The 57,671-nt window shown below is 24.4% G+C and carries 44 protein-coding genes and 5 tRNA genes (1 of these 49 running past the window's edge); 24 read left to right on the top strand and 25 right to left on the bottom strand.

Translation table 11 applies throughout. The features are described 5' to 3' along the window. Both dnaG and rpoD read left to right on the top strand, forming a co-directional pair. Window positions 1–1,066: the 3' portion of a DNA primase gene (dnaG, locus tag BUCNMO_RS00245; RefSeq protein WP_158344522.1), read on the top strand. Its footprint begins 680 nt before the window's first position; 1,066 of the gene's 1,746 nt are visible here — the last part of the coding sequence; the start codon falls outside the window, past its left edge; the stop codon is at window positions 1,064–1,066. Between the two features lie 226 nt (window positions 1,067–1,292). After that, complete coding sequence (rpoD, locus tag BUCNMO_RS00240) at window positions 1,293–3,137, top strand: RNA polymerase sigma factor RpoD (protein WP_158344520.1); 1,845 nt, start codon at window positions 1,293–1,295, stop codon at window positions 3,135–3,137. A 474-nt stretch (window positions 3,138–3,611) separates the two neighbouring features. Here rpoD and argH read toward each other — a convergent pair whose 3' ends face one another. From argH to argC, 4 genes are all read right to left on the bottom strand, one after another. Continuing rightward, on the bottom strand, window positions 3,612–4,988 hold the full coding sequence (argH, locus tag BUCNMO_RS00235) for an argininosuccinate lyase (protein ID WP_158344518.1): 1,377 nt from the start codon (window positions 4,986–4,988) through the stop codon (window positions 3,612–3,614). A 72-nt stretch (window positions 4,989–5,060) separates the two neighbouring features. Beyond that, window positions 5,061–6,296 carry an argininosuccinate synthase gene (locus BUCNMO_RS00230; RefSeq protein WP_158344516.1) on the bottom strand — a complete coding sequence of 412 codons (1,236 nt, stop codon included), beginning with the start codon at window positions 6,294–6,296 and terminating at the stop codon, window positions 5,061–5,063. A gap of 31 nt (window positions 6,297–6,327) precedes the next feature. After that, a complete protein-coding gene (gene argB / locus BUCNMO_RS00225) occupies window positions 6,328–7,104 on the bottom strand; it encodes an acetylglutamate kinase (protein ID WP_158344514.1) in 777 nt (258 codons plus the stop codon). Between the two features lie 11 nt (window positions 7,105–7,115). Further along, a complete protein-coding gene (gene argC, locus BUCNMO_RS00220; protein WP_158344512.1) occupies window positions 7,116–8,126 on the bottom strand; it encodes an N-acetyl-gamma-glutamyl-phosphate reductase in 1,011 nt (336 codons plus the stop codon). A gap of 170 nt (window positions 8,127–8,296) precedes the next feature. On the opposite strand from argC, the gene argE reads away from it, so the two are divergent. Further along, entirely contained in the window at window positions 8,297–9,448 is a 1,152-nt protein-coding gene (gene argE, locus BUCNMO_RS00215) for an acetylornithine deacetylase (RefSeq protein WP_158344510.1), read from the top strand. A gap of 210 nt (window positions 9,449–9,658) precedes the next feature. On the opposite strand, the gene metF is transcribed toward argE, so the two are convergent. After that, a complete protein-coding gene (gene metF, locus BUCNMO_RS00210) occupies window positions 9,659–10,474 on the bottom strand; it encodes a methylenetetrahydrofolate reductase [NAD(P)H] (RefSeq protein WP_158344508.1) in 816 nt (271 codons plus the stop codon). 359 nt (window positions 10,475–10,833) lie between these two features. Between metF and murB the strand changes: the two genes are divergently transcribed. The 15 genes from murB to purH all read left to right on the top strand — a co-directional run bounded on the left by murB (window position 10,834) and on the right by purH (window position 26,524). Next, complete coding sequence (gene murB / locus BUCNMO_RS00205) at window positions 10,834–11,517, top strand: UDP-N-acetylmuramate dehydrogenase (protein WP_158344506.1); 684 nt, start codon at window positions 10,834–10,836, stop codon at window positions 11,515–11,517. Continuing rightward, window positions 11,496–11,885 (top strand): hypothetical protein, encoded by a 390-nt coding sequence (locus tag BUCNMO_RS02475; RefSeq protein ID WP_158345263.1) that lies wholly within the window; start codon window positions 11,496–11,498, stop codon window positions 11,883–11,885. The genes murB and BUCNMO_RS02475 overlap by 22 nt, the downstream gene beginning before the upstream one ends. Window positions 11,886–12,169: 284 nt before the next feature. After that, window positions 12,170–12,242: transfer RNA gene (locus BUCNMO_RS00195), tRNA-Thr, on the top strand. A 42-nt stretch (window positions 12,243–12,284) separates the two neighbouring features. Continuing rightward, a tRNA-Tyr gene (locus BUCNMO_RS00190) sits at window positions 12,285–12,367 on the top strand. Between the two features lie 41 nt (window positions 12,368–12,408). Then, a tRNA-Gly gene (locus tag BUCNMO_RS00185) sits at window positions 12,409–12,483 on the top strand. Between the two features lie 5 nt (window positions 12,484–12,488). Then, window positions 12,489–12,564: transfer RNA gene (locus tag BUCNMO_RS00180), tRNA-Thr, on the top strand. A 298-nt stretch (window positions 12,565–12,862) separates the two neighbouring features. Further along, a complete protein-coding gene (gene secE / locus BUCNMO_RS00175; protein WP_158344504.1) occupies window positions 12,863–13,240 on the top strand; it encodes a preprotein translocase subunit SecE in 378 nt (125 codons plus the stop codon). 10 nt (window positions 13,241–13,250) lie between these two features. Continuing rightward, the gene (gene nusG / locus BUCNMO_RS00170; protein ID WP_158344502.1) at window positions 13,251–13,793 is read left to right on the top strand and encodes a transcription termination/antitermination protein NusG; all 543 of its coding nucleotides are present in this window, start codon (window positions 13,251–13,253) and stop codon (window positions 13,791–13,793) included. 108 nt (window positions 13,794–13,901) lie between these two features. After that, window positions 13,902–14,330 carry a 50S ribosomal protein L11 gene (gene rplK / locus BUCNMO_RS00165; protein WP_158344500.1) on the top strand — a complete coding sequence of 143 codons (429 nt, stop codon included), beginning with the start codon at window positions 13,902–13,904 and terminating at the stop codon, window positions 14,328–14,330. Window positions 14,331–14,333: 3 nt separating this feature from the next. Next, window positions 14,334–15,038, top strand: a complete 705-nt coding sequence (rplA, locus tag BUCNMO_RS00160) for a 50S ribosomal protein L1 (RefSeq protein WP_158344498.1) — start codon at window positions 14,334–14,336, stop codon at window positions 15,036–15,038. Window positions 15,039–15,283: 245 nt separating this feature from the next. Continuing rightward, the gene (gene rplJ / locus BUCNMO_RS00155; RefSeq protein WP_160118315.1) at window positions 15,284–15,787 is read left to right on the top strand and encodes a 50S ribosomal protein L10; all 504 of its coding nucleotides are present in this window, start codon (window positions 15,284–15,286) and stop codon (window positions 15,785–15,787) included. A 69-nt stretch (window positions 15,788–15,856) separates the two neighbouring features. Beyond that, on the top strand, window positions 15,857–16,225 hold the full coding sequence (rplL, locus tag BUCNMO_RS00150; protein WP_158344494.1) for a 50S ribosomal protein L7/L12: 369 nt from the start codon (window positions 15,857–15,859) through the stop codon (window positions 16,223–16,225). Between the two features lie 224 nt (window positions 16,226–16,449). Beyond that, window positions 16,450–20,478: a DNA-directed RNA polymerase subunit beta gene (gene rpoB, locus BUCNMO_RS00145; RefSeq protein ID WP_158344492.1), complete on the top strand. Its 4,029-nt coding sequence runs from the start codon at window positions 16,450–16,452 to the stop codon at window positions 20,476–20,478. A gap of 112 nt (window positions 20,479–20,590) precedes the next feature. Then, window positions 20,591–24,808, top strand: coding sequence for a DNA-directed RNA polymerase subunit beta' (gene rpoC, locus BUCNMO_RS00140; protein WP_158344490.1), 4,218 nt, complete (start codon window positions 20,591–20,593; stop codon window positions 24,806–24,808). A 144-nt stretch (window positions 24,809–24,952) separates the two neighbouring features. Continuing rightward, window positions 24,953–26,524, top strand: coding sequence for a bifunctional phosphoribosylaminoimidazolecarboxamide formyltransferase/IMP cyclohydrolase (gene purH, locus BUCNMO_RS00135; protein WP_158344488.1), 1,572 nt, complete (start codon window positions 24,953–24,955; stop codon window positions 26,522–26,524). Between the two features lie 780 nt (window positions 26,525–27,304). Here purH and metE read toward each other — a convergent pair. From metE to ftsY, 3 genes are all read right to left on the bottom strand, one after another. After that, complete coding sequence (gene metE / locus BUCNMO_RS00130) at window positions 27,305–29,575, bottom strand: 5-methyltetrahydropteroyltriglutamate--homocysteine S-methyltransferase (RefSeq protein WP_158344486.1); 2,271 nt, start codon at window positions 29,573–29,575, stop codon at window positions 27,305–27,307. A 1,084-nt stretch (window positions 29,576–30,659) separates the two neighbouring features. Beyond that, window positions 30,660–31,520 carry an RNA polymerase sigma factor RpoH gene (gene rpoH, locus BUCNMO_RS00125; protein ID WP_158344484.1) on the bottom strand — a complete coding sequence of 287 codons (861 nt, stop codon included), beginning with the start codon at window positions 31,518–31,520 and terminating at the stop codon, window positions 30,660–30,662. Between the two features lie 279 nt (window positions 31,521–31,799). Beyond that, window positions 31,800–32,939 carry a signal recognition particle-docking protein FtsY gene (gene ftsY, locus BUCNMO_RS00120; RefSeq protein WP_158344482.1) on the bottom strand — a complete coding sequence of 380 codons (1,140 nt, stop codon included), beginning with the start codon at window positions 32,937–32,939 and terminating at the stop codon, window positions 31,800–31,802. Between the two features lie 108 nt (window positions 32,940–33,047). On the opposite strand from ftsY, the gene rsmD reads away from it, so the two are divergent. From rsmD to dnaC, 3 genes are all read left to right on the top strand, one after another. Then, the gene (gene rsmD, locus BUCNMO_RS00115; RefSeq protein WP_158344480.1) at window positions 33,048–33,638 is read left to right on the top strand and encodes a 16S rRNA (guanine(966)-N(2))-methyltransferase RsmD; all 591 of its coding nucleotides are present in this window, start codon (window positions 33,048–33,050) and stop codon (window positions 33,636–33,638) included. A 183-nt stretch (window positions 33,639–33,821) separates the two neighbouring features. After that, the gene (gene dnaT, locus BUCNMO_RS00110) at window positions 33,822–34,376 is read left to right on the top strand and encodes a primosomal protein DnaT (protein WP_158344478.1); all 555 of its coding nucleotides are present in this window, start codon (window positions 33,822–33,824) and stop codon (window positions 34,374–34,376) included. Beyond that, complete coding sequence (gene dnaC, locus BUCNMO_RS00105; protein ID WP_158344476.1) at window positions 34,376–35,116, top strand: DNA replication protein DnaC; 741 nt, start codon at window positions 34,376–34,378, stop codon at window positions 35,114–35,116. The genes dnaT and dnaC overlap by 1 nt, the downstream gene beginning before the upstream one ends. Window positions 35,117–35,187: 71 nt before the next feature. Here dnaC and efp read toward each other — a convergent pair whose 3' ends face one another. The 3 genes from efp to BUCNMO_RS00090 all read right to left on the bottom strand — a co-directional run bounded on the left by efp (window position 35,188) and on the right by BUCNMO_RS00090 (window position 38,384). Beyond that, complete coding sequence (gene efp, locus BUCNMO_RS00100) at window positions 35,188–35,781, bottom strand: elongation factor P (protein ID WP_158344475.1); 594 nt, start codon at window positions 35,779–35,781, stop codon at window positions 35,188–35,190. A gap of 591 nt (window positions 35,782–36,372) precedes the next feature. Beyond that, the gene (gene groL, locus BUCNMO_RS00095) at window positions 36,373–38,028 is read right to left on the bottom strand and encodes a chaperonin GroEL (RefSeq protein WP_158344473.1); all 1,656 of its coding nucleotides are present in this window, start codon (window positions 38,026–38,028) and stop codon (window positions 36,373–36,375) included. A gap of 65 nt (window positions 38,029–38,093) precedes the next feature. Further along, on the bottom strand, window positions 38,094–38,384 hold the full coding sequence (locus tag BUCNMO_RS00090) for a co-chaperone GroES (protein ID WP_158344471.1): 291 nt from the start codon (window positions 38,382–38,384) through the stop codon (window positions 38,094–38,096). Window positions 38,385–38,662: 278 nt separating this feature from the next. Between BUCNMO_RS00090 and BUCNMO_RS00085 the strand changes: the two genes are divergently transcribed. After that, window positions 38,663–38,735: transfer RNA gene (locus tag BUCNMO_RS00085), tRNA-Phe, on the top strand. Window positions 38,736–39,261: 526 nt separating this feature from the next. Here the strand turns inward: BUCNMO_RS00085 and mnmE are convergent. The 5 genes from mnmE to rpmH all read right to left on the bottom strand — a co-directional run bounded on the left by mnmE (window position 39,262) and on the right by rpmH (window position 43,049). Continuing rightward, entirely contained in the window at window positions 39,262–40,620 is a 1,359-nt protein-coding gene (gene mnmE / locus BUCNMO_RS00080) for a tRNA uridine-5-carboxymethylaminomethyl(34) synthesis GTPase MnmE (protein ID WP_158344469.1), read from the bottom strand. An 85-nt stretch (window positions 40,621–40,705) separates the two neighbouring features. Beyond that, the gene (gene yidC / locus BUCNMO_RS00075) at window positions 40,706–42,310 is read right to left on the bottom strand and encodes a membrane protein insertase YidC (RefSeq protein WP_158344467.1); all 1,605 of its coding nucleotides are present in this window, start codon (window positions 42,308–42,310) and stop codon (window positions 40,706–40,708) included. Between the two features lie 18 nt (window positions 42,311–42,328). Next, window positions 42,329–42,568: a membrane protein insertion efficiency factor YidD gene (gene yidD, locus BUCNMO_RS00070; protein ID WP_158344465.1), complete on the bottom strand. Its 240-nt coding sequence runs from the start codon at window positions 42,566–42,568 to the stop codon at window positions 42,329–42,331. Further along, window positions 42,532–42,894, bottom strand: coding sequence for a ribonuclease P protein component (rnpA, locus tag BUCNMO_RS00065; protein WP_158344463.1), 363 nt, complete (start codon window positions 42,892–42,894; stop codon window positions 42,532–42,534). The genes yidD and rnpA overlap by 37 nt, the downstream gene beginning before the upstream one ends. Before the next feature lie 8 nt (window positions 42,895–42,902). Beyond that, window positions 42,903–43,049 (bottom strand): 50S ribosomal protein L34, encoded by a 147-nt coding sequence (gene rpmH, locus BUCNMO_RS00060; RefSeq protein ID WP_158344461.1) that lies wholly within the window; start codon window positions 43,047–43,049, stop codon window positions 42,903–42,905. 1,487 nt (window positions 43,050–44,536) lie between these two features. On the opposite strand from rpmH, the gene dnaN reads away from it, so the two are divergent. Together dnaN and gyrB are read left to right on the top strand one after the other, a co-directional pair. Next, a complete protein-coding gene (dnaN, locus tag BUCNMO_RS00055; protein WP_158344459.1) occupies window positions 44,537–45,643 on the top strand; it encodes a DNA polymerase III subunit beta in 1,107 nt (368 codons plus the stop codon). A gap of 184 nt (window positions 45,644–45,827) precedes the next feature. After that, window positions 45,828–48,242 (top strand): DNA topoisomerase (ATP-hydrolyzing) subunit B, encoded by a 2,415-nt coding sequence (gene gyrB / locus BUCNMO_RS00050; RefSeq protein WP_158344457.1) that lies wholly within the window; start codon window positions 45,828–45,830, stop codon window positions 48,240–48,242. Window positions 48,243–48,409: 167 nt separating this feature from the next. On the opposite strand, the gene atpC is transcribed toward gyrB, so the two are convergent. From atpC to mnmG, 9 genes are all read right to left on the bottom strand, one after another. After that, entirely contained in the window at window positions 48,410–48,832 is a 423-nt protein-coding gene (gene atpC, locus BUCNMO_RS00045) for an ATP synthase F1 subunit epsilon (RefSeq protein ID WP_158344455.1), read from the bottom strand. Window positions 48,833–48,873: 41 nt separating this feature from the next. Continuing rightward, on the bottom strand, window positions 48,874–50,268 hold the full coding sequence (atpD, locus tag BUCNMO_RS00040; protein ID WP_158344453.1) for a F0F1 ATP synthase subunit beta: 1,395 nt from the start codon (window positions 50,266–50,268) through the stop codon (window positions 48,874–48,876). A gap of 21 nt (window positions 50,269–50,289) precedes the next feature. After that, entirely contained in the window at window positions 50,290–51,159 is an 870-nt protein-coding gene (atpG, locus tag BUCNMO_RS00035) for an ATP synthase F1 subunit gamma (RefSeq protein ID WP_158344451.1), read from the bottom strand. Window positions 51,160–51,205: 46 nt separating this feature from the next. Beyond that, window positions 51,206–52,747 (bottom strand): F0F1 ATP synthase subunit alpha, encoded by a 1,542-nt coding sequence (gene atpA / locus BUCNMO_RS00030; RefSeq protein ID WP_158344449.1) that lies wholly within the window; start codon window positions 52,745–52,747, stop codon window positions 51,206–51,208. A gap of 20 nt (window positions 52,748–52,767) precedes the next feature. Beyond that, a complete protein-coding gene (locus tag BUCNMO_RS00025) occupies window positions 52,768–53,301 on the bottom strand; it encodes a F0F1 ATP synthase subunit delta (RefSeq protein WP_158344447.1) in 534 nt (177 codons plus the stop codon). A gap of 25 nt (window positions 53,302–53,326) precedes the next feature. Beyond that, a complete protein-coding gene (gene atpF, locus BUCNMO_RS00020) occupies window positions 53,327–53,794 on the bottom strand; it encodes a F0F1 ATP synthase subunit B (protein WP_160118314.1) in 468 nt (155 codons plus the stop codon). Between the two features lie 91 nt (window positions 53,795–53,885). Next, entirely contained in the window at window positions 53,886–54,125 is a 240-nt protein-coding gene (atpE, locus tag BUCNMO_RS00015; protein WP_158344443.1) for a F0F1 ATP synthase subunit C, read from the bottom strand. 73 nt (window positions 54,126–54,198) lie between these two features. Further along, window positions 54,199–55,017 (bottom strand): F0F1 ATP synthase subunit A, encoded by an 819-nt coding sequence (gene atpB, locus BUCNMO_RS00010; RefSeq protein WP_158344441.1) that lies wholly within the window; start codon window positions 55,015–55,017, stop codon window positions 54,199–54,201. Window positions 55,018–55,571: 554 nt separating this feature from the next. Further along, entirely contained in the window at window positions 55,572–57,470 is a 1,899-nt protein-coding gene (gene mnmG / locus BUCNMO_RS00005; RefSeq protein ID WP_158344438.1) for a tRNA uridine-5-carboxymethylaminomethyl(34) synthesis enzyme MnmG, read from the bottom strand. Between the last annotated feature and the right edge of the window lie 201 nt (window positions 57,471–57,671).

The following is a 57,671-nucleotide window of genomic DNA, read 5'->3' as shown; positions in this document are numbered from 1 at the left end:
ACCTAAGTATCTTAATTCTCCAGAAACTATTATTTTTAAAAAGAAGTATCAATTGTATGGTTTATATGAAGTTTTTAAAACAAACAATAAAATACATAAATTATTGGTAGTTGAAGGATACATAGATGTTATAATGTTGTTTCAATTCAATATTAATTATGCCGTTGCTACATTAGGAACATCTCTAACATCTGAAAATATACAAACTCTTTTTCGTATTACGGATACAATTATATATTGTTATGATGGAGATTCAGCAGGAAGAATAGCTGCATGGAAAGCATTAAAACTATCGTTACCATATTTATATGATAATAAAATACTTAAATTTATTTTCTTACCTGAAGGTGAAGATCCTGATAGTTTAATTCAAAAAGAAGGGCAAATAACTTTTGAATCAAGGATAAATAATGCAGTTCCTATGTCTAAATTTTTGTTTAAAAAATTACAACATAATATTAATTTAAATTATATAGAAGAAAAAAGTTATTTTAGTACTCAAATTATACCTTTAATACAAAAAATTCCAGGAAAAATTATAAAAATTTTATTATTTAAGAAATTAAGTGATAAAATAGGAATTGTTAATGATGTACAATTAAGATGTTTGTTTTTAAAGAAAAAAGCAAATATATATGCAGATAAGTTAACAAACATAAAATATACTACAATTAAAATACTTATGAGTTTATTAGTACAAAATCCTTGGCTAGTAAATAGTATTCCACAACCTTTTAAATTTGTACATTTTAAAATGCCTGGTGTACCTTTTTTTTTGGAGCTTTTAAATTTATGTATGAAATATTCATATATAAATACTGGGCAATTAATAGAATTTTATAGGCCTTCTAAAAAATTTGAAATAGTTAAAAAGATAGCAAAATGGGATAATATGATTGTAAATAATCAAATTGAAAATGTATTTTTAGATGCTTTAACTGATTTATGTAGTAAAGGATTGGAAATCAGGCAAGAAAATTTGATAATTAAAGAACGTGCACAAGGTTTAGATAAGAAAGAAAAAATAGAATTATGGAATATTAATAAAGAATTAGCTAAAGTGTAATTACTGAATATAAACATATTTTTTTATGTTTATATACAATTCGTGAATGTATAAATTTTATTTAATTTACTATAACAATAATACTTACCGTATTTTATTTTAAGACATAAATTATAAAAAATAATACATTTTATAAAATAAAGAATGTATAAAAAGTATATTTTTTATATCATTCATTATTGAATTCATCAACTAATTAAAATAATTAAATTATGGATATTATGTTATGGATAAAACCCCTCAATCGCAATTAAAATTACTTGTTATTCATGGTAAAGAACAAGGATTTCTTACTTACTCTGAAATCAACGATCAATTGTCTGATAATATTATAGAGTCTGATCAAATTGACCATATTATTCAAATGATTAATGATATGGGTATTCAGGTAGTTGAAGAAGCTCCCGATACGGATGATTTAATTTTAAGTAATACTAATACTGTAGATACAGACGAAGATGTAGTAGAAGCTGCTACTCAAGTATTATCTAATGTTGAATCGGATCCTGGACGTACAACGGATCCAATAAGAATATATATGAGAGAAATGGGTACAGTAGGTCTTTTAACAAGAAAAGGTGAAATTGATATAGCTAAACGTATTGAAGATGGTATTAATCAAATACAAAGTTCAATATCTGAGTATCCTAAATCGATAAATTATTTATTAGAACAGTATGATAAAGTTAAATGTAAAGAAATACGTTTGTCAGAGTTAATTACTGGATTTATAGACTGCAGTACAGAAGATCATATTACATCTTTAATGTCACATATAGGATCAGAATTATCATTAAGCAATAATTTAAATTTAAATTTAGTTGCTTCTAACGAAGAAGAAAATGAAAATTTAAATATCATTGATTCTAATTTAGCTAAAGATAAGTTTAATGAACTACAAAAACAATATGCAATAACTAATATTGCAATTAAATGCAATCATAGAAAACATTATAAAGCTGTCACTGAAATACGTAATTTATCGGAAATTTTTAAACAATTTAGATTGGTTCCAAAACAGTTTGATTATTTAGTTAATAATATGCGCCATGTTATGAAACGGATCAGATTTCATGAAAAAATGTTAGTACAATTATGTGTTGAACATTGTAAAATGCCTAAAATCATCTTAATACAATTATTTACAAAACAAGAGTCTAGTACTAATTGGGTGCAATTAGCATTGCAAATGAAAAAACCATGGTCTGAAAAATTAAATAAAATTAAGAAGAAAATTTATTCAATTTGTCATAAATTAATGCAAATTGAAACAGAAACTGGATTGACAATAGAAGAAATAAAAAATATTAATAAAAAAATGTCTTTAGGTGAAGCTAAAGCTAAGCGTGCAAAAAAAGAAATGGTGGAAGCTAATTTAAGATTAGTAATTTCTATTGCTAAAAAATATACTAATAGAGGATTACAATTTTTAGATTTAATTCAAGAAGGTAATATAGGTCTTATGAAAGCTGTTGATAAATTTGAATATCGAAGAGGGTACAAATTTTCTACTTATGCGACATGGTGGATTAGACAAGCTATTACCCGATCTATTGCTGATCAGGCTAGAACAATTCGTATTCCTGTTCATATGATTGAGACTATTAACAAATTAAATCGTATTTCTAGAAAAATGTTGCAAAAAATTGGTAGAGAACCAACTCCAGAAGAATTATCTGAAAAAATGTTAATTTCTGAAGATAAAATTAGAAAAGTATTAAAAATAGCTAAAGAACCTATATCTATGGAGACTCCAATTGGAGATGATGATGATTCGCATCTCGGAGATTTTATTGAAGATACTACATTAGAATTACCTTTAGATTCTGCTACATCTGAAAATTTACGGTCGGCTACACATCAAGTACTGTCTAGCTTAACAGATAGAGAAGCTAAAGTATTGAGAATGCGTTTTGGTATTGATATGAATACTGATCATACTTTAGAAGAAGTAGGTAAGCAATTTGATGTAACTCGTGAACGTATACGACAAATAGAAGCTAAAGCTTTAAGAAAATTAAGGCATCCTAGTAGATCTGAAATATTAAGAAGTTTTTTAGATGAACATTAATAATAAGGTAAATTTTTATATATGACGGTTATCGAATAAAGCTTCCTTTACGAATAAGGAAGCTTTATTGAATATTATTTATTTTTACTCAAATATCATTAACATAAAAATGTTATTTTATGTAATATTTTTTTATAAAATTATGTTGTTAGTAATATTTATTACTATCAATAAATATAAATTTATGTGTTATTTGTCAAATAAATTGTTTTTAAACATTATTATTTATAGTAATTTTAAGTTGAATGATAAAAAATATTAAAAGATGTATTTGTTTAAATAATTAAATATGGTAATAATTTTTTATTTAAATATTGTTATAAATATTTTAAATATTTTATTTAAAGTATAAATGTACTATAACATAAACTTATCCAAATATAAATTTAAATAAATTAATTTAATATTTAAAAACTTAATTTTTATAGATTTTTAATATTTTTATATATTATGTATAGTAGCAAAGTATTAATTCTAATCTAATAATTCTTTTTTTGCTTGATTAATTGCAATTTTGATTTGTGTAGAAGATACTCCACCAATAGAATTTCTTTTTTTAAATAACGAATCTATAGATAAATATCTATAAATGTCTTTTTCAATAACTTCACTATATTTTTTAAAAATAAATAATGGTAAAGATTCTAAAGTAGAATTTTCTTTAATTGCATGTAACACTAAACGACCTGCTATAGAATGTGACTCTCTAAAAGAAATACCTTTGCTAACTAAATAATCCGCTAATTCTGTCGCGTTAGAATATCCCATTCTAGCAGCTTTTTTACAATTAATATAATTAATTTTTATATTCTTTAAAACTAAACAAGACATTTTTAAACAATCATTCCAAGTTGTAATAGCATCAAAAAGTCCTTCTTTATCTTCCTGCATATCTTTATTATAAGATAAAGGTAACCCCTTTAAAATAACAAGTATACTAATTAAAGAACCGTATACTCTACCACATTTAGATCGTATTATTTCTAGTGCATCTGGATTTTTTTTTTGAGGCATTAATGAAGAACCTGTTGTTATATTATCAGATAATTCTATAAAATTTGATTCTCCTGAGTTGAAAAAAATTAAATCTTCAGAAAATCTAGATAAATGTAACATACTAATAGAAGCCACTGACAGTAATTCAACAACATAATCTCTATCAGAAACACTATCTAAACTATTTGCCGTAACAGATTTAAAATTCATTAATTTAGCTAATTTGTATCTATCAATATTCAAAGTAGTTCCTGCTAACGCTCCTGAACCTAAAGGACTAACATCTGTTCTTTTTAAAGTGTCGTTCAGTCGACTTTCATCTCTTTTTAACATTTCAAAATAGGCAAGGCACCAATGTGAAAAAGTTATAGGTTGTGCTCTTTGTAAATGTGTATAGCCTGGCATAATAGCGTCGTAAGTATTTTCAGCTAATTCCACAAATGATTTTTTTAAATGTTTAATACCACTGATTAAATTTATTATTTGAATTTTACACCATAACTTTAAATCTGTAGTAATTTGTTCATTTCTACTTCTTCCAGTATGAATTTTTTTTCCAAGGTTTCCTAAATCATTAATTAATTGATTTTCTATCCAACTATGAATATCTTCTGAATTACTACTTAATAAACTTTTAGAATTTAATGTTGTTTTTTTTAAAATTTTTTTTAAACTATGCTCTATTTTTTTTTGTTCTTCTTCACTTAAAATTTTACTATCTACTAATATTTTAGACCAAGCAATTGAAGCCAAAATTTCTTGTTGTAATAATTTATAATCAATTTTTAAAGAATCATTAAATTGTTTAAAAAAAATATTAGGTTTTTTTGTGAACCTTCCGCCCCAAAGTAACATACTTTTAACCTCTATTTGCATAATAAACATTTATTATAAAAAATATAGTTTTTAAATATCGTATTTATTTTTTTAATTTTTTAAATTTGATATATCGTTATTATCATTACAGGTAGCTCTCATTCTAGATGTAATAGAAAGGATTTTTATAAACCCTTCGGCATCCTTATGAGAATAACTTTTGTCTTCATTAAAAGTTGCTAATTCTTGAGAATAAAGTGAATTGGGAGATTTTTTTTGTACTACGATCACATTTCCTTTATATAATTTTATTATTACAGTTCCATTAATTAAATCAACTAAACATTTTATAGCATCTAATAATGAATGTCTCAAAGGAGTAAACCATTTCCCATCATATATAATATATGACATTTCTAATCCTATTTGAGTTTTCCATTTTACACATTCTTTATCTAATACTAGTTGTTCAATTGCTTGTATGGCTACTTTCATAATAGTACCTCCTGGCGTTTCATAACATCCTCTGGATTTTATACCAATCAAACGATTCTCTACTATATCAACTCTTCCAATACCATGAGTTGCTCCTATTTTATTTAATTTGTTTAAACAATCTAAAGAATTAACAATTTTATGATTTATAGATATAATATGTCCTTTATTTATTACTAACGTTAAAAATTCAGGATTATCTGGAGTATTAATAAGGTTTTTAGTAGTTATCCAGCAATTTTCTTGAGCTACGTTCCAAGGATTTTCAAGATCCCCTCCTTCAGTAGAGGTATGCCAAATATTTTCATCTCTGCTATAAATTTTTTTTAAAGTAACTGAAGTGTGAATATTTTTTAATTTTAAATATTTTAATAAATCTTGACGAGATTGTAATTTCCATTGCCTCCATGGGGCAATAATATCTAAATTTGGAGCTAATGATATATATGCATTTTCAAATCTAACTTGATCATTACCTTTTCCAGTAGATCCGTGACATACAGCTGAAGCGTGCAGTTTTAATGCTAATTTAATTTGAAATTTAGCAATTATAGGACGAGCAATAGCTGTTCCTAATAAATAATTTCCTTCATATATAGCTCCTGTATGTAACATTGGATAAATATATTCTTCAATAAATTTTTTTCTTAAATCAATTACATAACAGCTGGATGCTCCAGAGTTTATAGCTTTATCTTCAATGTTATTCAAGCTTTCTTGACTTTGTCCAATATTAGCAACATAAGCAATTACTTCAGCATTATAATTTTCTTTTAGCCAAGGTATAATCGCTGATGTATCTAAACCACCGGAATAAGCTAAAACAATTTTTTTTATTTTGTCTATTTTCATTTTTTATAATCTATCTGTTTTGTTAGTTAATTTATATGGTGACTCTTGTTCCAGTTGGTATCCCATTGAATAGTAATTCTAAACTTTTTATATCTTGCCAACTTGCAATGTCAACAGAATGACCTAAAGAATGAGCTGCATCTAATGCTGTACGCACTTTTATTATCATTCCGTTTGTAATTATACCCTTATGGATTAATTGTTCAGCTTTTTGAGGTGTTATTTTAGCAATACGTTGTCCTTTCCCATCTAAAATAGCGCTAACATCTGACAATAAAATTAAGTTAGCACGTAATGATATAGCTATGGCTGCTGCTGCTAAATCAGAATTTACATTCATTAGTCTACCGTCGTCAGTAATTCCTATAGAACTAATAATTGGTAATAATTTATTTTTTAAGAGAATATGATATAATAATGTAGAATGAGCTTTTGGAGTACCTACACAACCTATTTTTTCATTTACTTGATTAATAATCATACTATTTCCATCAGAGAGACACAAACCTACTGCATTTATTTCTTTTTTTTTTGCCCAACATAGCAATTTTTTATTTGCTGTTCCAGACAATAAACCTGTTATAATATCGATTTGACTTTCTGGGGTAATACGAATTCCATTTATTTTATTAATAGAAAAATTAAACTGCTTCATAAATTGATCTACTGATACACCACCTCCATGTACTATTAACAATGGACGACTATTAGATAGTTTATATTTTTTTAAAAAATTAAATAATTCATTCATTGCAGTAAAGTTATCTAATAATACTCCACCTATTTTAATAACTAATGGTTTGTCCACGATAGTAAACCTTATTTGATTAACGATTGTGTTTCAGGAAAGTTAAAACGAATATTGAAGCATTGAATAGCTTGTGTAGCTGCACCTTTCAATAAGTTATCTTCTGTAACAACAATAATAATATGTTGTTTTTTTACCACAAATCCAATATCACAAAATGGTAAGTTTAACACAGATTTTAAAGATGGTATTCCTGATTTATATGTGCGAATTAAAGGTTTGTTATTGTAAGCAATGTAATATGCATTAGTTATATCTTGTAAAACAATTCCTAATTTTAGTTGACATGTAATTGTTGCCAATATTCCTCTAGAAAAATTACCTAAATGAGGGGTAAATATAACTGGAATTCCTAAATGCGCAACAATTTCTGGTTGATGACGGTGTGTAAAAATATTGTAAGGATGTAAACTGACCTCACATACATTAGTTGTTAAAGTAGATTTACGACCTATTCCACTAACACCACTAGTAGCATTAATAATAGGAATTTGTTTTGTGTCAATTAATTTATATTTTACAATTGGTTTTAATCCTAATTGTACAGCAGTAGCATAGCAACCAGGAATTGCAATTAATTGAGCGCCGCGTATATGTCTATTGTTCCATTCTGGCAATCCGTATACAGATTTTTGTAACCAAGATATGTGTTTATGTTCAAAGTGATAATATTTTTTATAAATATTATGGTTATTTATTCTAAAAGCCCCAGAAAGATCAAATACAATTATTCCTTTTAAAAGAAAAATTGGAGCTAAAGTATGACTAACAATATGATCTGTTGCTAAAAAAACTGCATCTATTTTATTTATTATGTGTAACATATTATCACAAATAGGTTGTAAAGTTAACTCGATAATATTTTTAAATTGTTTATGTACATCTGATATTTTTTTCCCTGCATCTTGACTATTTTTTGAAACAAATAAAGCAACAATATTAACTTTTTTGTGAAAAAAAAGATATTTTGTTAATTCAGCACCTACATATCCACTAGCTCCTACAATTAAAACATTTATCATAAATTTTATACCTTTTGTATATTTTAAATATACTTAACATTTATTACATAATAATTAAACTGTAATTTAATTTTTTAGTATTTAATAAAAAAATAGTTTATGATATTAATATTACAACATATATTTTTATTGTTTAAATAATTGTTTTAACTAAATTTACATATATTAATATGAACTACAAAATTCCATTATTTTTAGAAATTTTTACGTCATTAATTCAAACTCCTTCTATTAGTTCAACAATACAAACAATAGATATGAGTAATAAAAATTTTATTGATTTATTATCAAATTACTTTAATGATTTAGATTTTTTTGTAAAACTTTATAAAGTTCCTCATACTATTAATAAATTTAATATGCTTGCTAGTAAAACAGTTGGAAATCGTGGAGGGTTGTTACTATCCGGGCATACTGATACTGTACCATATGATGACAATTTATGGGATTCTGATCCTTTTATTTTAACTAACAAAAATAATAAATATTATGGATTAGGTGTAGTAGATATGAAAGGATTTTTTGCTATTGTACTTGAAACGTTAAAATATATTTGCTTTAAAAAATTAAAAAGATCAATACATATTTTAGCTACTGCAGATGAAGAAACTACTATGTCAGGAGCTATTCATTTTACAAATAATACTTGTTTAAAACCTGATTGTATTATCATAGGAGAACCAACTTCTTTAATCCCTGTTATCTCTCATAAAGGTCATATGAGTATTTCAGTCATGGTTAAAGGGCAATCTGGGCATTCAAGTAATCCTAGTTTAGGGATTAATAGTATAGATATAATGTATGATGTAATATCAAAATTATTACAATTACGTACTTTTTTTAAAAAAAAATATATGTACAATGGGTTTAATATTAATTATCCAACTTTAAACTTAGGTAAAATTTATGGGGGGGATTCTGCAAATCGTATTTGTTCTTCATGTACTTTATTGTTGGACATTAGATATACTCCTAATATAGATACAAAAACAATTAATATATTAATTCTTAAATATTTAAATCCTATTATAAATAAATGGCCTCAAAGATTAGAAATTAAAAAAATACATGAAGATATCCCTAGTTATTATTATAAACATAGCAACATTTTTTTAAAAAAAATAGAAAATATAGTTAATAAATCAAGCATTTATGCTGATTATTGTACTGAAGCTTCTTTTTTACAAAAAATAGGACCAACCATTATTTTAGGGCCTGGATCAATAAATCAAGCTCATCAAAACAATGAATTTATAGATCAATCTTATATATCAATTACACGTAATATATTATGGGAACTAATTAATTATTTTTGTTTATAAAATAAAATACATATGTAATAATAATAACAACAAATATTGTAACATCTAATAAAATTATTATTTTAATAATATTAAGGATTTATGTTTATATTTTTACTTTAGAGATATAATAAAATATTATATTTATAATTTTGAGTGTTTTATAAAATTAATAATTAAATTAATTATGTAAGTAATATACTAAAGTATTAATACGATAAATAAACATTTTTAATGATTTAGGCAATGATAAATTGCACACATTGTATCTGCATTATTTAAAGTGTAAAAATGAAAAATTTTTACCCCTTCGCTATATAGTTTTTCTACTAAATCTATAGCTATAGAAGATCCTATTATTTTTTGAACATTATGATCATTTTGTGTTTGTTCAAAAATAGTATATATTTTTTTAGGAATACATATGTTAGTCATTGATAAAAATTTTTTTAATTGCTTAAAACTTAGTATAGGCAAAATACCAGGTATGATATCTACAGTAATACCAATTGCTATACAACGATCTCTAAATTTTAAATAACTATCAACATTGAAAAAAAATTGTGTTATTGCCCTACTAGCACCGTTATCTATTTTCTTTTTTAAATTTATTAAATCTGAAAATGGACTATGTGCTTCTGGATGTACTTCTGGGTATGCTGCTACAGAAATATCAAAATCAGCTACATTTTTTAATAAAGTAACTAAATCTGATGCATGCATATTAGAAGAATTATTTGTTTTAATAATGTTATCACCTCTTAAAGCTACAATACTTTTTATACCATTTTCCCAATAATTTAAAGCAATTTTTTTTAATTCATACGTATCAAAATTTATGCATGTAAGATGGGCTGCTGTTGTTATGTTAGTTTTTTTTTGTATTAATTTTGCTGTACTTAAAGTTAATTCTTCTGAATTACTACTAGAACTACAAGTAACAGAAAATAAATAAGGATTTAAAATATTTAATTTTAATATAGTATTATATAATTTTTTTTCAAGCAAATTATTTTTTGGTGGAAAAAATTCAAATGAGAATTTCATTTTTTATCTCTAAAAATAATGTGTGTTAATAATTGATATTATAATTAATTTATAAGAATAACGGTTTATAATTTTAAACAAATAAATTAATATATAAAAAATTAGTATTTTATTTATATTTTTTTAATATAAATGTATAATATTATTACATAATTATTTTTAATAATAATTTTTTTTTATTTAATTACTTCTTTAGTATTTTGATACTACTAATATTAATTTAATAATTTTATAGAATGTTGATTCTATATATAATATTTGATAATAATCAAGTATTATAAATAATAAAAGTATTTATATTTTGTTTTAATAAAATAATTAATACTTATTAAACCTTATTATATATATTTTAAAAAATAATGTTATTATACAAAAATTTTCCTTTAAAATCATTTCATACATTTTCTATTAGTAACATAATAGCTAAAAAAATTTTTATAGTTCATCTTCTTGAAGAATTAAAACAAGTATATAACGAATGTATTGTTAATAATCTTCCTTTTGTAATTTTAGGTGAAGGTAGTAATACATTATTTATAGAAAATTATTTAGGAATAGTTATTATTAATAAAGTTCAAGGGTTACGCGTACTTAGTAAAAAAAAATTTTGGTTAATACATATTTATTCTGGAGAAAAATGGCATAATGTAGTAAAAAAAACATTGAAAATAGGTATATATGGTTTAGAAAATTTAGCTTTTATACCTGGTTGTGTAGGATCCTCTGTCATTCAAAACATTGGAGCCTATGGTATGGAGATAAAAGATATATGTTTATATGTAGATATATTATATTATAAAAATTTTAAAATACAACGTATCAATGCTAAAGATTGTCAATTTAATTACCGTTATAGCATATTCCAAAATAAATTAAAAAAATTCGTTATTATAGCTGTTGGATTAGGTTTAAAAAAAAAATGGGTACCTAATTTATCTCATATTGTTTTCAAAAATTTTAATTGTACAAATGTATTACCTCAGAAAATTTTTAATTTTATAGGTGTAATTCGAAAAAAAAAATACCTAATTATAAAATTTTAGGTAATGTTGGTAGTTTCTTTAAAAATCCAATTGTTACTATTCATCGGTTTCAAAATATACAAAAGAATTTTAGTATATTACCATATTATAAATTAGACAATTATAAGATTAAGTTATCTGCTGGATGGCTGATTAGACAATGTGGGTTAGCAGGTTATAGTATAGGAGGCGCTAAAACATATTTTGAAAATCCTATAATTATAGTTAATAATAATTGTGCTAATATTAATAATATTTTGAATTTATCAAAAAAAATTTTTTATACAATTAAAAAAAAATTTAATATTTCTATTAAATTAGAAGTAACATTAATTGGGAAGAAAAATCCCATAAATTTTATAGATATTATTACAAATAATAATTTTTAATATTAAATAAAAAAATTTTATTGAATATTATATATAGATAATTTACTTTAATAAACATTAAATAATTTAAATATTAATTTGAATATTTTTTAAAAAATATGAGTAAATAATATTCAAAGTACATTAAAAAAGATAATATTTAGTTATAATAACATCTTATATTGTATCAATTATATTTAGTAAATAGTTTATCAATATTGACAAAAATAAATTTTTGTTAAATAAATATAAAATATGTATTGCCAAACTATCTATATCTCCGTTACAATACGAGTAATATGTTAGCCGGCTTAGCTCAGTAGGTAGAGCAACTGACTTGTAATCAGTAGGTCACCAGTTCGATTCCGGTAGCCGGCATTAACAAGTGGTGTTAAATATTTTTTAAAATATTCGAATTAAGGTGGGATTCCCGAGTGGCTAAAGGGAGCAGACTGTAAATCTGCCGTCAGTAGACTTCGAAGGTTCGAATCCTTCTCCCACCAAGGTACATTTAAAAAATCTTATCTTATTATAAGATATCTTTGCGGATATCATATAATGGTTATTATCTCAGCCTTCCAAGCTGATGATGCGGGTTCGATTCCCGCTATCCGCTCCAAAATTGCTGGTATAGCTCAGTAGGTAGAGCACACCTTTGGTATAGGTGAGGTCCTCAGTTCAAATCTGTGTATCAGCACCATCTACAATATAGATTATTAAATTTGTTACTATTAAATAACGTTTAAAAAAAATATTATTATAAACGTTAATAATAGTTGTACTTAAATCGTATATAATGTATACAATTTATATTCATAACAAATTGTATACTCACAATAATTAATATAAAACAATAAAATTGTGTAATACTCCAAGTTATTATTTAAGTTCCATTTTATGAAAGATTTCATTTTAAACAATTTATACACACTTTATAATAAATAGTATTTTAATTATATTTTTTAGTTAAAAAAAAAAATTATTTTTGAGATTATAAAATGAAATATAAGAACCACCGTCACTTAAAAAAACACAAAAATTATGAAAAGGTAAAATGGCTACTTATATTTTTTATTATTATAGTAACATTATTAACGAATCATTTTTTTAAAAATTGTAATTTAGTTGTTAAATACACAATGTTAACTATTATTACAGGAATTAATATAATATTTTTTTACTCTACTAAAAAAGGTAAAAAAATTCTATTGTTTATTCAAGAATCTACAAACGAATTTTATAAAATTACATGGCCTACTAAACAGGAAACGTTCTATACTACTTTAATTATATTAATAGTAGCAATTTTTATATCTTTTATTTTATGGTTATTAGATAGTATTATATTTTATTTTATTTCTTATATTATTGCTTGAAGGTAATACAATGCATGATTTAAAAAAAAAGTGGTATGTTTTACAATCATTTTCTGGATTCGAAATTAAAGTAGCTCAATCAATACGTGAATATATTAAAATAAATAAAATGGAAAATATATTTGGAAAAGTAATGGTCCCTACAGAGGAAGTGATAGAAATTAGAGGTGGACAAAAAAGAAAAAGTGAGTATAAATTCTTTCCAGGGTATATTTTATTACAAATGATCATGAATAATTCTAGTTGGCATTTAGTTCGTAATATACCTAAAGTTATGGGATTTATTGGAGGTACTTCAGATAAACCTTCTCCTATCAGTGAAAAAGAAGTTAATGCTATTATTAATAGATTAGAAAATATAGGAGATAAACCTAGACCTAAAACAATTTTTGAACCTGGAGAAACAGTTAGAGTCAATCATGGGCCATTTTCAGATTTTAATGGAATAGTAGAAAATGTGGATTATGATAAAAATCGATTAACAGTTTCTGTATCTATATTTGGTAGAGCAACTCCAGTAGAATTAAATTTTTCACAAGTAGAAAAAAATTAAGTAAAATATACTATATAAATTATTTTTTATATATGCATTTTTTAACGTAAGAAATTATTTTTTAATATATTCATATTTATAAAAAATATCTTAATTAGGAAAAAATTAATGGAAAAAAAAATAAATGGTTATATAAAGTTACAAATTGCCGCCGGTATGGCAAACCCTAGTCCACCTGTAGGTCCAGCATTAGGTCAAAAAGGAGTAAATATTATGGAATTTTGTAAACAATTTAACTCAAAAACAAATAATATGGAGAAAGGAATTCCAACTCCAGTTGTAGTTACAATTTATTCGGATAAAACTTTTAAATTTATTATTAAAACTCCTCCTGCTTCTATTTTATTAAAAAAAGCAGCTAATATTACTGCTGGTTCTAGTACACCACACAATAAAAAAGTAGGAAAAATTACTAAAAAACAATTGTACGAAATAGCACAAAATAAATTAAAAGATATGACGGGCTCTAATCTTGAAAAAATAGCTCGATCAATTGAAGGTACTGCTAATTCTATGGGATTAGTTGTAGAAGATTAACATATGAAAAAAATTAGTAAAAGATTACAACATATAAAAAAAAATATTAATAATAAAAATTATTATACAATAGATGAAGCAATTAACGTACTTAAAAAATATGCTACAGCGAAATTTAATGAAAGTATAGATGTTGCTATTCAATTAGGAATTAATCCAAAAAAAACAGAACAAAACATACGTAATTCTACTATATTACCTCATGGAATTGGTCGAACTATTAAAATTGCAGTGTTTACTCAAGGTTTAAATGTTGAAATAGCTAAACAATCCGGAGCTGATTTTGTAGGACTGGAAAATTTATTAAATGATATTAAAAATAAAAAAATAAAATTTGATATTGTAATGGCGACACCAGATGCTATGTCTACAGTTGGAAAGTTAGGTGCTGTTTTAGGACCTAAAGGATTAATGCCGAATCCAAAAATTGGAACTGTAACTGATAATATATCAAAAGCTATTAAAAATGCTAAAAATGGACAAATATTTTATCGTACTGATAAAAGTGGAATTATACATGTAAGCATCGGAAAGATAAATTTTGAACGATATAAAATAAAAGAAAATTTATATATTTTGCTTTCATCTATCAAAAAAAATAAATCATCACAATGTAAAGGTACATTTTTTAAAAAAATTATATTATCAACAACTATGGGATTACCTATTTCTATAGATTTTGCAAGTTTAACGGAAATTATTAATTAGTTGATGTTTTTTTTATAATGATACTATATATTGTTTTATTTTAATAATTTTTATTGATATAAATGACATAATTATATTAAATTTAACAATATTAAATTTAATTACTTTAATGTTAACACAATTTAATATTGTTTTATAATATTTAAAATTTTTACATATTTTATTAAATGTGAATAAGTGACAATAAATTATTAACAATTAGAGTTAATAATGAAAAAGTTAAAATGTTAATTAGGGAAAAATTAATGGCATTAAATATTCAAAAAAAACAAAAGATTATCGATGAAATACATAAAATTGCTAAATTAGCCACATCATTAATACTTGCAGAAGTTCAAAATATTTCAGTAAATAATATTACTCAATTAAGGAAATCAGCTTTAAAATCTGAAGTAAAAATTAACATTGTTAAAAATACATTATTCAAATTAGCTATTCGTAATACACCTTTTGAATGTCTTGTAAATGATATCAAAGGTCCTAATTTAGTTGCTTTTTCTATGAATCATCCAGGTAGTGCAGCGAAATTGTTACAAGTATTTAAAAAAAAACATGTAAATTGTAAAATAAAAATAGGAGTTTTTGAAAAAAAAATATTATCAAAATCAGCAATAAATGAACTTTCAAATATGCCGACATATGAAGAAGTACTTATACATATGATTGTGTTATTACGAGAAATAACAGTAGCTAAATTAATACGTGCATTAAGAGCTGTACAACATAAAAAATCAATTATAAATATTTAATTTAATTTATAATAAATCCAACGATTAAAAAAATCGTATTACTTCTAATTGTCGTTAGGACTATTAATCATGTCTATTTCTAAAGAACAAATTATAGAAACTATTTCAAAAATGTCTGTTAATAACATTATCGAATTAATTTCTGATATAGAAAAAAAATTCAATGTATCTGCTACAATGCCAGTATCTTCTACAAATGTTGCGTCTGATCAAACTAAAATAGAAAAAACAGAATTTGATGTTTTCTTAAAAACTATTGGTCCAAACAAAATATCAGTTATTAAAGCTATTAGAAGTACAACTAGTTTAGGATTAAAAGAATCTAAAGACCTAGTAGAATCTGCTCCTATCCTTATAAAAGAACATATTAGTAAAGAAGAAGCTAATATTTTAAAAAAAACAATAGAAGCATCTGGTGCTGAAGTTGAAATTAAATAATTTTATTTATTTTAACATAATGTACGTATAAGATGTTTAGTCACTGGTGATTTAATATCACCAGTTTTTATATTAAAGGTTTCATTAATTAAATAGATAGAATTAATTATTATAATTATTGAAAATATATTTCATACTTTTAATAAATATTTGCAATCATAATAAAAAAATCTTAAAAAATTTTTATAAATTAATTAATAACTATCTAACTATTAAGGAATATTATGGCCTATTCCTATACTGAAAAAAAAAGAATTCGTAAAGATTTTGGTAAGCGACCTCAAGTTTTAGATATACCTTATCTTCTTTCTATTCAACTTGATTCGTTTAAACAATTTATAACAAAAGAAAATAGAGGAAAATGTGGATTAGAAGCAGCTTTTCATTCTATTTTTCCTATTTGTAGTTACAACGGGAATGCAGAATTACAATATTTAAATTATCGATTAGGTAATTCTATTTTTGATGTTAAAGAATGTCAAATTCGAGGTAGTACATTTTCTGCACCATTACGAGTAAAACTACGTTTAGTTGTATATGATAAAGAAACATCAGAACCTACTGTCAAGTATATTAAGGAACAAGAAGTATATATGGGTGAAATTCCTCTTATGACTGATAACGGTACTTTTATTATTAATGGTACTGAAAGAGTGGTCGTTTCACAATTACACCGAAGTCCTGGAGTATTTTTTGATAGTGACAAAGGTAAAACGCATTCTTCTGGAAAGATATTATATAACGCTCGTATAATTCCATATAGAGGATCATGGTTGGATTTTGAATTTGATCCAAAAGATCATCTATTTATGAGGATAGATAGAAGACGTAAACTTCCAGCAACAATTATGTTACGTGCGTTAAATTACAGTACAGAAGAAATTTTAGATATATTTTTTAAAAAAACAATTTATAGAATATTAAATAATAATATTTTCCTAGAATTAATTCCAGATAGGTTACGCGGAGAAGTAGCATTATTTGATATACAATCACAAAATACTATTTTTATTAAAAAAGGTCAAAGGATAACAGCTAAACATATCCAAGAATTAAAAATTAATAATGTATGTCTGATTAAAATACCTGAAGAATGTATTATAGGAAAAATAGTAGTTATAGATTATGTGTGTCCAAATAATAAAGAAAAAATTTTACCAGCTAATTCTAAATTATCTATTGATAGTATAGATAAAATAAAAAAAGCTGGGTTCGAATGTATAAAAACTCTATTTACTAATGATTTAGATCATGGACCTTATATTTCTGAGACATTAAATATAGATTCTACAATAGATCGTACTAGTGCGTTGGTAGAAATATATCGCATGATGAGGCCTGGGGAACCTCCTACTCTTGAAGCTGCAGAGCATTTATTCGAAAACTTATTTTTTATCGAAGATAGATATGATTTATCTCCGGTAGGAAGAATGAAATTCAATTATTCTTTAAATCAAAAAATATCTGAAGGTTCTTCTATTTTAAATAAATTTGATATTATTAATGTTATTAAAAAACTAATTGATATTAGAAATGGAAAAGGAAAAATAGATGATATTGATCATTTAGGTAATCGTAGAATTAGATCTGTTGGAGAAATGGCAGAAAATCAATTTAGAATTGGATTAATAAGAGTAGAACGAGCAGTTAAAGAGCGTTTGTCTTTAGGTGATATAGAAAATTTAGTTCCTCAAGATATTATTAATGCAAAACCTATTTCTGCAGCTGTAAAAGAATTTTTTGGATCTAGTCAATTATCGCAATTTATGGATCAAAATAATCCATTATCTGAAATTACTCACAAAAGAAGAATTTCAGCTTTAGGAATTGGAGGTTTAACTAGGGAGAGAGCTGGTTTTGAAGTTAGAGATGTACATCCTACACATTATGGTCGAGTATGCCCAATAGAGACTCCAGAAGGTCCCAATATTGGTTTAATTAACTCTCTATCTGTATATGCTCGTACTAATATATATGGATTTTTAGAAACTCCTTATAGAAAGGTATGCAATAAGTTAGTGACTAATAAAATACATTACTTATCTGCAATTGAAGAAGGCAATTACGTAATTGCTCAAGCTAATACAAATTTAGATAAAAATAATTTTTTTATTGATGAGTTAATTACTTGTAGAAATAAAGGTGAATCAGGTTTATTTACTGCTGAGCATATTGATTACATGGATGTATCTACTCAACAAATAGTTTCTGTAGGTGCATCGTTAATTCCATTTTTAGAGCATGATGATGCGAACAGAGCTTTAATGGGCGCTAATATGCAAAGACAAGCGGTTCCTACAATTAAACCTGATAAACCGTTAGTAGGAACTGGAGTAGAAAGAGTTGTTGCTGTTGATTCTGGAGTAACAGTGATAGCGAAAAGAGGAGGTATTGTTCAATATATTGATGCTTCCAGGATTGTAATAAAAGTATTCAGTCAAGAAACACAATCAGGTGAATCTGGGATTGATATTTATAATCTAACTAAATATACAAGATCTAATCAAAATACCTGTATTAATCAAACACCTTGCATTTCTATACACGATATAGTCCATGTTGGTGATGTATTAGCGGATGGACCCTCAACTGATTTAGGTGAATTAGCTCTAGGACAAAATATGCGTGTAGCTTTTATGCCCTGGAATGGATATAATTTTGAAGATTCTATTTTAATTTCTGAAAAAATTGTTCAAGAAGATAGATTTACTACTATTCATATTCAAGAACTTTCGTGTATATCTAGAGATACTAAATTAGGTCCTGAGGAAATTACTGCCGACATACCTAATGTAGGTGAATCTGCATTATCTAAATTGGATGCTTCTGGTATTGTTTATGTAGGTGCAGAAGTAAAAGGTGGTGATATTCTAATAGGAAAAGTTACCCCTAAAGGAGAAACTCAATTAACTCCAGAAGAAAAGTTGTTACGTGCTATTTTTGGAGAAAAAGCATCTGATGTAAAAGATTCTTCGTTAAGGGTGCCAAACGGAACTTCAGGAACTATTATTGACGTACAAATATTTACAAGAGATGGAATTAAAAAAGATAAGAGAGCATTAGAAATAGAGCATATGCAATTGCAAAAAATTAAAAATGATTTAATAGAAGAACGTAATATTTTTGAAAATAATATTTTTGATCAAATATATCATATTTTAATTACTAATGGAATTTCAAAAGATAAATTATTAATTTTGCCACGTAATCAATGGTTTAAAATAAAATTAATACAAATTAAAACACAAAAAAAAATAGAACGGTTATCGCAGCAACTCAATATTCTTTATAAAAAGTTTGAAAGTACATTAGAAAAAAAACGCAAAAAAATAATGAAAGGAGATGATTTAGCTCCAGGTGTTTTAAAAATTGTTAAAGTATATTTAGCTGTAAAACGACAAGTGCAAACCGGAGATAAAATGGCTGGACGTCATGGAAATAAAGGAGTGATTTCTAAAATAAATCCTGTTGAAGACATGCCTTACGATGAAAAAGGTATACCTATAGATATAGTGTTAAATCCATTAGGTGTTCCATCTAGAATGAATATTGGACAAATTTTAGAAACACATTTAGGTATGGCTGCTAAAGGTATTGGGGAAATTATTGATACAATGTTAAAAGAACAAAAAAAGATATCTGAGTTACGGTCTTTTATTCAAAAAGTTTTTAATATCGGAGATAGCACGCGCCAAAAAGTTAATGTAAATTGTTTATCAGATCAAGAGATATATACTTTAGCTCACAATTATAGAAAAGGTATTCCAGTAGCAAGCCCGGTGTTTGATGGTGCTAAAGAAAACGAAATTAAAGAAATGCTTAAGCTTGCTAATTTGTCTACTTCTGGACAAATTACATTATTTGATGGACGGACTGGAGAAAAATTTGAAAGACCTGTAACTGTTGGTTATATGTACATGTTAAAATTAAATCATCTTGTAGATGATAAAATGCATGCTAGATCTACTGGATCTTATAGTTTAGTTACACAGCAACCATTAGGAGGTAAAGCTCAATTCGGAGGCCAAAGATTTGGTGAAATGGAAGTTTGGGCTTTAGAAGCATATGGTGCTTCTTATACTTTACAAGAAATGCTTACTGTAAAATCTGATGATGTAAGTGGACGAACTAAAATGTATAAAAATATCGTTGATGGAAATTATAAAATGCATCCTGGAATGCCAGAATCATTTAACGTATTATTAAAAGAAATACGTTCGTTAGGAATTAACATTGAATTAGAAGATGAATAAAGGTATCAAAGTTCTTAATATAGTTCAATTAATTTCAAAATGTTATGTTCTATTAATTTTTTATAGAATTATTTTTTTACTAATTATTATGTGATTAAACAGGGGTTAATCTATGAAAGATTTACTCAAATTTTTAAAAGGACAAAAAAAAACTGAAGAATTTAATTCTATCAAAATTTCGTTAGCTTCACCAGATGTTATTCGTTCATGGTCTTTTGGAGAAGTTAAAAAACCAGAAACTATTAATTATCGAACTTTTAAACCGGAACGAGATGGTTTGTTTTGCGCGCGAATTTTTGGTCCTATTAAAGATTATGAATGTTTGTGTGGAAAATATAAAAGGCTAAAACATAGAGGAGTAATTTGTGAAAAATGTGGAGTAGAAGTTACTCAAAGTAAAGTTAGAAGAAATAGAATGGGACATATAGAACTAGCTTCTCCAACCGCTCATATTTGGTTTTTAAAATCATTACCTTCTAGAATTGGATTATTATTAGATTTACCATTGAAAGATATAGAAAGGGTGCTTTATTTTGAATCTTATATAGTTGTTGAAGAAGGATTAACAACTCTTGAAAAAGGACAGATTCTTTCAGAGGAGCAATACATAAATTCTTTAGAAGAATTTGGAGATGAATTTGATGCATGTATGGGGGCTGAAGCAATACAAAAATTATTAAAAAATATAGATTTAAAACAGAAATGTGCAGAATTAAGATTATCTTTAAATGAAACGCACTCTGATACAAAATCTAAAAAATTAACAAAACGTATTAAGTTGATGGAATCTTTCATTCAATCTAAAAATAAACCAGAATGGATGATTCTTACAGTATTGCCTATTCTTCCACCTGATTTAAGACCACTGGTACCATTAGATGGAGGAAGGTTTGCTACATCTGATTTAAATGATTTATATCGTAGAGTAATTAACAGAAATAATCGTCTTAAACGTTTACTAGAGTTATCAGCACCAGATATTATTGTAAAGAATGAAAAAAGAATGTTACAAGAAGCAGTAGATGCATTATTAGATAATGGAAGACGAGGTAAAGCAATAACTGGGTCAAATAAAAGACCATTAAAATCATTAGCTGATATGATTAAAGGTAAACAAGGAAGATTTCGACAAAATTTGTTAGGTAAAAGAGTAGATTATTCAGGAAGGTCAGTGATCACTGTCGGTCCTTACTTAAGATTACATCAATGTGGATTGCCTAAAAAAATGGCTTTAGAATTATTTAAACCATTTATATATGGAAAGTTAGAGTTACGTAATTTAGCAACTACGATTAAAGCTGCTAAAAAAATGGTGGAAAGAGAAGAACCTATAGTATGGGATATTTTAGATGAAGTTATTAAAGAATATTTAGTATTACTTAATAGGGCTCCTACTTTACATAGACTTGGTATTCAAGCTTTTGAACCTATCTTAATAGAAGGAAAAGCTATACAATTACATCCATTGGTATGTGCGTCATATAATGCAGATTTTGATGGAGATCAAATGGCTGTACATGTACCATTAACTATAGAGGCACAAAAAGAAGCTCGTACTTTAATGATGTCAACGAATAATATTTTATCACCAGCTAATGGTGAACCAATAATTGTGCCTTCGCAAGATGTTGTATTGGGTTTATATTATATGACTCGTAAAAAAATTAATGGAAAAGGGGAAGGAATGTTTCTTTCTGGGCCAGAGGAAGCAGAACAAATCTATCAACTAAGTATAGCTGAATTGCATACAATAGTAAAAGTAAAAATTACTGAATATACTAAGAATAAAGATGATTCTTTTACAAAAAATACAAAAATCGTTGATACTACTATTGGAAGAGCTATTCTTTGGATGATAGTTCCCAAAGGGATTCCATTTTCAACAGTAAACAAAACATTAATAAAAACATCAATATCAAAAATGTTGAACATTTGTTATCGAATTTTAGGAATTAAAAAAACAGTTAACTTTGCAGATCAAATAATGTATACAGGTTTTAAATATGCTGCACGTTCTGGAACTTCTGTAGGTATTGATGACATGGTTATACCTACTTGCAAATCAGATTTAATTTTAGATGCTGAAACAGAAGTTGCAGAAATTCAAGAACAATTTCAATCAGGATTAGTTACATCAGGTGAAAGATATAATAAAGTTATTGACATATGGGCAGCGGCTAATGAAAAAATAGCTAAAGCTATGATGGAAAATTTATCTGTAGAGTTTGTACACAATGCTGCTGGTGATTTAAAAAAACAAATTTCTTTTAATAGTATATTTATGATGGCAGATTCTGGAGCAAGGGGGTCAGCTGCACAAATACGACAGTTAGCGGGAATGAGAGGGCTCATGGCTAAACCTGATGGATCAATTATTGAAACTCCCATAATTGCTAATTTCAGAGAAGGTTTAAATGTATTACAATATTTTATTTCTACACATGGAGCAAGAAAAGGATTAGCAGATACGGCTTTAAAAACAGCTAATTCTGGTTACTTAACACGTCGATTAGTTGATGTTGCACAAGATTTAGTAGTAACTGAAGATGATTGTAATTCTTTTGAAGGTATTAATATGAAGCCATTAATAGACGGGGGCGAAGTAAAGGAAGCATTAAGAGAAAGAGTACTAGGAAGAGTTGTCGCTAATAACATATTAAAACCACATTCATCTGAAATATTAATTCGAAGAAATGTTATTATTGAAGAAAAACATTGTAGTCTTTTAGAAATGTATTCTATTGATAACATCAAGGTTAGATCTATTGTTAATTGCCAGACTGATTTTGGAGTATGTGTTTATTGCTATGGAATTGATTTATCTAGAGGTAATCTTGTAAAAAAAGGAGAATCTATTGGTGTTATCGCTGCTCAATCTATTGGTGAACCGGGCACTCAATTAACTATGCGTACATTTCACATTGGAGGAGCTGCTTCTAAAATAGCTACAGAATCAAATGTGCAAATAAAAAATAATGGTGTGATTAAAATTAATAATATTCGATCAGTAAGAAATTTCGAAGGAAATATTGTAATTATTTCTAGAAATGTAGAATTAAATGTTGTTGATACTCTTGGTAGAATTCAAGAAAGTTATAAAGTACCTTATGGTTCGATCATGAAAAAAGTTGACGGAGACAAAGTTATTTCTGGAGAAATTATTGCAACTTGGGACCCCCATACTATACCAGTTATTACAGAAGTAAATGGTTATATAAAATTTTTAGATATGATTGATGGACAAAGTATTACTAAACAAACCGATGATTTGACAGGTTTAACTTCTATTGTAATACTAGAAACATCCGAACGTACTGGTACAGGAAAAGATTTAAGGCCTGCTTTAAAAATAGTTGATTCAAGAGGTAATGATGTACTTATTCCTGGGACTGATGTTTCAGTACAATATTTTTTACCTGGAAAAACTATTGTTCAATTGAATGATTCATCTAAAATTCACTCAGGTGATACATTAGCTAGGATACCTCAAGAATTAAGTGGTACTAAAGATATTACAGGGGGGTTACCTAGAGTAGCTGATTTATTTGAAGCTAGGCGTTCTAAAGAACTAGCAATTTTAGCAGAAATTAGTGGTTTAATTTCTTTTGGAAAAGAAACTAAAGGTAAAAGAAGATTAATTATTACTCCGAATAACAATGCAAAAATTTATGAAGAGATGATTCCTAAGTGGAGGCAAATTAATGTATTTGAAGGTGAACAAGTAGAAAAAGGAGATGTAATATCTGATGGTCCAGAATCTCCTCATGATATTTTAAGATTGAGAGGTGTAGAAGCTGTTACTAAATATATTATTAATGAAGTACAAGACGTATATAAATTACAAGGTGTTAAAATTAACGATAAGCATATTGAAGTTATTGTACGACAAATGTTAAGAAAGGTAACTATTAAACATTCGGGAGATTCTAAATTTATTCATGGTGAACAAGTAGAGTATTCTAGAGTAAAGGTAGAAAATGAAAAATTGAAATCTAAAGGAAAAAAAATAGCTTATTTTTCTAGAGATTTATTAGGTATTACTAAAGCTTCGCTTGCGACAGAATCATTTATTTCAGCAGCATCATTTCAAGAAACTACTAGAGTTTTAACTGAAGCTGCTGTAGGTGGTAAAAAAGATGAATTAAGAGGACTAAAAGAGAATGTAATTGTAGGGCGCCTTATACCTGCAGGTACTGGATATACATATCATAAAGAACGTACAAAAAAGCGTTATAAAAAAAAACATACAACAATTAATAATACAAATAAAACTAGTGTAGAAGAAGCCTCTGCACATTTATCTAAAATGTTAAATTCTAACGATTTATAATTTATATAAATACTAATGCATTTATTATCCAAATTTATAGCAACAGCTATATTATAAAATAGGTAGCTGTTGTTTATTGTATTATTAAATAATAATTTATTTTGTTATTAAATATAGTTTATCATATGTTATATAGGATTTGTAATGCAAAAAATATATAAAATAAAAAATGTTTTAATTAGTGTATACGACAAATCTAATATTATAGAATTTGCTAAAAAACTTACACAAAATGATGTATCGTTATTTTCTACTGGAGGAACTTCTAAGAAATTGAGAATGTCAGGAATAAAAGTGACAGAATTATCTGATTTAGTTAATTTTCCAGAAATAATGAATGGTCGTATAAAAACTTTACATCCTAAAATTTATGCTGGTATTTTAGGTAATTCTAATATTGACAGCAAGTTATTTTATGGTCAGGATATAATTTTTTTTGATATGGTAGTAGTAAATTTTTACCCTTTTCAAAAAATGTTGACAAATAAAAATTTTAAAATTGAAAAAATGCTTGAATATATTGATATAGGTGGTCCTTCAATTATACGGGCAGCTATAAAAAATTATAATAATATTGTTACAATTGTACATCCTTCTGACTATAATACAATATTAAAATATATAGATAAAAGTAATATTACACTAAATACTCGATTAAATTTAGCTATTAAAGCGTTAACATATATATCTAATTATGATAAAGTTATTTTGAAATATTTTAAATCATTGAATGAAAATAATATTATTAAAAATAAAAATTTTCCTGAATTGTTACATACATATTATGTCAAAAAACAACAATTGATATATGGAGAAAATCAACACCAAAAATCTTGTTTATATGTAAGACATCCTATATTACGAGGAAGTATTAGTAGTTCATTTCAGGCGCAAGGAAAAACTTTATCCTTTAATAATATATTAGATGCTGACACTGCATTAGAATGTGTAAAAGAATTCAAAGAACCTACTTGTGTTATTGTGAAACATGGTAATCCATGTAGTGTATCAACTGAAGAATCAATATTTCAAGCATATCAATCTGCTTATGAAGCAGATTCTATATCAGCTTTTGGAGGGGTTATCGCATTTAATAATCCTATAGATATAAATATAGCTAATATGATTATTGAAAACAGATTTGTAGAAGTTATTGTAACTCTTCCTTATGATTCATCAGTTGAGCGCGTTATGAATCAGAAACCAAATGTAAAAATTTTAATTATTAAAAATTTATATAGTAAATGGAGAGAGTTAAATTTTAAATATGTAAGTGGAGGGATATTATTACAAGAATCTGATCGAAAAACTATTAATATCAATCAATGGAAGTTAGTAAGTACTAAATCTCCTAATAAGCAAGAAATGATAGATATTATTTTTGCTTGGAAAATAGTTAAATTTGTTAAATCAAATGCAATTATATATGTTAAAAATTGTAAAACTATTGCTATTGGGGCTGGACAAATGAGTAGAATTGATGCAACTATTTTAGCTAACATTAAAGCTAAAAATCGAAATCAAGATGTTAACGGAGCAATTTTGGCATCAGATGCTTTTTTACCATTTTCTGATAATGTACATGAAGCTGCTAAATTGGGTATTTCTTGTATCATTCAACCAGGGGGTTCTATACGTGATCAAGAAGTAATTGACACTGCTAATAAATATAATATTGCTATGATTTTTACTACAATTAGACATTTTAGACATTAAAAATTTAATTTTTTTAAGAATTTACTATTTTTTAAATAAATGTTTATATAAAAAAATATATATTTTATAGGGTGTATTATACAAATTTAAATTTAGTTAATTAATTTTAAAATACATTTAAAAATATATTTTAAATAATATATGATGTTTAAGTTTGTAAATATTTAAAAAATGTTTATTTATCTTAATATAAATAGTAAAATTAATTAATTGAATTTAAATAATTAAAATAAATAAACGTTTATACTTTACAAAAAATTGATAAAATATTTAACAATTTTATTATTATTTTATATTCATATATTTAAAACATTAACGATGATTTACTATATATTTTACTTAATAAGTATATATATTTATATATTATATGTATATAAAAAGATACTACTAGCAATAGTGTTAATACTTTAATATTATACGCTATGGTTTGTAGTCTCTATAAAATGTTTATTTTATAATATTCTAATGATTAATATCTACGAATCTTTTAGTTATTGTTAAAAATATTATTTAATTTGTAAATTTTATTTGTATTTTATTATTTGATGTATAGGAAAATGTTTAAATTGTTAAATAAATTTTTAATAAAATTAAATATATCTAAAAAATAATGGATAAAAGTAACAATATAAATTAATATTTTTTATTTAAAACAATATGATATTTATCATAACAATATATAAATGATTAATTCTAACAAAATTATACTGTCTTATTTTATAATAAATTAAGTAAAAAAGATAAACTGCATCCTTTTTACTTAATTTTTTAAAATTATATTTATTGAATTAATTTTCTAATATCTTTTGTTGCTGTAACCATATTCTGTAGTGATTTTTCTACTTCTTTCCATGATCTAGTTTTTAAACCACAATCAGGGTTTACCCATAAACGATTAGGTGAAATATAATGTATAGCAGTTTTTAATAATTTTTTAATGGAATCGACAGTTGGAATATTAGGAGAGTGTATATCATATATTCCTGGTCCGATTTCATTTAAATATCGTGCATCTCTAAAAAATTTTAATAATTTTAAATTGGATCTAGTAGCCTCAAGAGTAATAACATCTACATCTAATTGAATTATAGCATTCATAATATCTTTAAATTCACAATAACACATATGAGTATGTATTTGAGTAGAGTCTTTAACGCTAGCAGCACTTAGACAAAAAGATTTTGTTGCCCAAGATAAATATTTATTCCATTTTGATTTTCTTAAAGGTAATCCTTCTCTTAACGCAGGTTCATCTATTTGAATAATATTTATTCCTGCATTTTCTAGGTCTAATACTTCATCTTTAAGAGCCAATGCAATTTGCATAGCAATTTTAGATTTTGATAAATCTTCTCTAGGGAAAGACCAGCATAATATAGTTACAGGGCCAGTAAGCATACCTTTAACAGGTTTATTCGTTAAAGATTGAGCATATGAAATCCATTTAATGGTAATTGGTTTATTACGACTAATATCTCCAATAATTATAGGAGGCTTAACGCATCTTGATCCATAACTTTGCACCCAACCATTTTTAGTAAAAACAAAACCATCTAAGTGCTCTCCAAAATATTCAACCATATCATTTCTTTCTGGTTCACCGTGCACTAATACATCTAAATCTAAAATTTCTTGTTTTGCAATACAATCTTTAATGTACTTTTTAATACCTTTGTTATACTCGTCAAAGGTGATATAAGAATTTTTAAAATCGGATCTCATTTTTCTTAAATTGATAGTTTGTGGTAATGATCCTATACTGGTAATTGGTAATATAGGTAAATTAAAATATTTTTTTTGAATTTTAGATCGTATAGAAAAGGGGTGTTGACGTTTAAATTCATTAGTTTGTATATTATTAATACGTTCTGTAATATTTTTTTTATGCACTTTTTTAGATGTTTCACGACTATGAAGAGGTTTTACCCAATCTTCTAATAAATTAATGTCGTGATTATTTAAAGATGTTTTTAATAGAAATAATTCATGACATTTTTGTAAAGCGAAAGAAAACCAATTTTTAGTTTCTTGATTTAAATGTTGCTCTAAGTTAACATCAATAGGACAATGTAATAGAGAACAGGAAGAACTAATGTAAATATTTGGACGAATATTAATCATTTTAATTAATTTACGATATAAATGAATTAAATCTGCTCTCCAAATGTTTCTTCCATTAATTACTCCTAAAGATAATAACCAATCATTAGGTATTATTTTATTTATTTGATTTAAATCATAATTTCCAGATACGATATCAATATGAATACCTTGTATAGGTAAATTTAAAATATGATTAAAGTTGTGTTCTACGCTTCCAAAGTAAGTTGTTAAGAGAATATTAACTCCTTGGTTTAAAGAGGTGTAAACATTTTTAAAAGAATCAGCCCAATTGTTTGGTAAATCTAAAGACAAAATTGGTTCATCTATTTGTACCCAATCAATTTTCCTCTTATGTAGTTCTAATATTACATGTTGATATATAGGAATGATTCGATTAATCAGTTCTAGTTTATTAAAGGTTTTTTCTGTAGTTTTTCCTAACCATAAATAACTTATAGGACCTAATAAAACTGGTTTAATTTTATAACCTAATAATAAAGCTTCATCTACCTCATCAATTAATTGAGTCCAAGAATATTCAAAAGAGCAATTATTATTTAATTCAGGTACAATATAATGATAATTAGTGTTAAACCATTTTGTCATTTCAGATGCAGTTGTACTATTTCCAGTAGGAGCCACTCCTCTAGCTATACGAAATAATGTATCTATATCTATAGAACCGTCTATATTTTTATGTCTATTTGGTATATTTCCTAGTAACATGCTTGTATGAAGCACATGATCATACCAAGCAAAATCTCCTACAGGTAATAAATCAATGCCTGCTTCTTTTTGTTGTTTCCAATGTTTATTTCTTAAATATTTTCCAATTGATAATAATTCTAATTTATTAATAGTGCCTGACCAATAATTTTCTTGAAATTTTTTTAATTCACGATTTATTCCTATTCTAGGAAAACCTAATATATGGTTATAAAAAGGCATAATTTAATTATTCCTGTATAAACTTTAGATAAGTTATATTAATGATCAATAATATATTTTATATTATAAAAAATATAAAATATTAATTATTAATTATTAATTATTAATTATTATTGTTATTATTTTTAGTAATAGTTATTTAAAACATATTTGTATTATTAAAAAAAAATTTTTATAATTATTTTTTTTATAAAATGAATAATTCATATAAGTTTTAAATATTATTTAAAATTATAAAATAGTTAAATATATAGGTTTAATGTACAAGTATTAACTAATTAAATAGCTTCATTATATCATATAAGATGCACATTTTTAATATGATTAAATTTTTATTGTTTTTTTTATTATAAAAATAATTATTTTAATCAATATTTGGATACAATGATATAAAATATTTAAAAAGAATACTTATACGTTTATTTTAGATAAAATTTATTGATGTAAAATTTATAATTAATTAGTAAGTACAATAATTACAGATTATTATATAAGTAATAATTAAATGATGTATTATTTTTAATAATTTATTAATATACTTTATCAGGATATAATTATTAATGTTGTTACTTAAATATTATTAGATAAATTTTTTTGTGTAATGTTTTAAACATTATAATGATTGTAATACTTTTATATATTAAAATTTAATTAGGCATTCGGCAAAATTTAATTAAATGTTTAGTTTTATAATTTAAGTTATATTCTAAATAAAAAATATTTTTCATATTAATTATTTTTTTAAATAAAATAAAATAAATATTTTTTTAACTTTTTTTGAATACAAATTTAAAATTGTTCTTATTTTTATTCTGGTTGTCAGAGAAAATTGTAATTATTACTTAATAACTAAATATATGTTGATAAATATCACATATGAATTAAATACTAATTATATATGTTTTTAATGTTTATCAATTGTAGTTAAAATTAAATATTTACTATTATAACTATGATATTTACTTAAATAAAATTATTTATTGATAAATGTAAACGGTGCTATTGATATTATTAAAGTATTAAAAATATTTTTTTATTTTTAATACTAAAGCTTTGCTTTTTGTAAAATGTGTATAAATAATAACTAATTTTCTATAGCTATTTTTAATTTTTTCATAGCATTTTTTTCTAATTGTCTAACTCTCTCTGCTGAAATGCCATATTTTTTAGCTATAGTTTTTAAAGTTGTTTTATTTTTATTTTTATATAACCATCTATCTTGAATTATGTTTCGACTTCTATTATCTAATACAGATAAAGCATTATTTAATTTATTAGTGGTATATATATTCCAATTATAATCTTCTATATTTTGAGCAAAATTTGATTTTTTATCTGAAAAATATGGATAAAACATTTTACATTGATTATACAACAAATCTTCTTCGGAAATAAAGTTACAATTTATATCTTGAGTTGACATACGAGATTCCATTTCTCTAACATCTTTACAAGTAACTCCTAACTCTTTAGCTACTGTTTCTACTTCAGATATATTAAACCAACCTATTTTTTTTTTAATTTTTCTTAAATTAAAAAATAATTTACGTTGTGATTTAGTAGTAGCTACTCTAACTATTCTCCAATTTTTGAGAACGTATTCATGTATTTCAGATTTGATCCAATGAATTGCAAAAGAAACTAATCGAACTCCTATTTTAGGATTAAATCTATGAACTGCTTTCATCAAACCTATATTACCTTCTTGAATTAAATCAGATTGTAATAATCCGTAACCTGAATAGTGACGAGAAATACGAACTACAAATCTTAAATGAGACAAAATTAAGGTTTTAGCTGAATTAATATGTCTATAATAGAACCATGAATTAGCTAAAATCTTTTCTTTTTCTGCAGATAATATTGGCCACGCGTTAGTTGCTCTAATATAAGCATCTAGATTACCTAAAGTGTTTGTAGACAAAGTTTTAGTTTTACTAACCATTTTTATCCTTATAATATTTAAATATTATTTTTTTTTAAAAAAAAATAACAATGATTATTTATATATATTTAATATCTAAATTATATAAAAAAACGTAAATTATTTACTAAAAATTTTTTAATTTATACTTAAAGAAATAAAAGTACCATATACTTTAAAAATTTTAAACAAGTAATTACTATTGAATGATAATATTTTTTATTATTAAGAAATAAAAAAAATTATTACTGAGTAATTATTATAATATAACATAAAGAATGTTTTGATTTTTTTTAAAAATTATTTAATATGGTTGTTTAAAAAAAGGGCATCTACAAATTCAGTACTACTAAAGTTGTATAAATCATGTTTTTTTTCTCCAACACCAATGTATCGAATGGGTATAGAAAACATATCAGCTATTGCAAATAATATACCGCCTTTAGCTGTTCCATCTAATTTTGTAATTACAATTCCAGTAATTTTTAAAAATTTATTAAATAATTTAATTTGACGTATCACATTTTGACCACTAGATCCATCAATAACTAGCATAATTTCATGAGGTCCCGTTGCATTTAGTTTTTTTGTTACTTTTACAATTTTCTTCAATTCATTCATCAAAGGTTCTTTATTTTGTAATCGACCTGAAGTATCTGCTATTACTATATCAATTTTTTTTGATTGTGCAGACTGTATTGTATCAAAAATTACAGATGCTGGGTCAGCTCCAAAATGTTGGGTAACTACAGGTACTTTAGTATCTTTTCCCCATAAACAAAGTTGTTCTATAGCTCCAGCTCTAAATGTATCACCAGCAGCTAACATTACAGATTTTCCCTCTTCTTTATATTTCATAGCTAATTTGCCAATGGTAGTTGTTTTTCCTGCGCCATTAACACCTACTACTAATATAATAAAAGGATTATATGTATTTATTTGTAAAGGAATTTCAACTGTTTTTAAAAATTTATACATCTTTTTTTTTAACATTAAATATATTGGGTTAATTTCTTGTATATTATTGCAATATACTTCTTTTGTTAAATATTGCATAATTTTAGTAGTAGTGTGTATACCTACATCAGAAGTTAGTAATAATTCTTCAATTGTTTCAAACACACTATGGTCTATTTTTTTTTTAGAAAAAATATAATTAATACCGAAATTGATAATTTTTCTTGTTTTAGATAATTGTACCTTTAATTTATTAAAAAAATTTTTTTTATTTATGTTATTATACTGTAATTTATCTAAGTTTTGTACTTGCGTAAATGTTTTTTTGTCATTTATCTTTGAATTATTTTCAAAATTATTTGCATTAGCATGATTTATTAATTGATCATTTAACTTTTGTGTAGTAATTTTAGAACGGTCTTTGTTATTTTTGTTTTTTGATTTAAATATAGAAAATAAACTTAATTTTTTAAAATTAGACATTCTTATGTTATCCTGTAATATGCAATTTAAGAATATTTGTAGTATTTAAAATACTTATTTTTATATTCTACTCTTTTTTTGATCTACAATATATATATATTAAATGATATGAAGAACAAAATTTTTAAAAACAATAAAATTAAAATTATAGCTGGAATTTTAAAATCTCAAGTTATTAAAATACAACAAAATTGTTTATTAAAACCAACAAAAAATATTGTTAAAGAAACATTGTTTAATTGGATATCTAATAATATTAAAAATTCTAAATGTCTTGATTGTTTTGCAGGAAGTGGATCTTTAGGAATAGAAGCTATTTCTAGAAGTGCTAGATTTGTTACTTTTATTGAATCAAATGTTAATATTGTTAAAAAGTTAATTGCAAACTTAATAAGGTTAAATATATATTATAAGGCAAAAGTTATACAAACTAATATACTAGAATGGATACAAAAGAAAGGTCATCCTTATGACATTATTTTTATCGATCCTCCTTTTAATCAAAAAATTGTTAATATTATTATTAATTATTTAGATAAAAATAATTGGACTCATAATTATTCATTGATTTATATAGAGCAACTAAAAAATAAAAAAAAATTACGAGCACCTTTAAATTGGTTTGTCTATAAACAAAAAACATCAGGAAACGTACTTTACTATCTGATTTTAAAAGATGTAAATAAAAATTTAAAGTAATTATCTGAAATATTTATTAAATTTATGATAATAAACATAATAAAAAGTTACTAATAATATAAATGTATTAATAATAAAAAATAATTTATAATAATCAATTATTTAGTAATATTATTATAATGTAATATATTGTTAAGTTAACAATTTAATTCATGTTTATTATATTTTAGGACGTAAATAATTATGGTTTTTAAAACGTTAGTATCCTCTTTTACTACTTTGGATTTGTTTGTTAAAGATCCCCTAAAAGCATTAAGTTTATCAAAAGAAGAGGCATTAGCTATACTTAAAAACGACATCCCAGTTATGTATGTAGTAACTCCTAATTTATTAAAAAAATTATTTGCTATGACAGCTCATTTTAAGAAAAACAATTTTTATTTATCAGAAATTAAACCATTACCTCAAAAAATAAAAGCTAAACAAAATTATTCAAATACAAAATTACAAAATGGAAAATTTTTAATGCATCATAAATGGAAACCAGATTGTGACTTTGTGAGGCAAGCTTCTTTATGGGGAATAAATTTAACTCATTCTGTAGAAAAAGAAGAGTTGGTTTCATTTATCGATTATTGGAAAGCTGAAGGACGTTTTTTTTACCATATTCAATGGCAACAAAAGTTAGCAAGAAATTTAGAACAAAGAAGGAGCTCAAAAATTATTCGGAATAATAGAGATATTAACAAAATCTCTATTCCTGATAATACTATACCAGATGGCTTTAGAGATAAATAATGAAAAATCATGTTAGTTTTTTAAAACGATTACAACAAATTATGCCTAATCATATTAAGCCAAAATTTAATAGTGAAAAAGATCTGATAGCATGGAATCAAGAACAAGGTAGATTATCTTCAAAAGCTATTATTCAAGAAAATAAAACAATGAAAATGCAACGTATTTTAGGTCGCTCAGGTATTCGAGAACTATATATTAATTGTTCATTTGAAAATTATAAAATAGAACACGATGGACATAAAAGAGTAGCAGATGCTGCTAGACGTTATGCTGAAGAATTTAACGGAAATATCGCTAGTTTTATTTTTTCAGGAAGGCCAGGAACTGGCAAAAATCATTTAGCTTCTGCAATCGGTAATTATTTAATTATACATGGGAAAAGTGTACTTATTGTTACGGTAGCAGATTTGATGTCGAATATGAAAGGTACTTTTAACGGAGGAAGTAACGTTACAGAAGAAAATTTGTTAAATAATTTAAGTACTGTAGATTTGTTAATGATTGATGAAATAGGTATGCAAACAGAATCTCGTTACGAAAAGGTTATTATTAATCAAATAGTGGATAGGCGGTCATCATCTAAAAGATCTACTGGAATGTTATCAAATTTAGATCATCAAGGTATGAAGGCTCTTCTTGGAGAAAGAGTTATAGATAGAATGCGTTTAGGGAGTAGTTTATGGTTAACTTTTGAATGGAATAGCTATCGTAAATATATTAAAGGAAACGAATATTAAATTATATTTTTTAAAATTATACATCTTAATTATTTTTTTTAAAAATATCTAATTGTCATTTAAAATGAAAGTTACCGATATTTAAAGTTTTGTTTATTTTTTTTTATTCTTGCAACGTACTGCCCGGAATAAGTGTTAATTTTTAAAAAATCGTTTATTTGAATGAATGATGGTACTTTCAAAATTATTCCTGTGCTTAATTTAACAAATTTGTAACCAGAAGTAATTGAATCACTTTTTGTATTTGGTGCTATGCTAATTACTTGTAATATAACAAAATTGTTTGGTATAATTGAAATTAATTTGTTATTCCATTGAATAGATGAATATTTTTCTCCTTTAATTAGCCATTGAATACAATTATTTAAACTAGTTTTTTTTATAGATAATTGATCAAAATTTTTAGCATGCATAAAATAATATATTTGATGATCATTATATAAATATATAACTATTGTATTAATAATATTAGCAATATTTAATGAGTCTGTTGATTTAAAAGTTTTATCTATGATTTTACCAGTAAGCAATTTTCTTAATTTTGTACGTACAAAGGTTTGACCTTTTCCTGGTTTTACAAAAGTAGTACTTTCTACTAAGTAAGGTTCATTATTAAGAATAATTTTTGATCCATTTTTTAATTTATTAGTGTTAGATATAATCATTTGAATTCTTTCCTATCTGTTGTTTAAATAATAATTGATATATAATATTATAATTAATATTCTTATAAAAGAATGAATATACTTTTATAAGTTTTATTTTTTTAAGATATTATTTTAATTTATAGAAAATTAGAAAACAAAGTATTTCATACAAATTTTTAAAATTGTTAATTTTTTGAGTTTTAAAAAAAGTGAGACATATACATACACATTATCTGATAAATGCTTACTATAAGTAAGTGTTCATCATTTAATGTATTAAATATATTTTTTATTTGAATAGATACGAAAGTATTTATTATATATATTATAAATTTATAAAATGTACAAACATATTAATTTAAAATTAATATTTTAAAACATTAGTATATACTTTATTTGCTTATCAACAAAAAAATTACTTACATATGTTATATAGTATAATACTATATTTTTTATTTCAATATTCGTCTAATTTTATATATTATTTATTGTAATAATTAAATACATTATTTTATAAAGAAATATATTTAAGATGCTCAAATATTCCCCAGAACAATTTATTTCTGGGGATTAAAATATTTAATTTATAAATTATTTATTTTACTGAAATTACATCATACCGCCCATACCGCCCATACCGCCCATACCGCCACCAGCAGAAGGTGAACTTATATCTGATTTTTCTTCTTTAGATAAATCTGTAACCATACATTCTGTAGTAATCATTAATCCAGCAACTGATGCTGCATATTGTAGAGCAGATCTTGTAACTTTAGTTGGATCTAATATGCCAAAGTCAATCATATTGCCATATTCATCAGTAGCAGCGTTATATCCATAATTACCTTTACCATCTTTTACATTGTTAGTAACGACAGATGGTTCTTCACCTGAGTTAGAAACAATTTGACGTAAAGGAGCTTCCATAGCGCGTACGGCAACTCTGATACCAACGTTTTGATCTTCATTATCACTTAACATTTTAGAAATCTTTGCAGCTACACGTACTAAAGCAACTCCTCCTCCTGGAACTACTCCTTCTTCTACAGCTGCTCTTGTAGCATGTAATGCATCTTCTACACGTGCTTTTTTCTCTTTCATTTCTACTTCTGTAGCTGCTCCGACTTTAAGAACAGCGACTCCTCCAGATAATTTTGCTAAACGTTCATTTAACTTTTCTTTATCGTAGTCAGAAGTAGCTTCTTGAATTTGTTGGCGAATTTGACTAATTCTATTTTGTATAGAGTACTTGTCACCTACTCCGCCTATAATTGTAGTGGTGTCTTTGGTAATAACTACTCTTTTAGCTTGTCCTAAATCTTCTAAAGTAGATTTTTCTAATTCCATAGCTAATTCTTCAGATATTACTGAACCATTTGTTAGTATTGAAATATCTTGAATCATAGCTTTTCTTCTATCACCAAAACCTGGAGCTTTAACAGCAGCAACTTTTACTATACCTCTCATTGAGTTTACAACTAAAGTAGCTAATGCTTCTCCTTCTAAATCTTCTGATATAATTAATAAAGGCTTTCCTGATTTTGCAACAGCTTCTAATATTGGTAATAATTCTCTTACATTAGATATTTTCTTATCTGCCATTAATATATACGGATTTTCTAATTCTACTAAACCTGTTTCCGGTTTATTTATGAAATAAGGAGATAAATATCCTCTATCAAACTGCATACCTTTTACTACTTCTAATTCATTTTGAAGACCAGTACCTTCTTCTACAGTAATTACTCCGTCATTTCCTACTTTTTCCATAGCTTCTGCTATTAATGTTCCTACTTTTTCGTCAGCATTAGCAGATATTGTTCCTACTTGAGTAATAGCTTTAGAATCAGAACAAGGAACAGATAGTTTTTTTAGTTCCTCGACAGCATTGATTACTGCTTTATCGATTCCTCTTTTTAAATCCATAGGATTCATTCCTGCTGCTACTGCTTTAAGGCCTTCGTTAACTATAGCTTGTGCTAATAAAGTTGCAGTAGTAGTACCATCACCAGCTGCATCGTTTGCTTTTGATGCAACTTCTTTTACCATTTGAGCACCCATGTTTTCAAATTTGTCTTCTAATTCAATTTCACGAGCAACAGAAACACCATCTTTAGTAATACTTGGCGCTCCAAAAGATTTATCTAATACTACATTTCTTCCTTTTGGACCTAAAGTTACTTTAACTGCATCAGCAAGTACATTAACACCTCTAAGCATTTTTATACGAGCTTCGTTACCAAATTTTACATCTTTAGCTGCCATCTTAATGTTTTCCTTTAAATAAATGTGTATATTTTTAGTCAATAAAGTTATTAGTAATATTGTATTTATTCAACAATTGCTAAAATGTCACTTTCATTTAAAATTAAAACTTCATCATTATCAATTTTTTCAGTTTTAGCACCATATCCTTCATTAAAAATTACTATATCATTTACTTTAACATCTAATGGTTTAATGTTACCATTATCTAAAATACGACCATTACCAACTGCTAAAACTGTGCCTCGAGTAGATTTTCCTGCTGCTGATCCAGTTAGTACTATACCACCAGCTGATTTAGACTCGATTTCATTGCGTTTAACAATAATACGATCATGCAATGGGCGAATTCTCATTATAATAAATCTCCTATTATATTTTATTATTTATATAATACTAACTATGAACTTATATATTACTTCTCTTAAGTATATATATAAGGGTATTCATGGACAGTTTCAAGAAAAATTTTTAAAATTTTAATAACAAAATTAAAATTCTTTGATATTATAACATACATATGTGTATTAATCATGTTTTATATTTTTAAAAACTTAAATAAACTTTTTAATTTGTTTAAATTTAATAAAATAATTGACATTACCTTATATTTAAGATATTTATTGTACATTATGCCCGAATAGCTCAGTTGGTAGAGCAGGGGACTGAAAATCCCCGTGTCGGTGGTTCAATTCCGCCTTCGGGCATTTTAAAATACATTAATTTTTGACAATAAGTTTTTATTATAAAATAGTTATTTTTTTTTAATATTTATTTAATAAATATGTTTACATACGTATGCTTTAAATAAAAAAAATAATAAAATTGTTTATAAATACTTATTTGGAATGTTTTGAGTACATATGATGTTTATAAATAGTTTTTTAACTATTTTAAGTGTTTCGAGATTGATAGTTTATGCTAATAATATTAGTTGTAATTTGAATATTTTTTATATTTGTTATTAATAATGTTCAAAGTAGTATTTTTAATACTTTTGTGATGATTTTTTAGAAAATTTATTAATATTTAATATTTAATAAATAAGTTTTAAAGAAAAATATCACAACTATGATAAAAAATAATTTTATATTTTATGTAACATTCAATATTTAAAATTTGTTAGTAAATAGCTTATAACAAAATTATTAATTTTTTTATTTCTTTAATTAATATATCAAATTGTTAATAAATTTTTTAAAAATTTATATTGTTATAAAGAATTATATAACATTATTTACCCACACAGAAATTAGAAAAAATTTGATTTAATAGATCTTCAGAAGTAAAAGTTCCTGTAATATTATCTAAATACATTTGTGATAAACGCATATGTTCAGCTATTAATTCTATTTTTTTTAATTTTTCCCATTTTCTTTTTCCTTTGATTAATTCTAACAAACATTTATTTAAATAATGTAAATGACGATCGCGTGCTGAAAATTGTTCTTTATTTAAAGTAATACTTTTATTAAATACACTTTTTTTTAATAAATGTTGACGTAATAAATTAATACCTATGTTTTTTTTGGAGGATATATACACATGATCAATTGATTTCATTGTTTTCAATTTATATTTTTTTTTAGTAAGGTCACATTTGTTAACAACAATAGTACGTGGGATACTTGGTGGAATTTTATTTAAAATACGTGTATGTATTTGTTCATTTACATTAATATTATCAATTACATATAATATATGATGTGATTTGTTAACTGTTTTCCACGCTTTTTTAATACCAATTAATTCAATAATATTGTTAGTTTTTCTTAAACCTGCTGTATCATTAATACGAAATATATTTCCTTCTATATTTATATAATTTTGAATTACATCTCTTGTAGTTCCTTCAATGTTTGTGACAATAGCTAAATTTTTTAATGATAAAGCGTTTAGTAAGCTAGATTTTCCAACATTAGGTAATCCTATAATAGTTATTTTAAAACCATTTCTTATAATAGTTCCTTGATAAGCTGATTTTATTACCTTTTTTAAAAAAATAATTAAAGTTGTCAATTTTATATTTAATGTATTTTCTACAAACTTATCATCAACTTCTTCGAAATTAATTGATGATTCTATAATTGTTCTTATTGAAATAATAGATATTAAAATCTTTTGAATGTTTTTTAAAAACACACCTTGCATAGAATTTAATGATGCTCTAGCTGATTGTTCTGATTCTGCATTTATCAAATCAGCAATAGCTTCTGCTTGTGATAAATCTATTTTACCATTTAAAAAAGCACGTTTTGAGAATTCTCCAGGTGTAGCAAATCGTAGACCAGGTATGCTTAGAATTGTTTTTAGAATTAGATTGATTAAAATTGGATTACCATGCCCTTGGAGTTCTAATATATTTTCTCCAGTGAATGAATAAGGAGCAGGAAACCATATTCCTATACCTTGATCTATTATACAATTATTATTATCGAAAAAGTTTAAATAATGAGCATATCTAGGACTAGGTATTTTTTTTAAAACTTTCATACATACTTCAGGAGCTTTTTCTCCTGAAATTCTTACAATAGCTACTCCAGATTTTCCTTCAGGGGTAATTTGTGCAACAATAGTATCTGTTTTGTTCATAAGATTTTTTTATATAAATTATTTTTTAATATTTATTTTTTATAAATCGTATATTTTTTTAATATTTTTAAAATTTTAATTTATTTCATTTTTTAAAGTTATACGAAACTAACCATTGTTGTATAACAGTTAACAAGTTATTTATTATATAATATAAAACTAATCCAGACGGAAACCATAAAAAAAAAGTTGTTAATACTAAAGGCATAACATTCATAATATTTTGTTGATTTTTGTCTAAGGTAATATTATTTGGGGAAGTTTTTTGAACTAACAACATAGTGCTGCCCATAAGTATAGGTAGTATATAATAAGGATCTTTGTTAGATAAATCATGAATCCATAATATAAATGGTGCATGTCTTAACTCTACTGATCCCATAAGCATGTAGTACAGAGCTAAAAAAATAGGCATTTGAATTAACATAGGCAAACACCCTCCTAAAGGATTTATTTTATTAATTTTATATAAATTTATAATTTCTTGGCTTAATTTTTTTTTATCGTTTTTATATTTGTTTTTTATAATATTTATTTCAGGTTGAATCGTACGCATTTTTGTCATAGACACACATTGTATCTTAAATAAAGGAAACATAATAGCTTTCATAATAAAAGTTATTAAAATGATAGAAAAACCCCAATTGCTAATTTTTTGGTGTATTAAATTAAGTAATTGGAATAATGGTTGTGAAAGAAACCATAACCAACCGTAATCTATAGTTAATTCAAGATTATTTGCTGTTAAAGCCATTTTGTCTTGAATTTTAGGTCCAACCCAAAGTTTAGAGTAAATTGTATGTTTTAAATATGGTTTAATTTGATGAACGTTTGATTTATAACCAATAGTTACTATTCCATTACCTAAATTATTAGTATAAATAGTATTTTCTATATTATTATTAGGTATCCATGCTGTAACAAAATATTGTTGTAACATAGATATCCATTGAACTTTAGTATGTATATAAATATTTTTATTATTTAGAATATCATTAAAATTATGTTTGTGAAATTTATCAGTTATTGTTGAAAAAGCTGCACCTCTAAAAGATCTAAATGTATTATCAGAAGTATCAAAATCTAATTTTTTAGATTTATCTGCTGTTTGTTTTAATTGATTAAACATAATAACTTTTAAACATTTATTAGTGTTATTAAATATATCGAAATTAACTTTAATGTTATATTGTTTAGGGGTAAATATAAATGTTTTTACAATAACTACTCCTTCTTTAGATTTCCATGTCATAGGAACTCTTATTTCATGATCTCCAGTATTTAATTTAAAAGAATTTTTTGAAGTAATGTAATGAGGTCTTCGATTATAAATAGGATTATCTGGCCCATCAATACCTATTAGACCACTTTGAGCTTGATATATAAAATTTTTAGAAGTATCTAATAGGCGGTAATAATTTAAAGAATTCAATTTTTTTTTATATTTTAATAAATCAACTTTTTCAATATCTCCTCCATATTTGTTAATAACTAATTTTAAAACATCTGTTTGAATTACAACTTTATCTTTTAAATACTCAACATTATTTATGTTATTAAAATGTTGAGTTTTAGTGTATTGTCGACTTGTTTTATGTAAGTCATTAGATGATTTTTCATACCATATATACCAAAATAAAACTATAAGTATTAAAAAAATAAAAATTGTACAATTACGTTTAAAATCCATTATTAATATTCTCGTTAATTAGTGTTTTTTAAAAGGGTTATCTATTCCACCTGTATATAAAGGTTGACATTTTAATATTCTTTTGAATATTAACCATATACTTTTAAATAAATTAACATTATTTAACATTTGAATAGCATATTGAGAACAAGATGGATAATACCGACAATGTGGTTGTATTAAAATGCTAATATATTTTTGATATATTTTAATACATAAAATTAACGTTTTAGTAATATTTGACAATAACGTAACCATAAAAGCTCCAATTTTGTTATTAATATAATATTATTATCTAACAATTTTATTTTTTTTTTCGCTATCACAATATAATCCATAGCAATCAGTTTATTTTGTGATAGTCTAAATGTTTCTCGGATTAATCTTTTAATTCTATTACGATCATGAGCCTTTTTGATACTTTTACACCCAATTAAAATACCTATACGAGGATATGGTAATATGTTTTTACGAGCTAAAATTATTAACTCTTTATTACTAATTTTAAATGGTTTTTGAAATACGTAAGAAAATTGTGAGGAATTTAATAAACGTAGTTTTTTAGAAAACACAAAACGAATCATGAAATTAATTATAATTTAGTAGAAATAGTTAGACGTAAACGTAATTTAGATCGTCTTCTTGACAAAATATAACGACCGTTTTTAGTAGCCATTCTTGCTCTAAATCCGTGGGATCTGCACTTTTTTAATACAGATGGTTGGAAAGTTCTTTTCATATTTATTCCTAATTTATTAAGACAAGTTTATTAAAAATTATTACTGTTATTTTTTAAATAAATTAAATTTTATATGTTAATATAGTAAAATATATAAATATATATTGATGCAGTTAATATTTAAAACACATGTATAAATTATATTATAATAAAAAAAGTTTTTAATATTGATTAACAATGAATTAGCAAAATGTTTTAACATATTTTAGTTATCGAATAGTTAATTTTTTAAAATATAATGTATTTAAGTTTTAAAAAATACATCATATAAAATGTATGAATGTAGTATTTTCAAAAAAATATATTTTTTATATAACTAATTTAGTTTTAATATAATATTTGATAACTAAAAATAGTTTCTAAGAATTAATAATTATAAAAATATATTTAACAAATTTACATTAACTAATAATCAATACTATATTAAAAAATTTTTAAATAATATCTTAATAAAACAAATTATTAAAATTGTTATCTCACAACGAATATTAAAAAAATATTATTAACAATAAAAAAAATAAATAAATTTTTATAAAATAAAGTTTTTAAAATTTTTTTGGAATTGAAATTAATATTTAACAAAAATTTTGTCATAATACTAACGATAGTTTAAAAAAAATTATTAGTTGTATATCTTAATTTTTAAGTACTAATATTTAATTTTAAAATAATTTTTTTTAAAAAAAATTGTAGTGATTATTAGTAAGTGAATTCATGCATGTTTTTTAATAGAAATTAAAAGTTACATTTTTTGTTTTTATGTAAAAGATTTTTTAAAATAATATTTTATATATTTATATTAAATAATATAAATTTAAAAAAATGTACGTAAAAAACATTTATATAAATAGAATGATATTCTACTTATTAATAATACTTAACGAATTAAACAAATTTAATATTAGTCTGTCATTTAGCTTGTTTAAGTAATAAATTGTTATTTAATATAATGGTTTATTAAACAACAATAATCATTGTTAATTTTTTAATTTAAATATAATAAACTAATAACAATATTATTATTAGTTTATTAAATTATTAAATATCAAGAATAATGAATTCTTTACTATTTATCAGTTGAAGAATTTTTTATTATCATTGGCAAATATATTTTATTAATTAATATTAAATGTTATTTATTATTAATAATAAAAGATATCAAAGGTTTATTTAAATATTATATACAATTTATTTAAAATAACAAAATATATTTTATTATGAATTATAAAAATACTTTAATAAATATAATTTTCTATTAACTAAACACATATTAAAATATCTTTTATATTTTAAATATATTTAAAATATATTTTATATAATATGTTATTTCATAGTATAAACTATGACATTATTTAATGTTGTTAACCTCTTGTAATAAAAATTTCATATAAAATATACAAATACACTAATTATAAAAAATTTACTTATTATATTATATATATAATATAATTATTTTTTAAATTTAATTATTTTTTAATATAAACATTATGAAGTTTACTATAGAAGCATATAAATTACTAAAAAAATTACAATACATAACACCTATTTTACAAAAAAACGACATATCTACTATATTTCAAAACATTTTAATCAAAATAAATCAAAAATGTTTAACGTTAACAGCAAGTAATTTAGAAACTGAGATTGTAGCAAAAATTTATGTGAAAAATTTTTATAGTGCGGGAGAAATTACTGTTTCAGGTAAAAAATTATTAAATATTTGTAAAGGTTTGCCTAGTCAATCAATTGTAAAAATTGAACAAATAGAAAATAATATTTTACAAATAACTACTCTATTTAGTTATTTTAAATTATTAACGTTACCTGCTATGAATTATCCTAAATTATATTTTTCTACTTATCAAGTACAATTTAATATTTCTGAAAAAATTTTTAAGAACGTTATAAAAACTACTCAATTTTGTATGGCAACTAATGATATACAATATTGTTTAAATGGTATGTTATTAGAAATTTATAATAAAACATTAAAGTCTGTGACTACAGATGGACATAGAATGGCTATTTTAAGTGTAGAATTAAATACAAATATATTATCTTATACTGTTATAATATCTAGAAAGAATGTTATTGAAATGGTTAGATTATTAAATGATAGTTCTGAACTAATTATAATATCAATTAATAAAAAAAATTTTAAGTTGAAAATCAATGATATCACATTTACTACAAAATTAATAGAAGGAAATTTCCCTCATTATAAAAAATTAGTTATTAAAAAATTTGATACTATTTTAAAAATAAGTTCGTTACAATTGAAACAATCTTTAACAAGAATTTCTGTTTTATCAGATAAAAAATTTAAAGCTGTGCAATTTTATATTAAAAAAAATTTTTTAAAATTAACTGCTAGTAATGAAGAAGATGAAATAGCAGAAGAAAATATTCAAGTTGATACTGACAATGAAGAAGATATTAAATTTGTTATTAATGCGACTTATATTATAGATATTTTGAATGTCATTAAAGATGATTTTATTTATGTTTTGTTTAATAAGCCTATTTCTACTATTCAAGTACAAAGAGAAATAATTTCTAAAGACTGTTTTATTGTTATGCCTTTAATTTTTTAAAAAAAAAACAATATATTAACGTGATATAATTAATTATTATATTATTAAAAAATTAATTAACAATTGATATTAATCAAAATAATTACGTAATATTAATTAACAAATTATTATTTGTATAATGAATAAATATTGTTTAGTAACAATATTTATAAATAAACTAATATTTTTTAACAAAGGAATATGAATGTCAGTAAATACCTATAATTCATCAAATATAAAAATATTAAAAGGATTAGATGCTGTTAAAAAGCGTCCTGGTATGTATATAGGTAATACAGATGATGGAAGTGGTTTACATCATATGGTATTTGAAGTTGTAGATAATTCAATTGATGAAGCTTTAGCTGGTTATTGTGAAAAAATTACAGTAACTATTAATTTAGATAATTCTATTTCTATTGAAGATAATGGAAGAGGTATTCCAACTGATATCCATCCTGAAGAAGGATTTTCTGCTGCCCAAGTTATTATGACAGTGCTTCATGCTGGAGGTAAATTTGATGATCATTCTTATAAAGTATCAGGTGGTTTACATGGAGTCGGAATTTCGGTAGTTAATGCATTATCAGAAAAATTAGAATTAACTATTTATAGAGATAACAAAGTTTACCAACAAATATATTCTCAAGGTATTCCTTTATTCCCTTTAAAAATAATTGATGATACTACCATTACTGGGACAAAAATTAGATTTTGGCCTAATCTTGAAATATTTACTAATGTAACAAATTTTAAATATGAAATTTTAGAAAAAAGGTTAAGAGAATTATCTTTTCTTAATCCAGGTATTTCTATTTATTTAAATGATATTCGAAAAAAAATTTATCAACAACATTATCATAAAGGAGGTTTGCAATCTTTTATTAATTTTTTACATAAAAATAAAAAAATTATTCATTCTAAAATATTTTATTTTATAGAAGAAAAAAATACTATTACAGTAGAAGTTGGGATACAGTGGAATTCTTCGTTTCAAGAAAAAATATATTGTTTTACTAATAATATCCCTCAAAATTATGGTGGAACTCATTTATCTGGACTTAAGTCAGCATTGACTCGTACTATAAATAATTATATTGAACAAGAAAGCTATATTAAAAAAAATAAATTAATAATTTCTGGAGATGATACTAGAGAAGGATTGACAGCTATTTTATCTATAAAGACACCTAACCCTAAATTTTCTTCACAAACTAAAGAAAAATTAGTTTCTTCTGAAGTAAAGTCTGTAGTAGAGTCGGTGACTATGAAACATTTTATGGAGTATTTATTAGAAAACCCACAAGATTCAAAAATTATTATTACTAAAATTGTTGAATCAGCTCGTTCAAGGGAAGCTGCTAAACGTGCTCGAGAGATGACTCGTAAAAAAAGTTTTTTGGAAATTACAGGGCTTCCTGGTAAATTAGCTGATTGTCAAGAACGTAATCCAGATTTATCTGAAATTTATATAGTAGAAGGAGATTCAGCTGGGGGGTCAGCGAAACAAGGTAGAAATCGTAAAAATCAAGCTATTTTACCTTTAAAAGGAAAAATTTTGAATGTTGAAAAAGCAAAATTTAATAAAATGCTATCTTCTCAAGAAATTGCTAATCTTGTTACAGCATTAGGTTGTGGAGTTGGTAAAAATGAGTTTAACCTTAATAAATTAAGATATCATAGTATTATTATTATGACTGATGCAGATGTTGATGGATCACACATTCGTACATTATTATTAACTTTCTTTTATCGTTATATGCCAGAAATTATTCATAAAGGATATGTATATATCGCTCAACCACCTTTATATAAAATTAAAAATGGTAAAAATGAGCAATATATTAAAGATGATGAAGATATGTCTAGATATCAATTGAAAATAGCTTTACAAAATAGTTTATTTTATATATCTATACCTAATACACAAATAATTCATATTAGTGAATTTAAAAAGTTAATTTTAGAATATAATAATGCTAAGAAAATTATAAAAAATAATATTACTAACATTAGATCTAATGTTTTAAGAACATTAATTTATGAATCTATTCTTTGTCCTTTTAAAGACAAAGATAATGTTTTAAAATGGATGAATAGGATAGTAACACAACTAAATATTACAACGAATAGTTTTAATAAATATAGCTTTGTATTGACAAATAAAACAGGTTCAAACATATTTGAACCTATTTTACAAGAATCTATATATGGAGAAAATTATTCTTACAAATTTAAGTATGATTTTTTTACAAGTGAAATATATAATAAAGTATTATTGTTAAGTAGTAAAATTAATCAATTTATTTCTAAAAAAGCTTATATTAAAAAAAATAGTAAATGTTACTCTTTATTAAATATTGAAAAAACTTTGCACTATTTAGTACGAGATTCACAAAAAGGATTATTTATTCAAAGGTATAAGGGTTTAGGAGAAATGAACCCCAACCAATTATGGGAAACTACAATGGATCCTAGTTGTAGAACTATGTTACAAATTTCTATAAAAGATGCTTTAACAGCTGATAGATTATTTAATATATTAATGGGAGATTATGTTGAACCTAGAAAAAATTTTATTGCATTAAATGCTTTAAAAGCAAAAAATATTGATTTTTAATTGATGGTATATAAATTATATAATTTATATTTACAATTTTATATTTTAAAATTTAAGAAATTAATACTATTGAAATAACAATATTAAACATTATATATTATTACAAATAATAATGAATATTTAACATAATAATATAATTAATCTAGATTAAAATAATTATAATAAAATTATTTTAATCTAGACTTTTTAACAATATCTAAAAAATGTAGTTTTTTAGATATTGTTAAAAACTTTTGATTTAGCAATTTTAGTTTATTATGATTATTAGCATAATGTAAAATATTTTTTTTAATTGTTTCTTTTTTTGCTAACATATCTAGTTCATTCATGTCTGAACTATAAAAAAATTTATCTGCTAAAATTGTTACTTTTATCGGTTGAATTTCTATAATACCACCTGTTATATAAAAATGTTTCTCTGTATTATTGTCATTTAATATATATAACAAGCCAGGTTTTATAGTAGTCAAAAGGTATGTATGGCCTGTATATATTCCTAATTCTCCTTCTATTCCAGATAAGTTTATTTTTTTAACAATATTTGAATAAACATTACATGTAATATTTATTATTTTTAAATGAAAGCTCATTATTTATGATATCCTATATTATGTTTTGCAAATGAAAAGATTTAACAACTTTTAGACTTTGTAATTACATCTTCGATAGAACCTACCATATAAAAAAATTGTTCAGGTAATTCATCAAGTTTTCCATCAAGAATTTGATTAAATCCTTTAATAGTATTTTTTAAAGATACATATTTCCCTTTTAATCCAGTAAATATTTCTCCAACAAAAAAAGGTTGTGATAAAAATTTTTGAACTTTTCTAGCTCTTTTAACTATTAATTTATCATCTTCTGATAATTCATCCATTCCTAAAATAGCTATAATATCTTTTAATTCTTGATAACGTTGTAAAATATTTTGAACTTTTCGGGCAGTATTATAGTGTTCTACTCCTATTATTAAAGGATCTAATTGACGACTTGTTGATAATAAAGGATCGATTGCAGGATATATTCCTAATGACGCAATTTGACGACTTAACGTAATAGTAGAATCTAAATGAGAAAAAGTAGTTGCTGGAGAAGGATCAGTTAAGTCGTCTGCTGGAACATATACTGCTTGAATAGATGTAATTGATCCCTTGTGTGTAGAAGTAATACGTTCTTGTAAAATTCCCATTTCTTCGGATAAAGTAGGTTGATAACCTACAGCTGAAGGAATTCTTCCTAATAAAGCAGATACTTCAGTTCCTGCTAGCGTATAACGATAAATATTATCAATAAATAATAATACATCTTTTCCTTCGTCTCTAAATTTTTCAGCTAAAGTTAATCCTGTAAATGCTACTCTTAATCTATTACCTGCTGGTTCATTCATTTGTCCATAAACAAGAGATATTTTATCTAATACTTTAGATTCTTGCATTTCAACATAGAAATCGTTACCTTCTCTTATTCTTTCTCCTACTCCAGTAAAAACAGAATATCCTGAATGTTCAACAGCAATGTTACGAATTAATTCCATCATATTAACTGTTTTTCCAACTCCAGCTCCACCAAATAATCCTACTTTTCCTCCCTTAGAAAATGGACACATTAAGTCAATGACTTTAATCCCTGTTTCCAAAATAGTATGATTTATAGATTGGTCTGAATAACTTGGAGGGTTTCTGTGAATATTCCAATATTCAACATTTTGATTATTATGACTTTTTAATATACCTTTCCCATCAATGGGTTCACCTAATACATTAATTATTCTACCTAAAGTAGCGTTTCCGACGGGTACTCTAATACCATGTCCTAAATTAGATACTAATAATCCTCTTTTAATTCCTTCAGAAGGACCCATAACAATACATCTGACAATTCCTCCTCCTAATTGCTGCTGAACTTCTAATAATAAATTTATATTATTATTATTTAATTTTAATGCATCATAAATTTTAGGTATAGAAGTGTAAGGAAATTCAACATCAACAATAGTTCCTATCACTTGTACAATTATTCCACTCATTACATTTTTCCTTATAAAACATTAATCTGATATTATAGCTGACATACCTGAGATAATTTCAGTTAACTCTTGAGTAATATTAAATTGACGTGTTTTATTGTGTAGTAACTGCAATTCATTAATAACCTTATTACTGTTATCTGTAGCAGTTTTCATTGCAATCATTCGAGCTGATTGTTCACAAATAAAATTTTCTAAAATACATTTATGTGTTTTAGATTTTAAATAACGATATATTAATTGGTCTAATAAAAATTTTAAATTAGGTTCATATAAATAACTCCAATATTTATTACTGTTGATATTAAGATCATGTTTTAAAGTAATGGGTAATAGCGAAATAATTTTTGGAATTTGTAATGTTTTATTTTTTAAGTAATTACTAGCAATACAAATTTTATCAATGTTTTTAATATTATAATGTTTTATTAATTTTTTAAGTATGTTAAATAAAGAAGTATCATTTTCAATATTTTTAATATTTAGTGATACATCATCTTTTAATGTATTAAAAAAAGTAATACCTTTTGTTCCTAAAATATATAAGTCACATAAAATGTTTTCATGTTTGCAATTATTGATATATTTTATTATTTGTTTAAATAAATTAATATTTAAACTACCACATAATCCTCTATTTGTTGACACAATTATCAAACTTATTCGTTTAACTTTTTTTCTAATAATACAATATTTATTTTGATATTCTATATTGCCATACATAACTTTTGTAATAATTTGAGTTATAGATTGAAAATATGATAGACTGTTATTAATTTTTTTTTGTAATTTACTTATTTTAGTTATTGCTACCATTTCCATTACTTTCGTAATTTTTTGGGTATTACGTACACTATTAATTTTATTTTGTATTTCTTTACTACTGGACATTGATTAAACTCTTATTTTTATTAATACACAATTAATAAAATTCATATTACCAATTATTATCATTTTTAAAATTGGTAATCAAAAATTTTATCTCTTTTATAATATTAGAATCATAACAACCATTATTATCTATTTTTTTCATTAATGTTGAATGATTAAGGTGAGCGTATTTTATTAACAATTCTTCAAATAAAAATATTTTATCTAAAGGTACATCTTGCAATAAAGAGTTTCTAATACTAAATAGTATTAAAGATTGTTCCGATATACTCATTGGAGTATATTGTTTTTGTTTGAAAAGTTCCGTAATTTTTTGACCATGACTTAATTGATTTTTAGTATTTTTGTCTAAATCGGATGAAAATTGAGAAAAAGTAGCTAATTCTCGATATTGAGCTAATGTAGTTCTAATTCCGCTAGATAATTTTTTTATAATTTTAGATTGAGCAGCATTTCCGATTCTTGATACAGAAATACCTGGATTAACTGCTGGATATATACCAGCATTAAACAAACTTGTTTCTAAAAAAATTTGTCCATCTGTTATAGAAATAATATTTGTAGGAATAAAAGCTGATACGTCACCTAATTGAGTTTCAATAATAGGTAAAGCTGTTAATGATCCTGTTTTATTTTTTATTTTCCCTTTGGTCATTTGTTCTACATATTTTGTATTCACAGATGCAGATCTTTCTAATAATCTAGCATGTAAATAAAAAATATCTCCAGGGAATGCTTCTCTTCCAGGAGGTCTTTTTAGTAATAAAGAAATTTGTCGATAAGATACAGCATGTTTAGATAAATCGTCATAAACAATTAAAGCATGCTCCCCTTTATTCCTAAAAAATTCTCCCATAGCGCATCCAGCATATGGTGCAATATATTGTAAAATGGCAGAATCAGATGCAGAAGCAACGATAACAATAGTATTTTGTAATGCTTGATGTTTTTTTAATTTATCTACTACGTTACAAATAGTAGAATTTTTTTGTCCTATGGCTACATAAATACATTTTATACCCGAGTGACATTGATTAATAATAGTATCTATTGCAAGGGCAGTTTTACCTGTTTGTCTATCACCTATAATTAATTCTCTTTGTCCTTGGCCTATAGGAATCATTGCATCTATAATTTTATACCCTGTTTGTAAAGGTTTAGTGATAGCAATACGATCAATAACATTTGGTGCTGGATTCTCAACAGGTGAATATTGGTTGATTTTTAAATCATGTTTTCCATCAATAGGTTCTCCTAAACTATTTAATACTCTGCCTAATAAGTTTGATCCAACAGGTACTTCTAAAATACGCCCAGTGCATCGTACATTCATACCTTCAATTAAATCAATATATGAACCTATTACTACAGCACCTACAGAATCTCTTTCTAAATTTAAAGCAATAGCGTATTTATCACCTGGAAGTAATATCATTTCTCCTTGCATCACATTAGTTAATCCTACGATATGTATAATTCCATCACTTACTGAAATTATTGAACCTTCATTATAGCTTTCAGGAGTAACTTTGAATTGTGCAATACGTTTTTTAATTAACTCACTAATTTCAGTAGCATTTAATCGCATTGAATGTATTATCCTATTAATTATTTTTTTAAAAATTTTTTTAAATTTTTTAAATGATTGCAAATTGAATTATTGATAACATTATTTCCTGATTTAAATATTTTACCACTAATAATTGAGTCATCTATTGTATTGTTAAGATATATTTTTTTTGTAAGTTTATTTTGTATCGTAAATTTAATTTTATTTAAATGTTCTTTATTTATCTTCTTTGAAGAAATTATATTAATATTTGTGATTTCTTTAAAGTTACGTTGATATTCCATAAATTGTAAATAAACATATTTTATTACGTACAAACGTTTATTATTAGAAAGTATTTTAATAAAATTCATAAAGTGATCGTTAATATATTCTTTACATAACTGAAGAAAAATTTCTGTAGAAATTTTTCTTCCTAATATACCAGCTACTATTACTTTTATATCTTTAATATGTGCAATGTAAGTGACTATAGATAACATGTTTTCCCATTCTTTAATTGATTGTTGTTCATGAGAAAACTCAAAAGCTGCTTTAGCGTACGGTCGGGCAATAGTTGTTAATTTTATCATTTTTAATTTGTTAAAAATTATAAGGTTAATTTGAAATTAAATTACTTATCATGCTAATATCTTCATTTGTTTTTAAAGTATCAATAATTATTTTTTTTGCAATTGATACTGATAAGTCACTAATTTCATTTTTTAATTTTTTATAGATTTTTTGACGTTGAACTTCTATATCAAAATATGCTTGAGATATGATTAAATCTCTTTTTTTTATAGCTTCTAATTCAACTTCTGCTAAGATTTTATGTTTATTTATATTTGCTTCTTCTATAATTTTGAATGCGGTACATTTTGCGTTATTAATTGTTTCTTTAATAAGAATTTCTGAATTTTTAAAACTTGATTTAATATCTTTTTGCATTTTTAAAGATTTTTTTAAATTTAGTTGTTTTAATTCTATAGATTGTATTATTGGTGGCCAAATAAATTTCATAGCAATTACAACAAAAATAATAAATGATATTGCTTGCCCTAAAATAGTGATGTTAAAATTCACATTAATATTCCTTTGTTTAAAAATTTGAAATAAATAACTATTATAAATATTTACTATTACTTAATAATTTATAATTAATTTATTAATAGAATTAAACTACAGCAAATAGTAAATATAAACTAATTCCAACTGCAATCATTGGGATTGCATCTATTAAACCCATAATAACGAAAAACTGAGTTCTAAGTATAGGAATAAGATCAGGTTGTCTAGCTGCTCCTTCTAAAAACTTACTACCTAAAATACTTATTCCTATAGCGGCTCCTATTGCTGAAAACCCTAAAATAATAGCTGCAGATAAATATAACATATCTACATTTATATGTTCCATTGTATTTTTTCCTTTTTTCAAAAATTGTTTTTTTTAAATATTTAATGTTTGTTGTTGTGATGTTGTTGTAGTTTTAACTTTTATTTAAAAACATAGATAAATATACAACAGTTAACATCATAAAAATAAAAGCTTGCAAAAAAATTACTAATATATGAAAAATTGCCCAAGGAACACTTAATAACCATTGTAACCACCAAGGAACAAATCCAGAAATTAAAACAAAAACGATTTCTCCTGCGTACATATTTCCAAATAATCGCAAACCTAAAGATACGGGTTTAGATAATAAATTAACACTTTCTAATATAAAGTTAACTATACAAAATAAGGGATGTTTAAAAGGATGAGATATAAATTCTTTAAGAAATCCTTTCATACCTTTGTTTTTAAATCCATAGTATAAAATTAAAAATAAAATGCCAATGGATAACGAAAAAGTGATATTAATATCTGCAGACGGTACAATTCGGATATTACTATATCCAAATATTTTCTGTGCTATAAAAGGAAATAAGTCAACAGGGATAAGATCCATGCAATTCATTAGAAATACCCAAATAAATATAGTAAAACTTAAAGGAGCAAGTAATTGATTTTTTCCTTTATAAATTTCTTGAATATTATTTTTTATAAAGGAGGTTATTAATTCTATGCTTATTTGTAATTTATTTGGTTCTTCAACAGTTATCGTTTGAGTGAACATATAAAATGTTCCTAAAAACAATATTCCTAATACAATAGAAAAAAATATTGAATCTATATTCAAATACCAAAAGTTGTTGACATTTTCTTTATAATCTACCAATTGTAAACTACGCATGTCTATTTGTAAATGTTTCAAATGATGACTTATGTAATTTTTTGGATTTGTCCAATAATTTTCCGTCATAAATATAATTTCCCTTTACTTGTAAAAAATTTTTTGTGAAAATTATTAAAATATATGCTAATTTAAATGTAATACATGTATATACATAATACTATTCTTAGTTATTTTGAATTTTTAGAAAATTTATTTTTTTTTAAATCATTATTTTTTTTGCAATCTAAAATACTAATAAAATAACAATAATATTGTTTAGCATTCATATACATTATTACTTAATATATATCAAACTTGTTACTATTCATTCAATATTTTTTATTAAAAAGTTTATTAAAAAATAAGGAACATTTTTTAGTTTTATATTTGTAAAAAAATTACAACTCAAATACATATGAGTATTTGTATAAATAACTGTATAAATATGTGTTTTTATGTAAATACTATAGATTATTTATGTACTGATAATTACACTTTATGCACAGATATTTATATAATAAAAGATTAATTTAATTATATAAAAAACGAAACTATTTTTTTTGTAGTATTAAAAAAATTTTGAAGTGAATAAAATATTATTTTACATAATAATTTTTTTAAAAAATTATTAAAAAAACACATTAATAAACTATTTTTTTATAATTTTTTTTTTTGAAATATATAAGTAAAATAGATATTGCGGCCGGTGTAATTCCTCCGATACGAGATGCTTGACCTATAGACACTGGTTTATAAGCGTTTAATTTAGATATAGTTTCTAATGACAAACTTTGAATTTTATTGTAATTAAAATTTATAGGTAACACAAAATGTTCATGGTCAATATGCTTTTGGATTTCTTTATTTTGTCGATTGATGTAACCTTCATATTTTATATTTAATTCTACTTGACGAACAGCTTCTAAGTCCTGTACCTGATTATAATTACAATTGTTTAATTGTTTTAAAATATTTAAAGAAACCTCGGGTCTTTTAAGTAAACTTGTATAAGTAGTATCACGTTTAATATGAATTCCAGTCATTTTTTTTAAAATATTAGCATTTATAGTGTTAGGACTAATTTTGTAATTATTTAATTCGTTTTTTTCTTGTTTGATGTTAGAAATTTTTTCAATGTATCGTTTCCATCTTATTTTGTTAATTAAACCTAATTTTTTCCCTATTGGAGTTAATCTTAAATCTGCATTATCTTCTCTTAAATATAATCGATGCTCTGCTCTAGATGTAAAAATTCTATATGGTTCTTCCGTTCCTCTGGTACATAAATCATCTATCAAAACTCCCATATATGCTTCGTGTCTTTTAGGGAACCATCCTTTGGAATTAGATACATATAAAGATGCATTGATTCCTGCTAATAACCCTTGTGCTGCTGCTTCTTCATATCCAGTAGTGCCATTAATTTGACCAGCAAAGAATAAACCTTTAACTAATTTGCTTTCTAAAGTTAAATATAGATCTCTAGGATCAAAATAATCGTACTCAACAGCATATCCTGGACATGCTATTTTTGATCGTTCTAAACCTTTTATAGAAGTTATTAAAGATTTTTGAATATCAATAGGAAAGCATGTAGAAATACCATTAGGATAAATAATATGTGTTGAAAGTCCTTCTGGTTCTAAAAAAATTTGATGGCTGGATTTATTTGGAAAACGTACTATTTTATCTTCAATGGAAGGACAGTATCTAGGTCCAATTCCTTTTAATTTACCTGAATAAATAGGATTTTTTTTTAAATTTTTACGTATAATATCATGTGTTTTTTCATTAGTATGTGTAATGTGACAAGCAATTTGTAAATTAGTATTGTGAAACAAATAGTTATTTATAAAAGAAAAAAAAGGTGGAGGTGTATCTCCTTGTTGTGTTTCTAAAACATTAAAATTTATAGTATTTCCATCAATTCTAGGAGGCGTTCCTGTTTTTAATCTTTTAATTCGGAAAGGTAGTTTGTGTAGTTGATTAGATAGTTTTATTGAAGATTTATCTCCTTTACGACCTCCCATACTACAAGTATCACCAATAAATATTTTACCAGATAAAAAAGTTCCAGTTGTCAAAATAACAGATTTACTTCTAAATTTATTGCCGGTATTAGTGTTAACTCCATTAATAACATTTCCATTTAAACATAGACTCGTTACTTCTTCTGCTAAGATTGTTAAATTAATTTGATTTTGTAAGTATTTTAAAATTGCATTACGATATAAGATTCTATCTGCTTGTGCTCTAGTAGATTGAACAGATGCTCCTTTTTTAGTATTTAACATTCTAAATTGAATTCCTGATTGATCAATAGCTTGACCCATGACGCCGCCTAGCGCATCAATTTCTTTAACCAATTGACCTTTTCCAATTCCACCTATTGAAGGATTACAAGATAGAACTCCAATTGTAGATATATTTTGAGTTATAAGTAAAGTTTTACAACCCATTCTAGAGGATGCCATAGCAGCTTCTGTTCCTGCATGTCCTCCGCCTATTATAATTATTTCGAAAATTTTAGAATTATCCATAAATTATTATTCTTTTTCTAATAAGTATTGAAATATGTTATAAAATTTAGTAATTCTAATTATTGTAAAACAAAATAAAAAAAAAAGAAATAAAGAAAAAAAAACAAAGAAAAAAGAAATAAAGAAAAAAGAAATAAAGAAAAAAGAAATAAAGAAAAAAGAATTTTTTAAATAATTTTGTTAATTTAAAAATATAGTTAA

The organism is Buchnera aphidicola (Nipponaphis monzeni), from assembly GCF_006741185.1.
Taxonomy (GTDB): Bacteria; Pseudomonadota; Gammaproteobacteria; order Enterobacterales; family Enterobacteriaceae; genus Buchnera_H; species Buchnera_H aphidicola_T.
This window is presented reverse-complemented; position numbering and strand designations above follow the sequence as displayed.

Coding starts and splice junctions, on each gene's coding strand:
- atpC (WP_158344455.1), bottom strand. CDS start 48,832: ATGAGCTTTCATTTAAAAATAATAAATATTACATGTAATGTTTATTCA.
- argE (WP_158344510.1), top strand. CDS start 8,297: ATGAACTACAAAATTCCATTATTTTTAGAAATTTTTACGTCATTAATT.
- rpmH (WP_158344461.1), bottom strand. CDS start 43,049: ATGAAAAGAACTTTCCAACCATCTGTATTAAAAAAGTGCAGATCCCAC.
- dnaT (WP_158344478.1), top strand. CDS start 33,822: ATGGTTTTTAAAACGTTAGTATCCTCTTTTACTACTTTGGATTTGTTT.
- groL (WP_158344473.1), bottom strand. CDS start 38,028: ATGGCAGCTAAAGATGTAAAATTTGGTAACGAAGCTCGTATAAAAATG.
- BUCNMO_RS00090 (WP_158344471.1), bottom strand. CDS start 38,384: ATGAGAATTCGCCCATTGCATGATCGTATTATTGTTAAACGCAATGAA.
- rpoB (WP_158344492.1), top strand. CDS start 16,450: ATGGCCTATTCCTATACTGAAAAAAAAAGAATTCGTAAAGATTTTGGT.
- rplA (WP_158344498.1), top strand. CDS start 14,334: ATGAAAAAAATTAGTAAAAGATTACAACATATAAAAAAAAATATTAAT.
- atpD (WP_158344453.1), bottom strand. CDS start 50,268: ATGAGTGGAATAATTGTACAAGTGATAGGAACTATTGTTGATGTTGAA.
- murB (WP_158344506.1), top strand. CDS start 10,834: ATGTTATTATACAAAAATTTTCCTTTAAAATCATTTCATACATTTTCT.
- atpE (WP_158344443.1), bottom strand. CDS start 54,125: ATGGAACATATAAATGTAGATATGTTATATTTATCTGCAGCTATTATT.
- rplL (WP_158344494.1), top strand. CDS start 15,857: ATGTCTATTTCTAAAGAACAAATTATAGAAACTATTTCAAAAATGTCT.
- mnmE (WP_158344469.1), bottom strand. CDS start 40,620: ATGAACAAAACAGATACTATTGTTGCACAAATTACCCCTGAAGGAAAA.
- BUCNMO_RS00230 (WP_158344516.1), bottom strand. CDS start 6,296: ATGAAAATAGACAAAATAAAAAAAATTGTTTTAGCTTATTCCGGTGGT.
- rplK (WP_158344500.1), top strand. CDS start 13,902: ATGGAAAAAAAAATAAATGGTTATATAAAGTTACAAATTGCCGCCGGT.
- purH (WP_158344488.1), top strand. CDS start 24,953: ATGCAAAAAATATATAAAATAAAAAATGTTTTAATTAGTGTATACGAC.
- BUCNMO_RS00025 (WP_158344447.1), bottom strand. CDS start 53,301: ATGATAAAATTAACAACTATTGCCCGACCGTACGCTAAAGCAGCTTTT.
- rplJ (WP_160118315.1), top strand. CDS start 15,284: ATGGCATTAAATATTCAAAAAAAACAAAAGATTATCGATGAAATACAT.
- gyrB (WP_158344457.1), top strand. CDS start 45,828: ATGTCAGTAAATACCTATAATTCATCAAATATAAAAATATTAAAAGGA.
- metF (WP_158344508.1), bottom strand. CDS start 10,474: ATGAAATTCTCATTTGAATTTTTTCCACCAAAAAATAATTTGCTTGAA.
- rpoH (WP_158344484.1), bottom strand. CDS start 31,520: ATGGTTAGTAAAACTAAAACTTTGTCTACAAACACTTTAGGTAATCTA.
- atpA (WP_158344449.1), bottom strand. CDS start 52,747: ATGCGATTAAATGCTACTGAAATTAGTGAGTTAATTAAAAAACGTATT.
- dnaN (WP_158344459.1), top strand. CDS start 44,537: ATGAAGTTTACTATAGAAGCATATAAATTACTAAAAAAATTACAATAC.
- mnmG (WP_158344438.1), bottom strand. CDS start 57,470: ATGGATAATTCTAAAATTTTCGAAATAATTATAATAGGCGGAGGACAT.
- yidD (WP_158344465.1), bottom strand. CDS start 42,568: ATGGTTACGTTATTGTCAAATATTACTAAAACGTTAATTTTATGTATT.
- ftsY (WP_158344482.1), bottom strand. CDS start 32,939: ATGTCTAATTTTAAAAAATTAAGTTTATTTTCTATATTTAAATCAAAA.
- yidC (WP_158344467.1), bottom strand. CDS start 42,310: ATGGATTTTAAACGTAATTGTACAATTTTTATTTTTTTAATACTTATA.
- argH (WP_158344518.1), bottom strand. CDS start 4,988: ATGTTACTTTGGGGCGGAAGGTTCACAAAAAAACCTAATATTTTTTTT.
- rpoD (WP_158344520.1), top strand. CDS start 1,293: ATGGATAAAACCCCTCAATCGCAATTAAAATTACTTGTTATTCATGGT.
- nusG (WP_158344502.1), top strand. CDS start 13,251: ATGCATGATTTAAAAAAAAAGTGGTATGTTTTACAATCATTTTCTGGA.
- atpB (WP_158344441.1), bottom strand. CDS start 55,017: ATGACGGAAAATTATTGGACAAATCCAAAAAATTACATAAGTCATCAT.
- rsmD (WP_158344480.1), top strand. CDS start 33,048: ATGAAGAACAAAATTTTTAAAAACAATAAAATTAAAATTATAGCTGGA.
- atpG (WP_158344451.1), bottom strand. CDS start 51,159: ATGTCCAGTAGTAAAGAAATACAAAATAAAATTAATAGTGTACGTAAT.
- efp (WP_158344475.1), bottom strand. CDS start 35,781: ATGATTATATCTAACACTAATAAATTAAAAAATGGATCAAAAATTATT.
- metE (WP_158344486.1), bottom strand. CDS start 29,575: ATGCCTTTTTATAACCATATATTAGGTTTTCCTAGAATAGGAATAAAT.
- rnpA (WP_158344463.1), bottom strand. CDS start 42,894: ATGATTCGTTTTGTGTTTTCTAAAAAACTACGTTTATTAAATTCCTCA.
- dnaC (WP_158344476.1), top strand. CDS start 34,376: ATGAAAAATCATGTTAGTTTTTTAAAACGATTACAACAAATTATGCCT.
- secE (WP_158344504.1), top strand. CDS start 12,863: ATGAAATATAAGAACCACCGTCACTTAAAAAAACACAAAAATTATGAA.
- argC (WP_158344512.1), bottom strand. CDS start 8,126: ATGATAAATGTTTTAATTGTAGGAGCTAGTGGATATGTAGGTGCTGAA.
- rpoC (WP_158344490.1), top strand. CDS start 20,591: ATGAAAGATTTACTCAAATTTTTAAAAGGACAAAAAAAAACTGAAGAA.